Genomic DNA, 43,783 nt, shown 5'->3' with positions numbered 1-43,783 from the left:
ATAAGATTTGACGACACACTAGCAAAAAGGGCATCATTTGATGCCCTTTTTGTGCGCTGAAGGTCAGGGTAATGATTGTTTTTACTCGTTTGACCGAGCCAAAATTGTTCGGGACAAGAGAATAGTAGGTTTTTCGGATTTAAATCTCTATTTTTCTGGTTAGATCACCTCGCTCTCGCGAGGTTGTTGTCGTCTATGAAGTAGACTAGTTACAGGTAGAATGTATGAAAGCGAACAACGCTGAAACCCCAACTGGGTCAATGGACAACCTGAAATGGGTTGTTGTTGTTGCCTTGCTGGCGGCAGCGGTAGTGGGAAATAGCCTGTACAGTGATGTGTCCGTTGTAATAAGAGCAGCAGCCGTTGTCTTGTTGGTAGCCGCTGCTGGCGGTGTTGCAGCATTGACAGCGAAAGGTAAAGCTGCGATCGAATTTGCACGTGAATCGCGTATGGAAGTGCGTAAAGTGGTATGGCCCACCCGGCAGGAAACTTTGCAGACCACTTTCATCGTTCTGGCTGTCACTGTCGTCATGGCGCTCATCCTGTGGGGCATCGACGGTATCATGGTCCGTCTGGTCAACCTAATCACCGGCGTGTGAGGAAAGAGTAAATGAGCGAAGCTCCTAAGAAACGTTGGTATGTTGTTCAGGCCTTCTCTGGATTTGAAGGTCGTGTGGCAAAGTCGCTGCAGGAACATATCAAGATGCATGAGATGGAAGATTTCTTTGGTGAGGTACTGGTACCGACTGAAGAAGTGGTGGAAATGCGCCAGGGCCAACGCCGCAAGAGTGAGCGTAAGTTTTTCCCTGGTTACGTTCTGGTTCAGATGATCATGAATGAAGACTCATGGCACTTGGTACGTAGCATACCGCGTGTAATGGGCTTTATCGGTGGCACATCAGACCGTCCAGCACCTATCTCTGACAAGGAAGCCGATGCAATCCTGAACCGCCTTGAGCAGGCAAGTGCATCTCCAGTGCATAAGACTGTTTATGAAGCCGGTGAAGTGGTCCGCGTGACTGAAGGACCATTTGCAGACTTCAACGGCGTCGTTGAAGAAGTGGATTATGAGAAGAGCCGCTTGAAGGTTTCTGTCTCTATCTTCGGACGTGCCACCCCAGTAGAACTGGAGTTTGGCCAGGTAGAAAAAACCTGATCGTTTTTTGTTCGAAAGGTATTGCTTAGGGCGCGGAATTTGAATACAATTTCGCGCCCTTTTGTTAAACGGGGAGTCTATTTGCAAAAAATAGACGATTGAACCCAAATTTAGGTATTTAGTAATGGCTAAGAAAGTAGAAGCTTACATCAAGCTGCAAGTTGCAGCTGGTATGGCTAACCCAAGTCCACCAGTTGGTCCAGCACTGGGTCAACACGGCGTTAACATCATGGAATTCTGTAAAGCGTTCAACGCACGTACAGAGTCTATCGAGAAGGGGCTTCCGACTCCTGTTGTTATCACTGTATATAACGACCGTTCTTTCACTTTTGAAACTAAGACTCCACCTGCGGCAGTTCTTCTGAAGAAAGCAGCTGGTATCAAGTCTGGTTCAGGCCGTCCTAACACTGAGAAAGTAGGTACTGTTACCGACGCTCAGATTCAGGAAATCGCTGAAACTAAAGCGAAAGACATGACTGGTGCTGACATTGAAGCGATGAAACGCTCAATTGCGGGTACTGCTCGTTCAATGGGCCTGGTAGTAGAGGGTTAAGACAATGGCAAAACTGACTAAGCGCATGCGCGTTATCCGTGACAAAGTTGATGTAACTCGTGAGTATGACATCAACGAAGCTGTTGCTCTTCTGAAAGAACTGGCTACTGCTAAATTCGTTGAAAGTGTTGATGTTGCAGTTAACCTGGGCATTGATGCACGTAAATCAGACCAAAACGTTCGTGGCGCAACTGTACTGCCACACGGTACTGGCCGTGACATCCGCGTAGCGGTATTCACTCAAGGCGCGAACGCTGACGCTGCTAAAGAAGCTGGTGCTGACATCGTTGGTATGGAAGATCTGGCTGAGCAGGTTAAAAAAGGCGAAATGAACTTCGACGTAGTTATCGCATCTCCAGATGCAATGCGCGTTGTAGGTCAGCTGGGTACTATCCTGGGTCCTCGCGGTCTGATGCCAAACCCTAAAGTGGGTACTGTAACTCCTAACGTTGCTGACGCGGTTAAGAACGCGAAAGCAGGTCAGGTTCGTTACCGTAACGACAAGAACGGCATCATCCACACTACCATCGGTAAAGTGGACTTTGACGCTGACAAGCTGAAAGAAAACCTGGAAGCTCTGCTGGTAGCGCTGAAAAAAGCGAAGCCTGCTTCTGCTAAAGGTACTTTCCTGAAAAAAATCAGCCTGTCTACCACTATGGGTGCAGGTGTGTCTGTTGACCAGAATACTCTGGAAACCAGCGCAAACTGATTGCCTGAGGCGGCTGATTAGCGTATAATCTGCCGCTTCAAAAATTCATGGCTGAATCCGGTTTTCCGGGTTTCGTCCAAGACCGTAGGCGTTATTTCTTTCGGGAAATAACTTAATAAAGACCTGCGTAGACGGTGCCAGAACATGATAGATATTTTTCTTTCTTGGATCTGCGCCGTAATAGCTCTCCTGCTGTGAAGCAGCGAGTGGTGTAAATATAATCCAGGAGCAAATCCAAATGGCATTAAATCTTCAAGACAAAAAAGCAATTGTTGCTGAAGTCAACGAAGCTGCCGGTGTTGCCCTGTCTGCAGTTGTAGCTGATTCTCGCGGCGTAGCGGTTGATGCAATGACTTCTCTTCGTAAACAAGCGCGTGAAGCGGGCGTTTACATGAAAGTTGTTCGTAACACCCTTGCTCGTCGTGCAGTTGAAGGCACTGACTACTCGTGTCTGCAAGACACTTTTGTTGGTCCTTCTCTGATCGCATTCTCTAACGAGCACCCAGGTGCTGCAGCGCGTCTGTTCAAAGACTTCGCTAAAGAGAATAAAGATTTCGAGATCAAAGCTGCTGCATTCGAAGGTAACCTGACCGACGCTGAATTACTTGCGACCCTGCCAACTTACGACGAAGCTATCGCACGCCTGATGATGTGCATGAAAGAAGCTTCTGCTGGCAAGCTGGTACGTACTTTTGCGGCACTTCGCGACCAAAAAGAAGAAGCAGCGGCATAATTTGCCTTGCTTTTAACTGGTTGCTATTTAAACTAATTGTTGACTTTAAAGAGAATTGTTATGTCTATCACTAACGAGCAAATCCTAGACGCAGTTGCAGAAATGTCTGTAATGCAAGTTGTTGAGCTGATCGAAGCTATGGAAGAAAAATTCGGCGTTTCTGCTGCAGCAGCAGTAGTAGCGGGCGGCGCAGCAGCTGGTGAAGCTGCTGAAGAGCAAACTGAATTTGACGTAGTTCTGACTGCTGTTGGCGGTAACAAAGTTGCTGTTATCAAAGCAGTTCGCGGCGCAACTGGTCTGGGCCTGAAAGAAGCTAAAGCCGTTGTTGACGGTGCTCCAGCTCCGCTGAAAGAAGCTGTTTCTAAAGAAGAAGCAGACGCTCTGAAAGCGCAACTGGAAGAAGCTGGTGCTTCTGTTGAAGTTAAGTAATTTATACTTAATTTCCTAGCCTGAAAAGGCTAAGGGCTGGTGGCTAAATAGCCACCGGCCTTTTTGCGCTGTAGGGTAGTAGTGAATTTTGCACCCCGTTTAGTCACTACTAACCATGCAATAACACTGGCAATTTCCGTCAGTGTACCTACAGTAAACGGTGGTTGTTTAGTTACTGTCCATCAGTCTGGACAGTTCGGGTCACTTATCAGCGAGCTGAGGAACCCTATGGTTTACTCTTATACCGAGAAAAAGCGTATCCGTAAGGATTTTGGCAAGCGTCCGCAAGTTTTGGACGTGCCATACTTGCTGTCGATCCAGCTTGATTCCTTTCAGAAGTTTATCGAGCAGGATCCAGAAGGGCAATACGGTCTTGAAGCTGCCTTCCGCTCTGTATTTCCAATTCAGAGTTATAACGGCAATTCCGAGCTGCAATACGTTAGCTATCGTCTCGGTGAGCCAGTTTTCGATGTCAAAGAATGCCAGATTCGCGGCTTAACGTATTCAGCACCATTGCGCGTTAAGTTACGTCTGGTGATGTTTGATAAAGACGCACCGGCCGGCACCGTAAAAGACATCAAAGAGCAAGAAGTCTACATGGGTGAAATTCCACTCATGACTGACAATGGTACCTTTGTCATCAATGGTACCGAGAGGGTTATCGTATCCCAGCTGCATCGTAGCCCGGGCGTCTTCTTCGACAGCGATAAGGGTAAAACCCATTCCTCAGGGAAAGTGCTGTATAACGCGCGTATCATTCCATACCGTGGTTCTTGGTTGGATTTCGAATTCGATCCTAAAGACTTGGTATACGTGCGTATCGACCGCCGTCGTAAGCTACCTGCATCAATCATTCTGCGTGCTCTGGAATACACTACTGAGCAAATTCTTGACCTGTTCTTCGATAAAATTAACTTCGAAGTGAAAGGCAAGGCGCTGGTGATGGATCTGGTTCCAGATCGTCTGCGCGGTGAGACTGCCAGCTTCGATATTGAGGCCAATGGTAAAACTTACGTCGAGAAAGGCCGCCGTATTACTGCGCGCCATATCCGTCAGCTGACTAAAGACGAAGTTCAGCAAATCGAAGTTCCTGTTGAGTATATCGTGGGCAAAGTAGCTGCACGTGACTACATCAACGAGGAAACCGGTGAAGTTATTGCAACAGCGAACCAGGAATTGAGCCTGGAGATGCTGGCAATGCTGTCACAAACGGGTCACAAAAAGATTGAGACGCTGTTTACCAACGATCTTGATCACGGACCGTACATGTCAGATACCCTGCGTATCGACAGCACGACTGACCGCCTGTCTGCACTGGTAGAAATCTACCGTATGATGCGTCCGGGTGAGCCACCAACACGTGAAGCCGCTGAACAGCTGTTTGAAAGCTTGTTCTTCTCAGAAGATCGCTATGATCTCTCTGCGGTTGGTCGTATGAAGTTCAACAGTTCACTGGTCCGCGAAGAAGTGACCGGCGAAGGTGTACTGAGTCACGAAGACATCATTGATGTGATGCGTAAGCTGATCGATATCCGAAACGGTATCGGTGAAGTGGACGACATCGATCACTTGGGCAACCGTCGTATCCGTTCTGTGGGCGAGATGGCGGAAAACCAATTCCGTGTTGGTCTGGTACGTGTTGAGCGTGCAGTAAAAGAGCGCCTGAGCCTTGGCGATCTTGATGCAATCATGCCTCAGGACCTGATCAACGCCAAACCTATCTCTGCGGCAGTGAAAGAGTTCTTCGGCTCTTCTCAGCTGTCACAGTTTATGGACCAGAACAACCCGTTGTCAGAAGTGACGCACAAACGTCGTATCTCTGCTCTGGGTCCAGGCGGTCTGACGCGTGAGCGTGCAGGCTTTGAGGTTCGAGACGTACACACCACGCACTACGGTCGTCTGTGTCCAATCGAAACCCCTGAAGGTCCAAACATCGGTCTGATCAACTCACTGTCTGCGTTCGCGCGCACGAACCCGTATGGTTTCCTTGAGACACCATATCGCCGTGTTGTTGACGGTAAAGTGACCGACGATATCGATTATCTGTCTGCCATCGAAGAAGGCCAGTTCGTTATCGCACAGGCAAATGCTGTGCTGCACGAAGATGGTACGCTGGCAGAAGAACTGATCACTGCTCGTCAGAAAGGTGAATCAGGACTGCACTCGCGTGAACACGTTCAGTACATGGACGTTGCAACCAACCAGGTTGTATCCGTTGCAGCGTCTCTGATCCCGTTCCTTGAGCACGACGATGCGAACCGTGCACTGATGGGTGCGAACATGCAACGTCAGGCTGTACCGACTCTGCGTGCTGACAAGCCGCTGGTAGGTACCGGTATTGAGCGTGCGGTAGCGGTCGACTCTGGTGTAACTGCAGTTGCTAAGCGCGGCGGTGTTATCCAGTCTGTTGATGCGTCACGTATCGTTGTTAAGGTTAATGAAGATGAACTGGTCCCGGGTGAAGCGGGTATCGACATCTACAACCTGACCAAATATACCCGTTCTAACCAGAACACCTGTATCAACCAGCGTCCAACCGTACTGCCAGGCGAGCCTGTTGCACGTGGTGACGTTCTGGCTGATGGTCCTTCTACAGACCTTGGTGAGCTGGCACTTGGCCAGAACATGCGTATCGCGTTCATGCCTTGGAACGGTTACAACTTTGAGGATTCCATCCTCGTTTCTGAGCGTGTTGTTCAGGAAGACCGTCTGACGACTATTCACATTCAGGAAATTACCTGTACTGCTCGCGATACCAAACTGGGTAGCGAGGAGATCACTGCAGATATTCCTAACGTTGGCGAATCTGCACTGTCCAAACTGGACGAGTCCGGTGTTGTTTACATCGGTGCGGAAGTCAAGGGTGGCGACATTCTGGTTGGTAAGGTGACGCCTAAAGGTGAAACCCAGCTGACCCCAGAAGAGAAACTGCTGCGTGCGATCTTCGGTGAGAAAGCGTCTGACGTGAAAGACTCATCTACCCGTGTACCAAACGGTGTATCCGGTACGGTTATTGACGTACAGGTATTCACCCGTGACGGCGTAGAGAAAGACAAGCGTGCACTCGAAATCGAAGAGATGCAGCTGAAAGAAGCCAAGAAAGACCTGACAGAAGAGTTCGCGATTCTGGAAGGTGGGCTGGTTGCACGTGTTCGCACTCTGCTTGGTCAAGCAGGTTATAGTGAAGACAAGCTGATGAACATGGATCGTCAGACCATGCTGTCACAGACCCTTGACGATGAAGCACAACAAACTCAGCTGGAACAACTGGCTGAACAGTACGATGAGCTGAAAGCCGACTTCGATAAGAAGTTCGACACCAAGCGTCGTAAGATCACTCAGGGTGATGATCTTCAGCCGGGCGTCCTTAAGATTGTTAAGGTCTACCTTGCTGTTAAGCGTCGCATCCAACCGGGTGATAAGATGGCAGGTCGTCACGGTAACAAGGGTGTTATCTCTAAGATCAACCCTGTTGAAGACATGCCTTACGATGAGAAAGGTCAGCCTGTTGATATCGTACTGAACCCACTGGGTGTACCGTCTCGTATGAACATCGGTCAGATCCTTGAAACTCACCTTGGCCTTGCGGCGAAAGGTATTGGTGACAAGATAAACCAGATGGTCAAGGAACAACAAGAACTGGCTAAGTTCCGTGAGTTCCTGCAGAAGGTTTATGACCTGGGTGACACCCGTCAGCACGTGGACATCAGCACCTTGTCTGATGACGAAGTGCATACTCTGATCAAGAACCTGCGTGGCGGTCTGCCTATCGCAACCCCAGTGTTCGATGGTGCCCCAGAGCCAGCAATCAAAGAGCTGCTGAAACTGGGTGACCTGCCAGAATCAGGTCAGCTTGACCTGTTTGATGGCCGCACAGGTGAGAAGTTTGAGCGTCCTGTAACTGTTGGTTACATGTACATGCTGAAACTGAACCACTTGGTTGATGACAAGATGCACGCCCGTTCTACCGGTTCTTACAGCCTGGTTACTCAGCAGCCGCTGGGTGGTAAGGCTCAGTTCGGTGGCCAGCGTTTCGGTGAGATGGAAGTGTGGGCGCTTGAAGCATACGGCGCAGCATACACCCTTCAGGAAATGCTGACAGTGAAGTCGGATGATGTGAACGGCCGTACGAAGATGTATAAGAACATCGTCGATGGCGATCACCGTATGGAACCAGGTATGCCGGAATCGTTCAACGTACTGTTGAAAGAGATCCGCTCGTTGGGTATCAACATCGAGCTGGAAGACGAATAAGCCAAGGCTTAGCGTTTTTCCGGTATGAATATGAAGGCGCTGCCTGTCAGCGCCTTTATGGGTCAACTCCTCACAGGAGCCGAATGTGAAAGACTTACTTAAGTTTCTGAAAGCACAACACAAGACCGAAGAATTTGATGCAATCAAAATCGGTCTTGCTTCACCAGATATGATCCGCTCATGGTCATTTGGTGAAGTGAAAAAGCCAGAAACCATTAACTACCGTACCTTTAAGCCTGAGCGTGACGGCCTTTTCTGTGCACGTATCTTTGGCCCGGTAAAAGACTACGAATGTCTTTGCGGTAAATACAAGCGCCTGAAGCACCGTGGCGTGATCTGTGAAAAATGTGGCGTAGAAGTTACTCAGACCAAAGTACGTCGTGAGCGTATGGGTCACATTGAGCTGGCTTCACCTGTTGCCCACATCTGGTTCCTGAAATCACTGCCGTCCCGTATCGGTTTGCTGATGGATATGCCTCTGCGTGACATCGAGCGTGTTCTGTACTTCGAATCCTATGTGGTTATCGAACCAGGCATGACCGATCTTGAGCGTGGTCAGATGCTGACTGAAGAGCAGTATCTCGATGCGCTGGAGCAATGGGGTGATGAATTCGATGCCCGTATGGGTGCCGAAGCAGTAAAAGCACTGCTGTCCAACATGGACCTGCAGTCTGAAACTGAACTGATGCGCGAAGAGCTGGAAGAAACCAACTCTGAAACCAAGCGCAAGAAAATCACCAAGCGCCTTAAGCTTGTTGAAGCATTCCTGCAGTCTGGAAACAACCCTGAGTGGATGATCCTGACTGTTCTACCAGTACTTCCACCGGATCTACGTCCGCTGGTACCACTGGACGGTGGCCGCTTCGCGACTTCTGATCTGAATGATCTGTATCGCCGCGTGATCAACCGTAACAACCGTCTGAAGCGCCTGCTGGATCTGGCTGCCCCTGACATCATCGTACGTAACGAAAAGCGTATGCTGCAAGAGTCTGTGGATGCCCTGCTGGACAATGGTCGTCGTGGTCGTGCCATCACTGGTTCGAACAAGCGTCCTCTGAAGTCTCTGGCTGACATGATCAAAGGTAAGCAAGGTCGTTTCCGTCAGAACCTGCTTGGTAAGCGTGTAGACTACTCTGGCCGTTCGGTAATCACCGTAGGTCCATACCTGCGTCTGCACCAGTGTGGTCTTCCTAAGAAGATGGCACTTGAGCTGTTCAAACCATTTATCTACGGCAAGCTTGAGACCCGTGGTCTTGCGACGACTATCAAAGCCGCTAAGAAAATGGTTGAGCGCGAAGAAGCGGTTGTCTGGGATATTCTTGATGAAGTTATCCGTGAACACCCAGTATTGCTGAACCGTGCACCAACACTTCACCGTCTGGGTATTCAGGCGTTTGAACCTGTTTTGATTGAAGGTAAGGCTATTCAGCTTCACCCACTCGTTTGTGCGGCATATAACGCCGACTTCGATGGTGACCAGATGGCGGTACACGTACCGTTGACACTGGAAGCACAGCTTGAAGCACGTGCGCTGATGATGTCTACCAACAACATCCTGTCTCCTGCGTCCGGTGATCCAATCATCGTACCTTCTCAGGACGTTGTACTGGGTCTGTACTACATGACCCGTGAAAAAGTAAATGCCAAAGGCGAAGGCCTGTATCTGGCTGGTCCAGCGGAAGCTGAAAAAGCGTATCGCACTGGCAGTGCTGAACTGCATGCTCGCGTAAAAGTGCGCATCAGAGAAGTACTGGTCGACGAAATGGGCAACCGCACTGAGAAGGTTGGTCTTGTTGATACGACTGTTGGCCGTGCCATGCTTTGGGCAATCGTGCCTGAAGGCCTGCCGTACAGCATCGTTAACCAGGCGCTGGGTAAGAAGCAAATCTCTAACCTGCTGAACACCTGTTACCGTACCATGGGTCTGAAAGATACCGTTATCTTCGCTGACCAAATCATGTACACAGGTTTCGCATACGCAGCACTGTCTGGTGTATCTGTTGGTATCGACGATATGGTTGTACCACAGGCGAAATACGACCTGATCGAAGCAGCAGAAGCAGAAGTTGCTGAGATTCAGGAACAGTTCCAGTCTGGTCTGGTTACTGCTGGCGAACGTTACAACAAAGTTATCGATATCTGGGCTGCAGCCAACGAACAAGTTGCTAAAGCGATGATGGATAACCTGTCTAACGAAACCGTGATTAACCGTGACGGTGAGCCTGAAGAGCAGAAATCGTTTAACAGCGTTTACATGATGGCCGACTCAGGTGCTCGTGGTTCTGCCGCTCAGATTCGTCAGCTGGCGGGTATGCGTGGTCTGATGGCTAAGCCAGATGGCTCAATCATCGAAACGCCAATCACAGCGAACTTCCGTGAAGGTCTGAACGTACTCCAGTACTTCATCTCGACGCACGGTGCACGTAAAGGTCTGGCGGATACCGCACTGAAGACAGCGAACTCCGGTTACCTGACTCGTCGTCTGGTAGACGTTGCTCAAGACGTCGTTGTAACTGAAACGGATTGTGGTACCGAAGAAGGTATCAACATGATGGCGGTTATCGAAGGCGGTGACGTTAAAGAAGCACTGCGTGAGCGTGTTCTTGGTCGTGTTGTTGCTGACGATGTTCTTAAGCCTGGTACAGAAGAGATTCTGGCTCCTCGCAACACGCTGCTCGATGAGAAGTGGTGTGACATTCTGGAGCAATACTCAGTTGACCAAGTTAAGGTTCGTTCTGTCGTAACCTGTGAGACTGACTTCGGTTGTTGTGCATACTGTTACGGCCGAGACCTTGCTCGTGGTCACATGGTTAACCATGGTGAAGCTGTCGGTGTTATCGCGGCACAGTCAATCGGTGAGCCGGGTACACAGCTGACCATGCGTACGTTCCACATCGGTGGTGCGGCATCGCGTGCAGCAGCAGAAAACAGCATTCAGGTGAAGAACAACGGTTCTCTGCACCTGCACAACGCGAAATTCGTTACTAACAATGAAGGCAAGCTGGTTATCACTTCACGTGCATCTGAGCTGACCATTGTTGACGAATTCGGTCGTACGAAAGAAAGCTACAAACTGCCATACGGTACGATTCTGGCGAAAGCTGACGGTGATGCAGTAGCAACTGGTGAGACAGTCGCTAACTGGGACCCGCACACAATGCCAATCATCACTGAGGTAGAAGGTCGCGTACAATTCGTTGATCTGGTTGACGGTGTTACTGTACAGCGCCAGACCGATGAACTGACGGGTCTGTCTTCTATGGTGGTTCTGGATGCTGCTGAGCGTACTGGTGCTGGTAAAGATATGCGTCCAACCGTGAAACTGGTTGATGCAGCTGGAAACGACGTGATGATTCCGGGTACAGAGATGCCTGCGCAGTACTTCCTGCCGGGTAAAGCGATTGTACAGCTGGAAGATAACGCACTGGTTGGTATCGGTGAGACGCTGTCTCGTATTCCTCAGGAATCTGGCGGTACGAAAGATATCACGGGTGGTCTGCCACGCGTTGCTGACCTGTTCGAAGCTCGTAAGCCGAAAGAGCCTGCAATTCTGGCTGAGATCACGGGTGCGGTATCCTTCGGTAAAGAAACCAAAGGTAAGCGTCGTCTGATCATTACCCCAACTGAAGGTAGCCCATACGAAGAGATGATTCCTAAGTGGCGTCAGCTTAACGTCTTCGAGGGTGAGAAGGTTGATAAGGGTGATGTTATCGCTGATGGTCCAGAGGCACCACACGATATCCTGCGTCTCCGTGGCGTTCGTGCGGTAACCGAGTACATCACTAACGAAGTGCAAGACGTCTACCGTCTGCAGGGCGTTAAGATTAACGACAAGCACATCGAAACTATCGTTCGTCAGATGCTGCGTAAAGTGACTATCCAATCTTCAGGTGACTCTGATTTCCTTGAAGGTGAGCAGGTAGAGTACTCTCGCGTGACTATTGCGAACCGTAAGCTGGAAGCTGAAGGCAAAGTGCCGGCAAGCTACGAGCGCGATCTGCTGGGTATCACCAAAGCATCGCTGGCAACCGAGTCGTTCATCTCGGCGGCATCGTTCCAGGAAACGACCCGTGTTCTTACTGAAGCGGCAGTTTCTGGCAAGCGCGATGAGCTGCGTGGTCTGAAAGAGAACGTAATCGTTGGTCGTCTGATCCCTGCGGGTACTGGTTTTGCTTACCACAAAGACCGTCAGGTCAAGCGTGTTGACGTTGAAGAACCAGTGGTTCCTCAAATCGATGCTGAGCAAGCGTCTCAGGATCTGGCAGCACTGCTGAATGCAGGTCTGAACGACGACAATTAATTTGTCTTATCAGATTGCAATGAAAAGGCACCTCCGGGTGCCTTTTTTATTGGCTGAAATTCGGTTTACTTCCGGTTGAATACCTTTTTAATCAATATGAACATGATTTTTTCTGGGGTAATGGGAGATTAAATATCAGCCTCGTCTGCAAAGCTCATGCATCTTTTGACTTTGACAAATTGAGAGCTAGTGAACGATGAGAGCTGTTAGCTGATTGCAATGACCTCCAAATACTCCTTACTGCTCTGCACACTTGGTATACCCAATGAGTTGCAAAAGAACAGGCTTCTTCCGCTTTGTAGCCTTCATTGAAATTCATTCACTGTGCCGTCTTGTGACGCTGCTGGTGGGGTTATAAGCCTAAATCTTCCCCAGACATCAATGTTGACCATTTCTTTAAATCTCGCTGATTGAACGACAGTGAGGATATTGCCCAGAGCGAGTTATCAAAAACGTCGCTTCGTTTGTTGTTACTCCAACATTAGACTCAATGACATCGATACTATGGAGATACATTGAGATAAAAGAGAGCGGGTATTAGATAATTTAATTCCAAGTGCCAAAAATAGTTAAGGTGGCTCGTTTTTTGCTTTCCTGGCTACTTGTGCATTGAGCTACTGCTGGTGAAGCCTATTTTGAGAGCGCAGTGATGTCGGTGTTGTATCAGGAAAATTAATATTCTGATATGAAAATTGCCCGGAAAGAGGGTTAGTTGCGGCGGACATTTGGCTATGATGTCATCACAAAATGAACATCAGGTATAAGTGCTCCTCGGCAGTCCCCACAGACATCAACAGAGAAATGTGGTTTGTAGCAATAAAGAAAGTGAATTCAGAAACAGTAGGCGAGTTAGATCCGTCAGAACACAGTCATTATTACGGACTTTATACTTTAAGTTGTAAAAACAAATAATTGAGAAAGTTAAAGGGCTGGAAGGTAGCGTTAACGGCTACACGCTATGAGAAACGTAACGCGCGCAAGATGGTATCTTCATCTGCACGCGTTCACTGGATAGGGGTCATGCTTTTGTTTTTGGGGAAGCGGCCAAGCTCTCTGCAATGATAGCGATAAGAGCGTCTTCAACCTCAAATCTCAGTTCCATCAGCTCGCCCACTTTGGATATGTGACTATCGAACTTAGCGATGTCGTCCTCAACTTCTTCCATATTGACCTTGCTGTACTTGTCGTTGAAGTCGAGGAGGGGTTCAGTGGTATCCACAATGTGCTGATAGAGTTGGTTAATCTCTTCGTTGCTTGAGAAGCTATTTTCTTTCCAGCGTTCCATCACCATGTCGTAAATCTTGAAATGTCCTGCTGAGATGTAGTCCACCAGATTTTCACAAAATCGATTGAGTTCATCCTGAGTAGGCAAAGCCGTGTTGTTCTTCGCTGACAACCCTGCTAGTTTACAGTACTCAACCAGTAATTCTTGTCGCAGCGTCAGCCAATAGTCGATGATATCGCTGTAGCCTCCCCACTGCTGCTGTAATTGTTCGAACTTATTTAGCATGACACGTCCCCATGATTGAATTGGCTAACCCGAGTACTTCATGCACGGGTTGATGCAAAGTAGACACATTGTAGTATTCAGGTTTGCAAATTCATCGGCGTTGTTACCGGAAAGTAGATTGCCAGTAAACTACCTGTTTATCAAGGTAAGGAAATTGATGTTCAATTTCAGCTGATCAGGTTCATCCTTTGCATAAAATAAGGTCACGGCCAAAATACAAAGACTAAGACCTTCAGCTCTCCTTGTCTTTTATTTGTTTATTATGGTCAGAAGTAATTGAAATTGACCAGTTTAATGCCCAGCTATCAGCAGATTATGTTAGCAATAGCGCAATAATTCGAAATCTTGAGAGGATGAATACGCTATTCCTGAGGATGTCATAATAGGAATTTACGCTGGTGGATAAGATGCTGAGTAGCAAGATAATTTTAAATTATACACATCTGATTTAACTATGAGTCACGATAGCGCTTGATATACATTTAGTTGTATTAAAATAGCTGAGAGACGCGCGCTCCCAGCCATTTTTTATCTGCCGATGTACAGTGTCTGGCACTTCTGAATAGCGTGACGTGTATCTGTGTTTCTCGTTGAAGCGTCATCACCACTGGATAACGACCTCAACGAGAAGACCGCTTTTCATCCCCTTATAAAATCCTGCAGCAGTGTGTTGACCTCTGCCGCAGCTTCCATCTGTACCATATGACCAACATTTGTTAGAACGTGGTGTTCCGCATGAGAGAGGATGGTTGCATGTGATGCTGGAATGACTTCATCCTTCTCCCCCCAGATCACCAGTGTTCTGATTCCTTTTTCCGAAATAGCCGCAGCCAGTTGTTGCTTCTGTTTGCCGTCGACAAACAGTTGGTCTCTCAGTGTGCTGAGGCCCTCACCCACTTTGTCGAGTCGTTTATATTTCAGGACATCATCAACCAGCGTTCGTGTGACCAGTACTGAATCGGCGAACAGTTGCTGTAATACGGGCTTAAGATCTCTTCTGCTCTCTGCATGAATGAAACCATCGATATAATCAGTATTAATTTCAGGCCCCAGACCAGCACCCGCAATCACGCTAAGCGACAACACTTTACTTGGTACATCCAATGCCAGCTGACTGATCACCAGTCCGCCCATAGAGTGACCAACCATATGGGCCGCATCAATACTGAGCGTATCCATCAGTTCAGATAATGCGTTAGTCAGACTTCGGTAAGTGAGCACATTGCCGGGTTTGTCTGATTGACCATGGCCGGGTAAGTCGATTGCCAGTACCGGACCCAGCTCGTTGAGTGAATCGATATTGAACAGCCAGTTATCGATATCTCCACCAAAACCATGTACCAAAACAATGGGCACTCCCTCCGCCGGGCGATAGCTGTATCGGATTTTCCCCTGAGAGGTCTCTGCAAACTGATAAGTGGCCGCCTGTGTCTCCTCGTCGTCATTATCAATTGCTGGAGTTTCATAGTTGGCGATGAAGGTATCGATATCCTTATCACTGACCTCTTCTGGTGCCAGAACCGCCAGCAGAGCCTGTATCGGATAAACCTCGCCCTCCTCACCAATAATACGGCGGATAAGTCCGGCATCAGGCGCTTCTACCTCACTGGCAATTTTGTCGGTCTCAACATCCATGATCGACTGTCCGACGTCTATCACGTCGCCCTCACTGACATGCCATTCTGTCAATGTTCCCTCTTGCATTGACAGTCCCCATTTAGGCATGACAACGGCAATAATATCTTTGCTCATGCACGCTCCTTGGCCAGCTCAGCGGCAGCAGTTACGATAGAGTCAACTGAGGGAATGTAGGCATCCTCAAGTTTGGGAGAAAAAGGCACAGGTGTATGTGGTGCGGTGACCATTTTTATTGGTGCTTTCAGGAATGAAAATGCCTGTTCGGCAACCTGTGCAGCAATGTCCGCAGCAATGGAGCAACGGGGATTGGCCTCATCGACACACAATAGCCTACCCGTATTCTCGACGCTCTCAATGACAGTATCCATATCAATGGGCGACAGCGTTCTGAGGTCGATGACGTCGCAATGGATCCCGTTTTTCGCTAGTTTTTCTGCCGCCTCCAGCGCACGCGGGATCATCTGACCGTAGCCAACAATGGAGATATCACCGCCTTCTCTGACTATGCTGGCCTCCCCGAACGGGACGGTATAGGACTCTTCAGGCACATCGGCCTCGTTGCCGTAGAGGTTTTTATGTTCCATGAAGATCACCGGATCGTTGTCTCGGATCGCTTGGATCAATAAGCCTTTAGTGTCGTAAGCATTTGAGGGGCAGACAACCTTGAGACCGGGGATATGGGTAAACAGGGGCGTCAGCATTTGGCTGTGTTGTGCAGCAGCCCTGAACCCAGCGCCGCACATGGTTCGGATAACAACCGGTGTTTCTGCCTTGCCGCCGAACATATAACGGAATTTGGCTGCCTGATTGTATATTTGATCAAAACAGACCCCCATAAAGTCAATGAACATCAGTTCAGCGATTGGCCGCAGTCCACAGGTGGCAGCGCCGATCGCTGCGCCAACATATGCACTTTCTGAAAGTGGTGTATCAATCAACTGATTCGGGTGTTTAGCATATAAACCCTTTGTGACACCTAATACACCTCCCCACGCATCGTCCTCACCGGGAGCGCCCGTGCCGCCGACAATGTCCTCACCCATCATAAATACTGTAGGATCGCGACTCATTTCCTGATCGATTGCTTCGTTAATTGCATCTTTCACGGATAATTTTCTGGCCATGATATTTCTCCTCTCCCTGCAGCTGTTAATAACGGACGTAGACATCGGTAAGCAGATCTGCATGGTCGGGCTCTGATGCAGCAATCGCACACTGCACGGCATCTTCAATCAATGCAGCGACCTCAGTATCTATGACATCAAACTCGTTGGTACTGATAACGCCAGCACTTTCAACCTGATGGCGGAACAATTTAAGACAGCAGCGGTTTTCGCGGATATTTTCCACCTCACCGTCTGCACGATAAGTTTGCGCATCCCCTTCGAAGTGACCGAAGAAACGTACCATTTTGCACTCAAGCAACGACGGACCGCCGCCATCACGGGCTCGTTTGATCACCTCTCCGGCCGCTTCATACACCGCAAAGAAATCCGTGCCGTCGATAGTGATACCCGGTAGGCCAAAGCCTGTGGCGCGATCGACATAGGAATCGCAGGCCACGGCCCATTCGACGGCTGTGGATTCGGCATACCCATTGTTTTCAACCACAAAGATGGCAGGTAATCCCCATACTGCAGCTAAGTTGAGGCTCTCCAGAAAGGTACCCTGATTAGAGGCACCGTCACCGGTAAAACTGATGCCAACGCCGCCATTTTTAAGTTGCTTGGCTGCCAGTGCCGCGCCGCAAATCAGCGGAGAACCCGCGCCGAGAATACCGTTGGCGCCCATCATGCCTTTTGATAGGTCAGCGATGTGCATCGAGCCGCCTTTGCCGTGGCATGAGCCTGTGGACTTGCCGTATATCTCAGCCATCATGCCGTGAACATCAACGCCTTTGGCAATGCAGTGACCGTGCCCTCTGTGGGTTGAGGCGATGCGGTCGGTATCATTTAAATGCATCATGATGCCAACGGCGGTGGCTTCCTCACCCGCGTAAAGGTGGACAAACCCCGGTATGTCGCCGCGGGAAAAATCGACATGAAGCCGCTCTTCAAACTCGCGGATGGTTTTCATTGTCCGGTAAGCATCCAGCAGCTTTTCTCTGGAGAGTGGAAACGGATTATCACTCATGGTTATCTCCTTATGTGTTACTGGGTAGGGGCGTTATCTCTATGACGTCTTGCTGTAAAAAGGCCGTTGGATACCGCGAACTGCATACAGGCCGACACATTCACTGTGTGAAAGGCATTGGTGATCAGCGTGACATTCACCTTGTCGTTGCGACCAAATTGCCACTCCCGTTCGCCGTCCAGTGCCAGTGAGCCCTGGCTGGAGGTTACTGGCGTAACGATGAACGGCTGTAATGGCTGGTGGCGCTGCACCGGGAGCGTTGAAAAAAGCCCGGGTGCGATCGGTGCGGTAATAAAGCTGTCGTCTTTGTCTTTGCTGTGCAGATCTTGGTGCAAAATAATGTGTCTACCTTCCGGTTCTTCCCTGCTGACGGGATTAAGCAACCCAGCGATCGCAGAAATGCCGATACTGTCGGGCTGGCCGAAGGTAACAAATAACTCCCGCAGACTTTCAGTGCGCCATACTGCCTTAGCGCCTGTGTATTGCTCTTTCACGACAGCTGCGTCGACCAATGCAATGTCTTTGTGATCATTGATCGCGACCTCCAGCAATTTATTGGCGGAAAGCGCACAAGAGGCGGGAATCTGGTTGCTGGCTGCAAGACCTGCTGCCAGTCCGGTAATGGTGGCTTCATGACGGGGAGGAAACGCATTGTTGGTACCTGTGGATACGCCAACAATTGGAATATCCCTGGACGCTTTGACGACCAACCTGTGCGTGCCGTCACCGCCGAGCACAACGACCAGATCCACATTCATTTCTGCCATCTGTTTCATTGCGTTAAAGGTATCCTGAGCTTCTCCTGTCACCTGCATGTTCAGCCAAGACACAGCAGGAAACCGGGTGGACTGATATCGGGCGGCCTGCTCCAGACCTCGCTGAATATAAACCTCGATCCCCGCTCTCTCGGGCATCATCACAACGCGAGGAACGCCACCCTCTGCGAGGCCTGCCAGAATTCGCAGCACAATATTGGCACGGTCAGTAATTTGCAGATTTGTTGCACGGGCAATGACCCGCCGAATATCGCGGGCAGAAACTGGGTTTGCAATAATTCCCACAAGTGGTGTAGCCACATTACCTCCTCGTATTGGCATGCATCCTTGAACGTTTATCGCGATATATAAGTCAATATTTATGCCAGCCTTCATAAGATTTTTAATCTTTATTTTTCAATGATTTAAAAGAAATAAAATGAGTAGGGTGTGGCAGTGTGGCTGTGGCAATGCAACAGGTGTGGCGTTTTTTCTTTTACCAAGTCTTTTATCTCACCATGGCGTCTTGTTAATAAGACTGGTGAGAATTTGAGACGGCTATAGGTTGGCAGTAGGCCAACTCTTGACCACGCTTTTAGATAACTGTCTAAAAGGTTGAGTCATGCAAAGTGTTAACCGTTTCTCGCTGCGAAGCATGTCGGTGGAAAACGTCATTGAACAAGCGCGGAGTGGTCATCAGTTCACAATGGAGTAATGAAGGATGTCTGCGAGTGTTGAGATTGCCAACCACATCAGGGAAGTACAGCAGGTTGTTGATGGTGCAGAGAAGAATGAAAGAGAGTCTGTGATCACTGATTCCTGGCGACGATGTATTGATGAATATCACCTTGATCCGGTTGAGCAGAAACAAGCCTATATTCTGCCTCATGGGGAATTGCGGCAGCATCAGGAGCGACTGGACAAGCTGATCCGTACCGCCCGATTTGGGCTGGAAGAGCTTTATCGTCAGGTAGCCAGTCATCATTATGTGGTGTTGTTGACTGATAGCGACGGTGTGACCGTCGACTTTCTCGGTGACCCGGCTGTTGATCACGAGCTGAGGAAATCAGGATTATATCTTGGGTCTGAATGGTCAGAGGCTCGCGCAGGTACCTGTGGTGTCGGGTCTTGTATCTACACTGGGGAGGCGCTGACTGTCCATCAGAGCGATCATTTTGATGCGACACATACGCCGCTTACCTGCACGGCAGCACCTATCTTTGATGTCGATGGTTCGCTGGCAGCCGTTCTGGATATTTCCGCGCTTCATAGCCCCGAGCCTAAGGCCAGTCAGGCAATGACTCTACAGTTATTACAGCACTGCACGCGACGGGTCGAAATGGCGAATCTGATGAATTCATTCCGTCATCAGTGGATTGTCCGTCTCAGTCGTTCACCTGCTTTTGTCGATGTCGATCCCGAGTGTGCTCTTGCCCTGAATCACAGTGGCCAAATTCTGGGAATGACACACAGTGCGCAACAGGTGCTTGCAGCAATTGCAGGCATCAAGTGGCAGCAGGGGACGGGAATTCTCGGGGCACTGTTTAGCAAATTCTTTGAGATTGATATCAATGATTTGCCTACTTTTAGTCGTGCGCTACCGACAGAAGAAAGGTTGATCAGTGCGATCAACGGCGATCTTTGGTTTGCACATGCTGTTGCACCACAGAAAGTGACGATCCGAAGACGTGTCCCGGCTATTTCTGCCGCACTCGCTGCACTTTACGACAGAGATCCTGTGATGGAAGCCATGGCAACCAAAGCCAGTCGTCTGGCGACATCAGACCTCCCTCTGTTGATCACAGGGGAAACGGGTTCCGGTAAAGAATATCTGGCAAAGGCGGTTCATCTCACTAGCCAGCGGCGAGGCCACTTCGTTGCAATCAACTGCGCAGCCATTCCGGAAACCTTGATTGAGAGTGAGTTGTTTGGCTATGTCGACGGCGCATTTACCGGTGCCAGGAGCAAAGGGAAAAAAGGATTAATCGAACAGTCTGATGGCGGTACCTTGTTCCTCGATGAGATAGGCGACATGCCACTTGCCCTTCAGGCCCGGCTACTCCGGGTTCTGGCGGAGAATGAAGTAATACCCGTGGGTGGAACCCAGCCAGTGTCGGTCTCGTTGCGGATTGTGGCGGCAACACATCAGGATTTATCTGAGCGCGTCTCAGTCGGTAAGTTTCGTCAAGACCTCTACTACCGTATTGGTGGGGGCATACTCAATGTACCGCCACTTCGTCAGCGCAACGATGTTATTTGGTTAGCTGAAAAACTGCTCAACGCCAATAACAGTAACGATGAAGCCGATCTTCATCTTAATGATAGTGTTGTCCGTCATCTCACCAGCTATCACTGGCCCGGAAATATCCGTGAGCTTGCCAATGCGATGGCATTTGCGAGAGCATACGGTCGTGGACCCGTGGTCGAGCAGAACACTTACCCGAACAATTTCACAAAGAGAAAAACAGTTATCCCTTGCAGGAAAAAAAAGCATCAGATCTTATTGAGGCGCTGGAAGCGTGCCAATGGAATATTTCTCAGACAGCTCGCTATTTAGGCGTGGATAGAACGACGATACACAGAAGGATAAAAAGGGCAGGAGTCTCTCGCCGCTATCAGGCCATGCCGCCCGGTGAATGGTGAGCGGCATGAAAGCGGTTAAAACTTATGACTGTCGGAACGATACCTCATGGAGCACAGCTTTCTTTTCTCTTATCAGGTGAGCAGCGTAAGAAGGCGACACCTTACAGATTTGTGATTTGTCAGCTTTGAAGGCAGGCTGCCAGCAGCGGTCTTTGTAAACGCCAGCTTCTAGAAGTTCGATAGACACTTTTAGGTTCATATTCAATTCCTGTACAGTTAATCAAAAATGAGAACTGCATTCAGGTTACGCCTGTTACCCCGACTAAACTTTGACCTATATCACGTTTTTGTTTATTTAATGAGCATGAATCTCATTGGTGTTCTAGCTGGTTCTTTCAAATACAAAGAAAAAACCCGCCGTAGGGAGGCGGGGTAAGATGCGAATATGGATTTGTGCCGTTTCAGACATCATTATTGTAAGACTCTAATTTTTATCATGCGAAAATAACGCGGGCAAATTCTTCACGGCTTAGCATAAGATAATTACGATCTGACGCGCACTGCCGTCTCAACGGCTAGATGATACGGTGCTACAATATCCACAATTTTTTGTCAGGATGTAAAAGATGACTGAACTAAAAAACGATCGCTACTTGCGCGCACTGTTAAAACAACCGGTAGATCACACACCGGTATGGATGATGCGCCAGGCTGGACGTTATTTACCTGAATATAAAGCAACTCGCGCTGAAGCTGGCGACTTCATGTCACTGTGTAAAAACGCAGAATTGGCCTGCGAAGTTACTTTGCAACCCCTGCGTCGTTTTCCGCTGGATGCTGCTATCCTGTTCTCAGATATTCTGACGATCCCTGATGCAATGGGTCTTGGCTTGTACTTTGAGACTGGGGAAGGGCCAAAGTTTGAGCGTCCGATTACGTGTAAGGCAGATGTTGAAAAGATAGGTAATCCAGACCCTGAAGGTGAACTTCAGTATGTGATGAATGCTGTTCGCACTATTCGCAAGGGCCTTAATGGCGATGTGCCGTTGATTGGTTTTTCTGGCAGCCCATGGACACTGGCAACCTACATGGTTGAAGGTAGCAGCTCGAAGGCATTCACTAAAATTAAGAAAATGATGTATGCCGATCCGCAGACGCTTCATCTGTTGCTGGATAAGCTCGCTGACACTGTCATTGATTATCTGAATGCGCAAATCAAAGCAGGTGCGCAGTCAGTGATGGTATTTGATACCTGGGGTGGTGTATTAACACCGCGAGACTACAACGAGTTCTCGCTGCAGTACATGCACAAAATTGTCGATGGTCTGATCCGTGAAAATGACGGCCGCCGAGTACCAGTCACCTTATTTACCAAAAATGGTGGCATGTGGCTGGAGAAAATCGCCGATACGGGCTGTGATGGTGTCGGCCTCGACTGGACCATCAACATCGCCGATGCCCGTCGCCGTATCGGTGATAAGGTGGCGTTGCAGGGCAATATGGATCCATCTATGTTGTATGCGCAACCCGAACGTATCCGTGAAGAGGTTGCCACTATCCTTGATGGATACGGTAAAGGAACAGGCCACGTATTCAACCTCGGTCATGGTATCCACCTGGATGTGCCGCCAGAAAATGCTGGTGTGTTTGTCGATGCCGTGCACGAGCTTTCAAAGCCTTACCATCAGTAAATCCCTGTCGCCACTCATTATCATGAGTGGCGGATACCTTCATCAGGAAAATTCCTCAAATTGCTGTACACCTCTTTTATTTTTATAAAAATCAGTTGGTTATATTTTTAGTCCCGTTAATTTTTAAATAACGTTCATCTTTTTGGTGTTTGTTATAAAAAAAGCTGTACATGATTGTTAATCAATGACTGTATTTCATTATCAGCGACAGCACATGGACTGTTGAGATATTCTCGATGGGATATTCTGCGGCCAATTTGCCTGACATTGAGCAAAAAAGTCGATCAGCCTCTTCGACAATATATTGTGAAATTGCACAGCTTTGCCAAGCTTTGGTAACGAGAATCGGCCGATCCTACTCATGCTCCAACAAGCAGCGTTGTGGAGATTGGACCATTTATAGCTTCTATTTTCACTGCACTGACACGGGTCTGCTATTGTTATCGCCCGATTGAATTCCATCAGCCTAAGACCCACGAATTTCATCTCTCTGTCATTCATTTTTTGCTTTTTGAGTGAAAAGACTAGCCAAGGAAAAAAGCTATAAAAGCTGCACGGCTAATAAAATCGTTATAAATTAACAACTTAACAATCATCGCTTCCTAAGCTCAATTAAGCGTACACCTTTTAGGTAAACATCAATAAAATTGCTGAACATACTTATTGGTAATAGTCATTAAGTGATACATATGCTTATCTGGAAAAAAGCTCATAAAGCTGAATGATCTATAAAATTCAATTAAAATCAATATTTTATAAAATATAAATAATTGGTTTTTTTATTGAGCAGATAAAACATGTTCGAATATAAAAAAGCTGTACATTACAAAAATAACAATCTTTGAGGCTTATGAAATGAGAGAACTAATGGGAACATGCTTGTCAGGAAAAAAGCTAATAAAGCTGAACATGTCTTATATATTCAATAATATCAGTGGTTTAATCTAATAGATTCTTTTATTTAATAAAAGCAATCATCAAAAAGGTGTTTTATGAATAAAAAGCTGTACAGATGGAATGGCCTTTCGTTGATTAACAAAATATTGGCGATATGGAGGGTATCGGAGAAAAAGCTGTAAAAGCTGTAAAAGCTGATCACTGACTTATATTTATTAAATATCAATATTTTACAGTTATAAAAAGAATATGGCATTAATATCATTCAGCAAAAACATGTTTGAAGAGAAAAAAGCTGTACAAAGTAAAAGGATGATTCATTGAATGCCTGAATTGAGCGTATTACTATGAGTATGCTTATCCGAGAAAAACCTAGAAAAGCTGTACATGATGTTATTACCCTTATAAATCATGCGTTTATCTCGAGCTTGGTCTTTAGGATGTATTTCCGTACAGCGAAAAGGTTATCAATGATACAAATGCTGTACGAGGTGTTGCCTGTCAACATAACCATAGAGTTACCGTCAGCCGTCCGAGAGTATATGAGCCGCTCTGGGTTATCTTTCGGGGCAAATATTATCGACCCAAGAGCTGACTAATCTGCTGTCGTAATGTCGGCAATGTCTTTGATTCAAACCAAGGATTCTTCGCTAACCAGAGGTTATTTCTCGGACTGGGATGAGGCAGAGCGATGAAATCCGGTAGCCACCTTTCATATTGCATTACCGTCTCTGTCAGTGTTTTTGGCTTGTCATTCAGGTAATAGCGCTGGGCGTACTGTCCAATCAATAGGGTGAGCTTGATGTCTGGTAATTGTTCTTTGATTCGCTGATGCCATAGCGGTGCGCAGTCAGGCATAGGAGGTAGGTCGCCCGACCGTCCCCTTCCCGGGTAGCAAAACCCCATGGGCATAATAGCTACCTGTTCAGCATCATAAAATTGTGACTTGTCCATCTCTAGCCAAGCCCTGAGTCTGTCACCACTGGGGTCATCCCAAGGGATGCCACTGGCATGTACCCTTGTGCCGGGGGCCTGACCTATTATCAGCAAACGTGCGGTTTCCCTTGCCTGTACGATAGGACGTGGCCCAAGAGGCAAACTGGCTTTGCAGTGTTCGCACGACCTGACTTCGGTCAGTATTTGGGACAGTGACGTCATCAATATCCTCTTGAAAAGTCGATCTCAGTGAGCAATTTATCCTCTTGATGCCAGCTTAGATAATTTTGCCTGAAGCACTCAGCGACCTGTTCGGGAAAACTCACTGCAGCAATATGTGGCGTTACAGTTACGTCTGGGTGTTGCCAACACCAGTGATCGTCAGCCAACGGTTCTTGCTCAAAAACATCAAGAAATGCATGGCTGATTTGACCCTTAGTCAGTGCAATCTTCAACCCCTCCTCACAGAGAACATTGCCGCGGCCAACATTGAATAGAATAACTTGTCGGCAGTGAGACAAGGTGTCAGCGTCAAGCAATGAAATCGTTGAGGGAGTACTTGGTAAGGTGGAAACAACAATATCGGTATCGGCGAGTGCATTGCCCAATGAAGACGTATCAAAAACATGGTCGAAGGCGGGCAACTGGGTACCGGAACGACTGACTCCGCTGACTTTCATTCCAAACTGGCGGGCAACAACGGCAAGTTGACGACCAATGGAGCCAGTACCAAGAATCAATATTCTCTGGCCGTTAAGGCTCCGGTATGCATGAGGCTGCCATTGTTTGTGTTGTTGCTGTTCTTTATAAACTGAGAAATGGCGGGTCATGTTCAGAAGTTGGCCGAGAACATATTCCGAGATCAGCGCACCAAATATCCCACGCACATTACTGAGTCTGTAGTCGCGCTTGTTCTGTTCGATGAGTGCATCACAGCCTGCATATGTTGATTGTAGCCAGACCAGTGATGTTGCCTGCTCAAGCTTATCTGCAATGGCTGGTGGGTCTGCCAGAATGATGTTTGCTTCACTGATATTAGGGGTTATTTGCAAGTCTGGCAGGCTGCTGACTGACAGTAGGGCCTGATATTTTGCTTTCTGGTCTGAATCGATGAAGAGAAGGTTCACTCGGCTTCCTTTTTCTGATGACACTGATCGGGTAAACTTATCCGCAATTTTTCCCTGACTCCGCATCGACGGCGTCATAACGCAGACAGCCTATCATGTTAAGAAACCCAATCCAGTTGAGGCTCGAGAAACTTGAGCCATGGCAGCACATTACCTTTATGACGGCGCTGGTGGAGCGCATGTATCCGAACTATGCCGCATTTTGCCAGCAGACGGAGTTTGCAGAGCCACAGGCTTTTCGCCAAATCATCGACAGTATCTGGGAGATACTGACGGTAAAAACGGCCAAAGTGAACTTTGAGCGTCAGTTGGAAAAGCTGGAAGATTTGATTCCGGCAGAAGAAGACTTTGATCTCTATCTGACCTATCCGGCCATTGATGCCTGTGTTGCACTATCTACTTTGCTTCATGCTTTGTTAGATCGCGACCTATTGATGGAATCTGTGCTCAAGGTCAGCCAACAATCTGTGAGCAGTGTGAGCCAGCTAGAGCAGGCACAGACAGGCGAAGAGGTGACTGACGAAAACCAGAAAGAAGTAGAGTCTGTGTGTGCGGAGTGGGACGTGCAATGGGCTATCTTCCGGGCACTCAAGGACAGCGATGGTCGCGATATTGAGATGATCAAAGGCATTCGCACAGAGCTTCGTGAGGAAGGTATCAGTAATTTAGGCTTGTCTTTATCTGACCAATAATCAGGATAAGTGGTTGGTAATTGACAAGTTAAATACACTTTTTTGCGAGCAAATATACGTGCAAAAGCGCGCCATATAAGGCTTGAAGCATAAAAAATTTGGTCGCGGCGTGACATTTCAGTGTCATTTTCACTCTTAAATTTGGCTATGTTTTGTGAGGATGCGCTCAGTTTGTGGTTAAACACTCTGCATACAGTCACTCAGGACCTCACAAACCTTTGCCAGTCGGGCTTCTTTTGAATTAGAGTTGCGGGGTCTCAAAGAAAACCTAGAAGGGAAGACATAATGAACAAGACCAACTTGATCGACCTGATCGCTGAGAAAGCGGATCTGTCTAAAACTCAGGCTAAAGCTGCTCTGGAAGCTACTCTGCAGGGTATCGAAGATGCACTGAAAGACGGTGATCAGGTTCAGCTGATTGGTTTCGGTACGTTTAAAGTAAACCACCGTGCTGCCCGCACTGGCCGTAACCCACAGACTGGTCAGGAAATTCAAATTGCTGCTGCTAACGTACCAGCGTTTGTTGCAGGTAAAGCTCTGAAAGACGCGGTTAAGTAATCGTGCCTCAAACCGCCAAAGCCGATTGTGCTTTGGCGGCTTTTATTTTTGCGGATGACTATGAACAAAGGCTACTTTTTCTCCCTCCTTCTCTCCGCCCTCCTCTTTGGTTGCAGCAGCACCGGTAACACCCCAGATAAAGACACAATTGTGACAGGCAGTGTCAGTGACCAAGCCTCTCGTATCTATTGGCTGGATACCATAAAAGATGCTCCCTCTCGCCTGACTGAAAAAACGACACTGGGCCGTGAAGGGCATTACGATGCCGATTACCGTTGGCGTGCAGGTGTTCTCCGTGAGGTTATTCTGCAAGGGTCTGTGAGAGACGGTGACAAGATGCTTCCGATGAGTGTTCATATCCGCTATGACACCAACGAGCGAGCGGTATATCAAAAATATCGCCTTAACGGCAGTGTGTTACCGCTCCGAAAAGCAGAACTGGTTAAGTATGCCAGAGAGGCGAACTTTTCCCTTGAATCGGCAAAAGCCGCATCAAAGGCTGGAATACGTTTCTTTCAGGGATACTGGAGTGACGGTGAGCTGACAGAGTGCGACACTGACAAAACTAAAACGCTGAAGTTTATGCCAAGCTTTCCTCGTTTTGTAAAACAGCGTCTTGAAATGGAAGATAATTTTATCGCTGCGGTAGGCTCTGTCGGTAATACGAGTAACCTGGTGAGTGGTATTATTGCTTTGGACACTGACAGTGCAGACTGTATCGAACGTCCAGAGCCGGAAGCAGACTGAAAAAAACGCGCATCCGCGCGTTTCTTATTTTTATGAAGCAAACCCTGAGTTATGGGTTCGCCTGACAATCGACAGGACGCCTGGCGATTTAATGTGAATCTTGCTCGCGGTTGATCGCGCGATAACCGATATCTTTGCGGAAGAAGACACCATCCCACTTGATCACTTCTGCCACTTTGTACGCCTGTTGCTGAGCGTCCAACACTGATTCTCCCAATGCGGTTGCACATAATACACGCCCACCTGCAGTGACGGCTTCTCCATCTTTTTCTGCTGTTCCGGCATGGAAAACCTTGGTGGCTGGCGTATCCTGAGGGATACCCGTAATGACATCTCCCTTGTTATAAGACGCCGGGTAACCACCCGCAGCCAACACCACACCAACAGACGGGCGCGGATCCCATTGCGATTCAACCTTATCCAGCGCCTTATCTTCTGCTGCGAGACACAATGACACCAAATCAGATTTCAGACGCAGCATTATTGGCTGAGTTTCCGGATCGCCAAAACGGCAGTTATATTCAATAACTTTTGGCGTGCCATCAGCCATGACCATCAAGCCTGCATACAGGAAACCAGTGTAAGGGTTACCCTCTGCCGCCATTCCGCGAACGGTCGGATAAATCACTTCTTCCATGATTCGATCGTGGATTTCCTGTGTCACGACAGGTGCCGGGCTGTAGGCACCCATACCACCAGTATTTGGGCCTGTATCGCCGTCACCGACACGTTTATGGTCCTGGCTGGTTGCCATTGGCAGTACATTTTCACCATCAACCATGACAATAAAGCTTGCTTCTTCGCCATCAAGAAACTCTTCAATAACGACTCTGTGTCCCGCTTCGCCAAAGGCATTACCTGCCAGCATATCTTTAACAGCGGCTTCAGCTTCTTCGAGTGTCATGGCGACAATCACACCTTTACCTGCAGCCAGACCATCGGCTTTCACGACAATCGGTGCCCCTTTTTCCTGCAGATAAGCCAGTGCTGGCTCAACCTCAGTAAAATTGGCGTACTCAGCGGTTGGGATCTGATGACGGGCAAGAAAGTCTTTGGTGAATGCTTTAGAGCCTTCAAGCTGTGCGGCAGCCTGAGTCGGGCCAAAGATAGTGAGACCAGCCTCGCGGAAGGCGTCAACCACACCAATAACCAATGGCGCTTCCGGGCCGACAATTGTCAGTGCTATCTGGTTTTCCTGCGCAAATGTTACTAACGCACTGATATCCTCAACACCGATGGCAACGTTCTCTAACTTGGGTTCAAGCGCAGTACCTGCATTACCCGGAGCGACAAAAACAGTTTCCACGTCCGCTGATTGCGCGGCTTTCCATGCAAGAGCGTGTTCGCGGCCACCGCCACCAATAACTAATACTTTCATATCATCCATATCCTCAAAGCGTGAGAGGTGCCTTATGCCAAGGCTGACTCAATTTATTGTCAGGAAACGGAACCCGGCCCTGATAATATCTGAGCCGAGAATACCCTGAATTTCTTACACAAACGATGTTTGTTAGTGACGGAAGTGACGCATACCAGTAAATACCATGGACATTCCATGCTCATCAGCAGCAGCAATAACTTCGTTGTCGCGCATTGAGCCACCCGGCTGAATGACACAGGTAATGCCTGCTTGTGCGGCGGCATCAATACCATCACGGAAAGGGAAGAAAGCATCCGAAGCCATCACGCTGCCAGCAACTTCGAGGTTTTCGTCAGCAGCCTTGATTCCAGCGATTTTCGCTGAGTAGACACGGCTCATTTGTCCGGCACCCACACCAATGGTCATATTGCCTTTTGCATACACAATGGCGTTAGATTTAACGTACTTGGCTACTTTCCAGCAGAAAAGAGCATCGCGCAGCTCTTCATCACTTGGCTGACGTTTGGACACCACGGTCAGGTCATCGAGTGAAACCATGCCTTGGTCGCGCTCCTGAACCAGAAGGCCACCGTTTACACGTTTAAGATCGTAACCCGTCGTTTTTTGCTGCCACTCACCACAGACCAGCAGACGCACATTCTTTTTCGCCGCGACGACTTCTGCTGCCTTATCGCTGACAGACGGGGCAATGATCACTTCAACAAACTGGCGCTCAACAATCGCGCTGGCTGTGTCAGCGTCTAGCTCACGGTTAAAGGCAATGATGCCACCAAAAGCGGATGTTGGGTCAGTCTGGTAAGCACGGTCATAAGCCGTGAGGATATTTTCACCTAAGGCGACACCACATGGATTCGCGTGTTTAACTATCACACATGCAGGTTGTTCGAACTCTTTTACGCATTCAAGAGCGGCATCGGTATCAGCGATATTGTTGTAAGATAACGCTTTTCCTTGTAGCTGGGTTGCCGAAGAAACTGACGCTTCCTCGGGCGCCGCTTCGGTATAAAACGCTGCTGCCTGATGGCTATTCTCACCGTAGCGCATGTCCTGCTTTTTGATGAACTGCTGGTTGAAGGTGCGTGGGAAACGCGAGTCTTCGTCATTAATTTCTGCGTCGCCGTATGCAGGTACCATGGTACCGAAATAGTTGGCGATCATGCCGTCGTATGCTGCCGTGTGTTCGAATGCAGCGATAGCAAGGTCAAAGCGAGTGGCCTGTGTCAGGGAGCCATTGTTCTGATTCATCTCAGCCAATACGTTATCGTAGTCAGACGCATTAACGACGATAGCAACATCTTTATGGTTTTTTGCAGCAGAACGTACCATTGTCGGACCGCCAATGTCGATATTCTCAACGGCATCTTCGAGTGTACAGCCCGGCTTGGCGACGGTTTCAGCAAAAGGATAAAGATTCACAACCACCATATCTATCGGTGCGATATTATGTTCATCCATCACGTCACCGTCCTGATCGCGGCGACCAAGAATGCCACCGTGGATCTTTGGATGCAGGGTTTTAACCCGTCCATCCATCATTTCAGGGAAACCAGTGTGCTCAGACACTTCTGTGACATCTAAACCTTGTGCCATCAGAAGTTTTGCTGTGCCGCCAGTTGATAAAATAGCGACACCCTGATGAGCAAGTGCTGTGGCAAATTCCACGACACCGGTTTTATCAGATACGCTGATCAGTGCGCGGCGAATAGGACGAGCGTTTTCCATTGCTACCATCTCTTCATGTAAGGGGATAGGATATTTGGCAAAATTGCTTTCCTGGCCATTTTGCCAAACACCCTCAGGTATAAACCTCAGTGGAATGGCGCGTATTCTAACTTAAAATGTTGACGAATCGATTGCTTTTATGTTTTGTCAGTTAAACGGACATCACGACTTATGAAATTACTCCAAATCGGCCAACTGGCGAAAAAAGCGGGTGTGTCTACTGACACCCTGAGATTTTATGAAAAAACAGGACTGCTGAAACCAGATGCCAGAAGTGAAAGCGGTTACCGCCTTTACGGTGATGAAGCGTTATCGCGCGTACATTTTATCATTGAAGGTAAGGCGCTCGGCCTGACCCTCGAAGACATTCAGGAATTGTTGGATATCAGGTTAGAGCCCAGCCAGCACAGCTGCGCCGAGGTAAAGGGGATCACGCAGAAAAAACTTGATCAGATTGACAGTAAAATTGCTGAGTTAACTCGTATTCGGCTGGCGCTAAAAAAGATCAACGACGCCTGTTGCGGACATGATAACGACAGTGCGACACATTGTTCGATCCTTGAGGCACTGGCGGATCATCATGACGACTGACGATCCATCAGTGTGGAAACCCGTGAAACCTGTGTTAGGTTAATGGCCTTTAGTACGAGGAGAAAAGGAATTCACGATGAACGTAAATGAATACTTTGACGGTAAGGTTAAGTCTATCGGCTTTGAAACATCAGGCCAGCGCAGCAGTGTTGGTGTGATGACACCAGGTGAATATCGTTTTGATACCGCAGCGCCAGAAAAAATGACCGTGGTCGCCGGGGAAATGGTTGTTAAGCTGCCGGGGAATATCGAATGGCAGACCTTTAGCGCCGGAGATAGTTTTGACGTGCCAGGTACATCAGCCTTTGACATTAAAGTGTCAGATTCAGTGGCTTACCTGTGTGACTATCTGTAAAAAAGTCCGCTTTTATCTTCCACAGTAATGAGAGGCGCGATATGGCGCCTTTTCTTTTTCTCTCTTCCAATGTGTGTTTTATCAATAAACTCTTGTGCAGTATTTTGCGTATCCCTTAATTAGCGCACTACGCTAGATATAGGAGGGCATTATGTCGACGGTTACCTTTTATGCTTCTGGTCAGTCATTCCAACTGCCTGATAACAGTGAATTAATGGAAATAGAAAATACCAGTCAACGAGAGCTTGATTTTGGCTGCCGTGCTGCTGGGTGCGGAACTTGTGCAATTGAGATTATAGCCGGGTTGCATAACCTCAATGCCAAAAATGATGATGAAGAAGATATGCTGGACAGGCTGGATATCAATGGACACAACCGTCGTTTGGCCTGCCAATGTCGGGTGCACGGAGATATCACCATCAAACCTCTCAACTGACAACAACCTTTACGTTGTTTTCTCACTTTCAGCATCCGAGCAATGCAATCTGGTCGGATGAGTGTATCAATGCTGAGAGTATTTTATGATCTGCTGAAAACCACTCACTAATATGCGTAAAAGTGTGTAGCTTTATTAATGAGAGCAGATCGACACGTTAACAGCGGCAGAGAGGGGTGAGCAACTTGAACAAAACGGATTTTATTGTTGTGGGTGGTGGATCTGGCGGATGCGCTGTCGCCGGGCGTCTCGTCGAAAAAGGACAAAGAGTGACCCTTCTTGAGGCTGGACCGAGTGATAAACCCTTGTTCGGTTTCAAGCTTTGGGGTATTCAAACCCCTGTTGCCAGTATGGTGTTAAATAACTGGGTCCCCTATATCTACAATTGGTGGTTTTTCACTAATAGAGACAAAGAGCTTTGCAATCGTAAACTGTTCTGGCCCCGCGGACGAGGTATGGGTGGTAGCTCCAACATCAACGCCATGCTGTATATCCGAGGTAACCTGCGAGATTATGACGAGTGGGCTGACCTCGGTAACACAGGCTGGAGCGCCGAAGACATCCTGCCATATTTCCTGAAAAACGAAAAAAATGAACGTTTCAGTGACAGCCCTTACCACAGCAACAGCGGAAAATTGAACGTTGCCGATCCTTTTCACATTCACGATCTCTCCCGCGTTTTTGTTAAAGCCGGCGAAGAATATGGTCTGTCATACAACGAAGATTTCAATGGCGAGACTCAGGCAGGCGTTGGCTACTATCAGGTCACACAGAAAGACGGTTGCCGTTTTAATGCTAACCGCGCTTATCTGGAAGAACACAGCAACAATGACAAACTGCGAATCGAGACTCGTGCCAATGTGAGACGAATTCTGTTTGATGGAGATCGTGCCGTTGGTATCGAATACATTCAAAAAGGAAAAGTCAGGCACTTATTTGCTGAAAAAGAAGTGATACTCGCATCCGGTGCGATTCAGTCTCCTCATCTTCTCATGTTGTCTGGTATCGGCCCGCGTGCCGAGCTCGAAAAACACGATATCAAAGTAGTGAAAGATTTGCCCGGCGTCGGCGAAAATCTTCAGGACCACCTGACGACGACAATCAAATACCTCGATAAGTCACGAACCTCCATCAATCTTGGCCCATTGGGCTGGCCGTTTTTGACTCGCGAGGTGTTCAAATATCTGAAAACAAACAGAGGGCTATTGTCATCTTCTGTGGCTGAGGGAGCTGGTTTCGAAAAAACCTCACCTGAGTTTGATCGCGAGAATCTGCAATACCACTTTTTACCTTTGGTGCTCCACAACCACGGCCGAAAAATCGATTTTCGTTTTGGTTTCTCGTTGCACCTTACTGACCTCAGACCGAAAAGCAGGGGCCGTATTTACCTCAAATCGGCTGACCCTGATGACAGACCTCAGATTGAGACAGGTTATCTCACTGACCCAGATGATATCGATATGAAGAACATGGTTGATATCGTCAAAAAAGGTCGCGAACTGATGAACCAACCTGCCTTTGAGCCTTATCTTGGTGAAGAGTTGACACCGGGTAAAGAAGTACAAAGTGACGAGCAGCTTGAGGCGTTTATCCGTCAGAATGCCGAAACCATTTATCACCCGGTCGGAACGTGCAAAATGGGCGTGAACGACGAAATGGCGGTGGTCGATCCAGAGCTAAAAGTATACGGTATACAGGGTTTACGCGTGGCTGATGCTTCTATCATGCCCTTGGTGATTGGTGGCAACACCAACGCGCCTACTATGGTAATTGGAGAAAAGTGCGCTGACTATATCGCCCGCCAATACAACTTGCCACTGACCGTTTCGGACGAAGAGCGCGGTTATGATCAAAGACAACAGGCTGGTGGCTGATACATATTCCCAACACTAATAAAGTGAGGGCTCACGTCGGGTTGAGCCCTTTTCTTATGCGTATATTTTTCACTTAACGATGTGATAACGGGCATCCTGCTTTCGTAGCGTTCAAACAGAGCCTCTTGTATGGTCGTCAAAGACTAAAATCAAATCAGGAGGGAACCGAATGAAAAAATATTTCGCTATTGGCTTTCTGATAGCGTCATCGGGATGCGGCGGAGGGGGCGGTGACGGTACCGCTGTAGAAAACACGCCAGTGCCTTCATCTTCAACAACGGCATATGGCGACGACAAGTTAGATATTTATGTCTCGTTTGAGTCCATGGATGGCAATAAAGCAAAAGCAAGCAGTATTCCGAGGGCCGCAGCCGACAATACGCTTCTCACATTGGGCGAAGGGGATGCGATCGAAGTGACGGTTGATGGCGTGAACCAAGAATTATCTCGTCAAGAGAACACCGAAGTCGCCAGTTATTCACTCGATACTGTCTCAGACGCCTCAGAATATGAACTTACTTTTTCACGGGAAAGTAATAATACCTCGTACTCCGTTAACTTTACTCAAGACGCTCTACCCGTGCCCGTGTCGCTTACCCATTCATTTGCTGGTGAAGTTATATCAATTGATGTGTCGCAAGAAGCCGGGCACTTTTACAGTATTCCGTGGATGGCTTTGAACTGTTCCTCAGAGCGTGAATCACTCACCGCAGCAGCAGATAGCTCTCTGGACGAAAATGGCAGCTATCAACAGAGCTTGAAGGGTGCGTTTGACTCTACGCAAAGCGAATTATTGCAACGCTTTGATAAATGCCACGTCGATATTACCGTTTCTGCGTCCAAGATAGAAAATGCCGGTCCGTATCGCGATGGACCACTGAAAGTCAGTGTCAGTAACATCAAAGAAATTCGTATTGATTTATAGCTAACTTCTCTTTTCAAAAGAAAAAGGCTCTGCAGTTTCCTACAGAGCCTTTTCCAAAATCACGTCAAAAACTGGATTAGTTCATGCCATATTGTTTAAGCACGTCTGCACGCTCAGAGGCAGGAAGCATGAAAGGGTTGTTTTGTGTCGTCATAACGTCATCCCAGTTGGTCGTACACCGTTCGTGTACGTTTCCAAGATGCCGGAATCAGACGGGTCTGCTTAGGTGAAATGGTGCACTCAAGCCAAAAAAAATGTGAATATTTTTTCGGGCGTTCAGTTACCTACATTTTTGACCCTGTTGTTCCGGCAAATCCAGTATCGCGAAGTGCGAAAATTACTGGTGCCGGGAGGCGTCAGTCAGGGCCTGATAGTTGATTTCAATTTCCCGAAGCCGATCGCTTAGCAGCCAAAGGACAGACGCAATTGTGTTTGTAGGCAAACACTTAAACTGGTCTTCGAAGGAAAGTGAGTCGAGGACGGCGATGCTTTGAGACAGCATTCGGTCGATATCGTTTTGAAGGTCGAGTGTATCTTTTGATAGAGTGGCCATGTCGGTTCTCCTAGTTTAGGTAGTAGAACTGGCAGAGCTCTGGGGGCTGCAACCCTCAGGGCTCACCGTTTGACATCATCCATAAGGGGTGTTTTTTTGTGGCATAGCGCACAAATCAGGCTGTTCATGCACATCTGAGAACAGATGACAAGGGGTAAAATTTCACCTAACACGCCTTAATTTTCACGCATTCCTTTACCGATCTGGCTAATATTTCGTCAACAACCTCTCTCTGTCAACATCCCTTGATACACATTGGCGTTGGTTCTCGAAGTCGAGAAATGGTTAGCCCTTAACCTGCCACCATTGTTACTTGTCATATCAACTGACCATAGCCGTTAAATCGAATGTGGACAGAAAGGGGCTATTTTTAATCTGCTTTAGTGGGTTGAATTAGACAGCTAAAGCCTTAACCTCAGGCAGAAAATCGTTGGATCTGTTGAAGGAGGTTTGTCTTTTGAAAAGACGGCTCTAGCTGGAGATTTTTCATTAGGCTTCGAATAGAGCAGTTCAGCATGATTCGATAGATTCTGACTCTTGCCCTTGAGTCACTGCCTTCTGGTACTTTTTAACCAATTCCGTTTTTTTTAGCTCTATCTCATGAAGAATCTTGTTCTGTACGTAATCTAGGTCGCTCGCGGTAGCACCTTTTAGAGTGAGCTTTACAATATTTATACCAAACTCTGGATTTTCTAGTTTCCTTTTATTGTACTCGCTGAATTCGTAAGATACTTTACAACTGCCCTCGTATTGATTGTAGTGAACTGAGTAAGTAGCTAAGAACCTCGTGACCTTAATAAACGGATGGATTTTTTTCCACTTGTTAGAAATAATTTTTCTCAGGTCTCCTTTGAAGCGATACTGATCTATATCCTTTTCTAGGATGTTCGCATCTTTGCTAATATCCTCAAACTCTTTTTGTTCTTTATCCGGTTGAAAGCTAACATCGTCAAGCTTCTGATAATAAAAGATATAATCGGTGTGTTGTGATGTAAGGTCTTCAAGAAACTTAACTCGATCCGCGTTTTCGAAACTATCAAATAGGACTTTACCTCCGTGCTCAGATTCAGCTATTACTTGCTTATAGAGCAACTCTTTCTCAATACGGTCTACAAATTGGTTGGCCACTTTTTTGCACTCTGGTGTGGTGTGGTTCAACTGAATGTTCAACAGGAGGTCACCACCTTCAGACTGTTTCTTGACCTCAACAGATCCTCTGAACACCTTTGTACTCTCGTGCCAATCATCCAGAATATCTTCCCGTTGAATCTCAAACCCAAGCACATATGACTCCCCTATGTCACTTGTCTCAACAACAAAGTCAGTAAAGTCGGTAATTCTTTAGTTTTCAAAGGGTTGAGGTCTGATAGCGTCATCATCAATAACACCACTGATAACATCTAAGATCTCTTGATCTTTATCAATACTGAAGTTCCTGAAGTTGACGCGATCGAGCTTCTCCGAAGTCTTTATATTATCCATCAACTCCAATGATTCACTAGGACTTAGGAGCGACTTCATAAGGCATGGAATAGTGTTAGTCTTATCTGAATTTGGACAAAACACCCCTCTTGCTCTTAGCACAGAGTTAATACTTCCTGGGGTACATTGATTCTGACTTAACAGGTTTTTTAGCTCATCTCCTGAAGGTATGAATTGTCTACTCATTGAAAGTCATTCCTAAAGCTATCGTTATAAGTTCCAACCTCGAGAGTTACGTCGACATCAGAGGGTTCATAATCATCGCATTCATCATATTGGTTATCGAACATTGCTGTCATTTTGACCTCGTCAACAATAGGTGAATGCTTTAATGTATTGTATGTACTGAAGTATATTTCGTAGTGGTTGCTAAAGTCAGCGCAAAGCTTTTTCGCTAGCCTGAAGACCAGAGTCAAAGCATCTTTGCTAAAATCAAAGTCGCAAAGTATTATTAATTTCTTACCGTCTTGATATGGAACTGACATCGGAATGATGGGCGAGGTAATGTACTCAACAGGCATTATCGGTGTATGCCTAGTGTTAGAATTAACATTTAATGTTGTAATGTTGCAGAAAAAACTTGGCTTTTCGTGCTTATATTTACCTTTTATAAAGCCCAACGCGTAATATAGAAATGACGCTCTAGCATTATCTATCAAATGGATTGTGTTAAATGTTATATCTGGCGAAATTCGACTATTTAAAATCTTGGGTTTGATATTGTCTTCTTGTGGGTCTTCTACGTTGTTCAGGTAAAACAGCACTCCAATATCTTCTTTCTTGGAAGTACCCTTTATTCCTTTTACCAAGTTCCTCTTAATGTCTGAGCGTGAGTAACATTCCACTGTCCTAGCTACATCATTAAAATGAGCTTTAAATGTCGAAGGGACCTTGTCATAGGCATTGCCAGAGTATTTGGCTGACACAACAACACTGGTTAAAGTCTGCTGTTGAAGAAGAGACTTGTAAGCAAAAAGTGCGTCAATTCCATGGGTTTTACAGCCGTGGTCACCAATAATACAGTTCAATTCATTATTACTGCACATGTTTTTCCAACCAAACAATCCTAAGAAGTCTGCGACTATCTTCTCGCCGACTTCACCTACTCTTTTTGAATACTCACCCATTGATCACTTTACCGTTCGTAAATAATTGAAATATATTATAATTAAGGAGTTACAGTTAAAATATTTCAAACGAGATTACGTTGAAATTGGAATTGTATCTACTTTATGATTAACCAAAATAAAAACCCATATTTTATATGGTTATTTGAATTAAATGAATATGGGGCTGAAATTAGTTAGTCTTACTCAAGACAAAAAACAATCAAATAACATTATTCGTTTAGCTAGATAGATGAGGTATTGATCATCCTGAATCAATGGATCAAGCGCCCACTAAATAGGCACTTAACCTTTAGTCAGTAACTTTTATCTACCATATGTTCTTTGTTATGAATGCTAGTTGTTTCTGACATTTTTCTACCGAAGCATTTACAGTTACTTGTTGTCCTGAAATCGTAAAAGATTGCTGAGGCTTTAAACACTTAATAGGTATACTTTTAGCTGAAGATATGCGTCCTGAACCTAAGAAATCGTCTAATGGCACAATGTGGTTATCTGGGTCATTAGTAGTGAACAAGTGAATATTAGTTGCTACGATTTCTCGAACTTTTTCAAGGTATATTTTCGTCTGATTATTCGGCTCATGCTTGGCACCAGATCTGGTTGACCACCCGCAATGAGTCACTACAACCATTTGTATCTTGGGTGAGCTTAGGGACAAATTATCTTGGCTACGCAAGAATGAACGTCCAGAGTCAGTCAAAATATCGATTAATAGCTGGAGAGAGTTAACTGACTGTTGATCGGTCCGGACTGGTACTATTAGTGAATCTACAGCATGCCACGTGAGATGAGTTGCTCCAGAGAAAAAAGGTGATGTATCTATCAAAACTTTCTTTGTATCTACTTTTTTTGTCTCTCTATCCAACAAATCACGCATAGAATTTAAAATCTGTTCTCTAGCCTTAATATTAGCCACACCGGGAATACCTCGAGCTTGAGAAAGAGCTGATTCCATTATTGATGGAAACTCGTACAAGTTTGGAGACGAAGGAACAAAGTGGACATTTAGGCCATCAAAATAAGGGTTAAAAGTTTTTACCTTTTGCGCAATATTTGATGGAAAAGACATACGAGGCAACAGATAAGGTAAGAGCGCATCATAAATTGTTGTTCCGCTCACGCCACCGCCAGATGAAAAGAAGCTTGAAGAGTTCCCCTGAGGACAAGTATCTACTGCCAGCACATCATTTGCTCCATGAGCTAGATTGAACGTAAGTGTAGACTTACCTATTCCACCCCGTAAATTACAAATCGCATATCTGTTATGCTTTGGTAACTGAAGGTCTAATAAAGAAGCATAGTGTGGAAATTGAAGTGCATGCGGAGAGTTGTTCCACTGTTGAGCATCATGTGCGTAGTAGGCTGCTTGTCTTGCGATTATTTTATTTATACTCACTCTAACCTCACTATTTATTTTTTTGAGTTAGTTATTTTTCGGCTAACAGCCTGTTTTATTCCGCCGTCATCAAGGCTTGTATCTAATACATAGTCTTATGATCAACGCGAATTCAGTGTGTTCGTTGTCTGAACGCAAGGCACATGTGACTGAGACGTATTCTTCACTTATTACGACAAACTGCACTATGGCTAGACAATGAAGTTCAGTCTGAGAGGGAAATTTTAATTTCTTTAGTATCAACAAATTACACTCGTCACTAGTCGCTGTGACAACCAAACAACTAGAGTGTAATTATTTGTAACAGAATTTAAAAATCGAATTTTATGTCCGACTTGTTCGGAAATACCGATATTACAATCACTTTGATACCTAGAAACTACCTTTGAATGTGACCAATCATGTTCAGAATCTGCGCCCAAAATCCCGTCCGGTCCCTTATTTGGTAACTCAGCCCTCAGTTACACCTCAAAAACATCGTCTAGGACTAGAATTCAGGAAGGGAAAAATGAAGGGGGATGAAGCATCCCTCCTTGGATGGGGTAACGGATCGTGACGCCATAGATGCTGGCATAGATTTGGGCGATTTCGAGTTAAGGTACACCTAAAACCGCCATGTGTACCAAGATTTCGGCCTATTTTCGCCACCAAGGTGTACCATGATAAATATCAGTGACTTACGTCATAAACTGTACCCATCCTGACTTCATCATCTCCCTTGGTACACCTCTAACCCATTGAAAAACGTCATGGTACACCTGCTACACATAGGTGTACCAAGGTGTAGCATCATAACCTATTGAATTTAAAGGTTGGTACACGTGGTACACATGGTACACCTCAAAAACAACGTATAGGGCTAGGATTTTGGAAAGGGAAAATGAAGGGGGGCGCGTTTCACGCCTCCCTTAGATGGGATAACGATTCGTGACGGGTCAGATGCTGACACAGGTTTGGGCATACTTGAGACTTACGTTGAATAATATGTCAAGCCCCCTAAAGGAGAGGTGATTATTAATATGAATCAAACATCCCTAGATAACGCTTCATACCTTTATTTTTGCAGGTGCGAGGCTTATCCAAAAGCTCTGGCGATACTATCACCTTTCTTGTCGAGTCAAAGGCAACATAAGTGAGGGAGGTCATCTTCCAAAAATGGTCTGCATAGATATATTCCCAGTCACAGCCATGAAACCATGCAGTCTTCAACTCTGACCCTTCAAAAATACTAGTATCGAATTCTCCTAGAAAAAATCCGTCTAAAGAAAAGTGACCCATTTTTTTCACTATTCTCTCAGGAACTATGAGCTCGCCTCTGCTATTCGACGCTGACGGATTGGCGGTAAGTTCAAGTTGTACTAGCTCAACTCCCTCAGGTAAAGCATCTAAATTTAAGTCATTGGGGCAATTGGAAATTTTTATCTGCTTGACAGTACTAGGCAAGTACTCGAGTTGTATATCCTCTGAAGAGTAGTTTTTTGCATCCAAAGTAAAATACAACAATTTAGTTTCTTGCAAGAGCTTAAAGTTAAGCTTTTCATTAGAGTCATTAAGAATGAATTCAGTCAGAGTATTAGGAAGGTGAGTTATCCTTCCAGAATGGCAATTAAGATATCTGAGATAAGTGTTCTTCAAAGCTTCAGTATCCGAAAACTTAGCATCTTCACTTATTTTCAAGTTCTGAATATTTCTCGGGAGTCCTTTGAGACTCAAAAACTCACCCTGCGGATAGCCACCAATATTTAGTTCTTCAAGCACAACATCTTTACACATCGTTGAAAATGGATCTTTAATGGGGTTTCCGAACGATACGTATAAACATTGAACGTTGGAGTTTTCGAAGCCCTTGAAATCCACAGAGTCTTCAACAAAAAAACCTAATGTTATTAATTCTTTGAATGATAACCTTGATAGCTCTATTTTGTCTGTGACGATACATGAAACATGAACTAGTTTGGTGAGTTCGCATAGAGGTGTAAGGTCTATATTTTTTATCAAACCATCAGCATTGGGGCGAAAAAAAACACTTTCCAAGTTTGGAGCTTTTTCCGCGATGCCCAACAGGTCTATTGAGGAGATAGGCGTTTCTGTTAAATCTAGGGTTTTAGAGCGTTTTGTGACGTGGATTTTTACTTCCTGCCCATCAGGGGAAGAGCCAAAAACATAAGGCATAAAACATTCCTTTGACTGAGTGAGTGTAAACTATCGTATGAAGATACTAACTTACTCAGATTGCCAATAACACGCCGATGCCTATTGATAGGTTCGTTAAATTAAGACAAGTAACCAGAGAGAGTGTTTTGCGAGTCCAGCCCGGAGGGGAGATGTTTGGTGGCCCTGCTATGTGACTTTACGCTTGATGTAATTAGCGCCCTGCTCGTAGGCTTTTTGGTATCCGTTTTTTTCGTAAAACCTGCCAGCACTGGCTGTATCGGTGAACAGCCGTATCTCACAGAAGTGATCAAATGCAAAGGCTTCGATTCGCTTTAATAGGCTGGCCCCAACACCGTACCTCCTGTACGACTGTTTCACGTAAAATCGACGAAGCCTACCAACCTGATTTGCTGATACCTCTTATGCATTGATGCCACCAATAGCTATTAGAACATTAGCTTCGAATACAGCGAATAAGGCTTCACCGTCTTTGCTAAAGGTGTTTACACGACTATCGAAGTCAGATTTCAAGCGGGTAAGAAACCGAAATCCTTCCCTCTCACTTTCATTAACTAGTGACAGGATTTGGCTGGGTAGCTCGTAAACTCTCTCGATTCTCATGCTGCTCACGTAGTCACATAACGTCTCAATCAGCTGCCGCGTTAGCGGTCTGCTGCATTGACTTGTTAGCACTTTCACTTTCTAGTTTGTCTCTCACCACTGATTGTGCGTATGAGAACCCTTTTCCATACCATCCCTCGTAGCTTGAAGAAATCGGGTACTTTCCATACACGTCTGTAAAATCATCCCACCAAGGATTTTCATGTGAAGGTCTTGACAGTACAGAATCGGGAAAGACCCTGCCAGAGAGTAGTTTTTCAAATACTTCAGGCTCTAATATGCGGCCACCACACTTTGAGCTGTGGTAATTTTTCTTAAGCTTTCTAATTAATTTGTACAGCCCATATATTTGGCTGCGTCCACCGCCGCCAACATGGCTACTAACATGCCAAGTTCTTTGTAAAATTTTGTATTTAAAATCAGATAGCTCTAGCAGCATGAAAACCTCCCCGACTTTTGAATTATTCATAATGAAATAGATTCTATTTGGATTTTCTTTCTCTATCTCCGAATAATATGCGAGAGGGTCAAAGTTAGTTTGTTCTGGGTTATTATAGGGCGTTCCTTGACCGTGAATTAGCCAGTCCTTATATATTCCAAACGTATTACAAAAGTGATCAATAAACTCAAATGAAGGCTCTTCTTCAGCATTGAATACCCTCTCAAGCTCACCGATTTTATGTAGCTTCATCAGTTGAGCTAGTTTTGCAATCGTGAACGGAGAATAAGAGTTGCCTTCATTCATTAGCTCAAGGGATTCTCTAAATCTAGAAGCTACTAACTCAACCTCAGTAGGCTCTTTAAGTTCTGGTTCAGCCTCTAGAATTATCTGAGAATCAATTTCGATTTCTTTCTTTTTAGGTTTAGATGACTTAATGGATAGCCCAATTAATGTCAAAATAGTTGTAATCGCCACAATAAATGGTTCAAACCCGGGCTCGAAAGCAATCCAAAGCAGAGAAGCTATCAATACGATGGTGTTTAATATAATTGCGATATTCATCCTTGCTCCATACTGAGTGCTAACGCCGCCATAACCGGCTGCCGGAGCGCAGCGTAGGCTGTCCGGCGCCGATAGGCGCGAGGTTAATGGCCTTGTTAACTGTTTGCTGGCAGCAAGCCATACTTTTTGAAAACAACGTAGATACCAAAAGCTAGCAAAACATAAGTGGCCCCAACAATGACCGAAGACGCTAATGCGATTATGGCCACCACGCGCAAAAAATGTAACCCTGCATATAGACCAGATTCAACAGCCACCCAAGCGGGAAAAATGACCAATACCGCTATAAGAAAAAATAGTGGCGTTAGCGTGATGAACTTCATCATGTGCTCATTTGGCTGAAACCAAATGTATGTTGCATAAGCCAACCCAAGTGGGACATAAACCCAAACCTATATAGCTTGAAAATGATCCATAGGAATTAACGCTGAGATAACCGGAAGTAGAAAAACGATGGTTAAGTACTGTGCTTTATTCATGGTGACAGTTAACACCCACCAATAGAGGCAAAAAATTGCTTAGCGGTTTTTTGTCCTGTGACTGCATTTGTTAGTTACCTCGGCAATTCTCTCACCTAACGCGGAAAAAACTTTCGTTTAGCGTTGGAGGCTCAAACCAAGACCAGAACATATCTAACATTGCGGGTGTCATTTTATATGACTTGCCATTTGAATCTGAATTTCGCGCAAACGCTCTTTCCTTGCATGTATCAAAAGAGACATCTAGGTAATGTGACCTGCTCCCCAAAAACTAGTCCAA

General features: G+C 46.6%; 39 protein-coding genes and 1 pseudogene. 19 read left to right on the top strand and 21 right to left on the bottom strand.

Annotated features, from left to right (window positions below):
- Window positions 1-224 precede the first annotated feature (224 nt).
- From secE to rpoC, 8 genes are all read left to right on the top strand, one after another.
- Window positions 225-599 (top strand): preprotein translocase subunit SecE, encoded by a 375-nt coding sequence (secE, locus tag A8L45_RS18490; protein ID WP_068904840.1) that lies wholly within the window; start codon window positions 225-227, stop codon window positions 597-599.
- 11 nt (window positions 600-610) lie between these two features.
- Entirely contained in the window at window positions 611-1,156 is a 546-nt protein-coding gene (gene nusG, locus A8L45_RS18485) for a transcription termination/antitermination protein NusG (protein ID WP_068904839.1), read from the top strand.
- Window positions 1,157-1,280: 124 nt separating this feature from the next.
- Window positions 1,281-1,709, top strand: a complete 429-nt coding sequence (gene rplK / locus A8L45_RS18480) for a 50S ribosomal protein L11 (protein WP_068904838.1) — start codon at window positions 1,281-1,283, stop codon at window positions 1,707-1,709.
- Between the two features lie 4 nt (window positions 1,710-1,713).
- Window positions 1,714-2,418 (top strand): 50S ribosomal protein L1, encoded by a 705-nt coding sequence (gene rplA / locus A8L45_RS18475; protein ID WP_068904837.1) that lies wholly within the window; start codon window positions 1,714-1,716, stop codon window positions 2,416-2,418.
- Window positions 2,419-2,656: 238 nt separating this feature from the next.
- A complete protein-coding gene (rplJ, locus tag A8L45_RS18470; protein WP_068904836.1) occupies window positions 2,657-3,151 on the top strand; it encodes a 50S ribosomal protein L10 in 495 nt (164 codons plus the stop codon).
- Between the two features lie 60 nt (window positions 3,152-3,211).
- Window positions 3,212-3,580 carry a 50S ribosomal protein L7/L12 gene (rplL, locus tag A8L45_RS18465; protein ID WP_068904835.1) on the top strand — a complete coding sequence of 123 codons (369 nt, stop codon included), beginning with the start codon at window positions 3,212-3,214 and terminating at the stop codon, window positions 3,578-3,580.
- Between the two features lie 228 nt (window positions 3,581-3,808).
- Entirely contained in the window at window positions 3,809-7,834 is a 4,026-nt protein-coding gene (rpoB, locus tag A8L45_RS18460) for a DNA-directed RNA polymerase subunit beta (protein WP_068904834.1), read from the top strand.
- 85 nt (window positions 7,835-7,919) lie between these two features.
- Entirely contained in the window at window positions 7,920-12,134 is a 4,215-nt protein-coding gene (gene rpoC, locus A8L45_RS18455) for a DNA-directed RNA polymerase subunit beta' (protein WP_068904833.1), read from the top strand.
- A gap of 1,018 nt (window positions 12,135-13,152) precedes the next feature.
- Here the strand turns inward: rpoC and A8L45_RS18450 are convergent.
- From A8L45_RS18450 to A8L45_RS18430, 5 genes are all read right to left on the bottom strand, one after another.
- Window positions 13,153-13,644, bottom strand: a complete 492-nt coding sequence (locus A8L45_RS18450; RefSeq protein WP_068904832.1) for an Rsd/AlgQ family anti-sigma factor — start codon at window positions 13,642-13,644, stop codon at window positions 13,153-13,155.
- Window positions 13,645-14,283: 639 nt separating this feature from the next.
- Window positions 14,284-15,396, bottom strand: a complete 1,113-nt coding sequence (locus A8L45_RS18445) for an acetoin dehydrogenase dihydrolipoyllysine-residue acetyltransferase subunit (RefSeq protein WP_068904831.1) — start codon at window positions 15,394-15,396, stop codon at window positions 14,284-14,286.
- A complete protein-coding gene (locus A8L45_RS18440) occupies window positions 15,393-16,406 on the bottom strand; it encodes an alpha-ketoacid dehydrogenase subunit beta (protein WP_068904830.1) in 1,014 nt (337 codons plus the stop codon). The genes A8L45_RS18445 and A8L45_RS18440 overlap by 4 nt, the downstream gene beginning before the upstream one ends.
- A 25-nt stretch (window positions 16,407-16,431) precedes the next feature.
- Window positions 16,432-17,415: a thiamine pyrophosphate-dependent dehydrogenase E1 component subunit alpha gene (locus A8L45_RS18435; RefSeq protein ID WP_068904829.1), complete on the bottom strand. Its 984-nt coding sequence runs from the start codon at window positions 17,413-17,415 to the stop codon at window positions 16,432-16,434.
- Window positions 17,416-17,432: 17 nt separating this feature from the next.
- On the bottom strand, window positions 17,433-18,491 hold the full coding sequence (locus A8L45_RS18430; protein ID WP_245680768.1) for an ATP-NAD kinase family protein: 1,059 nt from the start codon (window positions 18,489-18,491) through the stop codon (window positions 17,433-17,435).
- A gap of 400 nt (window positions 18,492-18,891) precedes the next feature.
- On the opposite strand from A8L45_RS18430, the gene A8L45_RS18425 reads away from it, so the two are divergent.
- The gene (locus tag A8L45_RS18425) at window positions 18,892-20,727 is read left to right on the top strand and encodes a sigma-54-dependent Fis family transcriptional regulator (protein WP_245680767.1); all 1,836 of its coding nucleotides are present in this window, start codon (window positions 18,892-18,894) and stop codon (window positions 20,725-20,727) included.
- Window positions 20,673-20,813 (top strand): helix-turn-helix domain-containing protein, encoded by a 141-nt coding sequence (locus A8L45_RS25380; protein WP_245680769.1) that lies wholly within the window; start codon window positions 20,673-20,675, stop codon window positions 20,811-20,813. The genes A8L45_RS18425 and A8L45_RS25380 overlap by 55 nt, the downstream gene beginning before the upstream one ends.
- Window positions 20,814-20,835: 22 nt before the next feature.
- Here the strand turns inward: A8L45_RS25380 and A8L45_RS24655 are convergent, their stop codons facing one another.
- The gene (locus tag A8L45_RS24655) at window positions 20,836-21,012 is read right to left on the bottom strand and encodes a hypothetical protein (RefSeq protein ID WP_175402021.1); all 177 of its coding nucleotides are present in this window, start codon (window positions 21,010-21,012) and stop codon (window positions 20,836-20,838) included.
- Window positions 21,013-21,379: 367 nt separating this feature from the next.
- Between A8L45_RS24655 and hemE the strand changes: the two genes are divergently transcribed.
- Window positions 21,380-22,444 carry a uroporphyrinogen decarboxylase gene (gene hemE / locus A8L45_RS18420; RefSeq protein ID WP_068904827.1) on the top strand — a complete coding sequence of 355 codons (1,065 nt, stop codon included), beginning with the start codon at window positions 21,380-21,382 and terminating at the stop codon, window positions 22,442-22,444.
- Between the two features lie 1,473 nt (window positions 22,445-23,917).
- Here the strand turns inward: hemE and A8L45_RS18415 are convergent.
- Both A8L45_RS18415 and A8L45_RS18410 read right to left on the bottom strand, forming a co-directional pair.
- Window positions 23,918-24,499, bottom strand: a complete 582-nt coding sequence (locus A8L45_RS18415) for a uracil-DNA glycosylase family protein (protein ID WP_068904826.1) — start codon at window positions 24,497-24,499, stop codon at window positions 23,918-23,920.
- Complete coding sequence (locus A8L45_RS18410) at window positions 24,499-25,404, bottom strand: D-2-hydroxyacid dehydrogenase (RefSeq protein ID WP_068904825.1); 906 nt, start codon at window positions 25,402-25,404, stop codon at window positions 24,499-24,501. The genes A8L45_RS18415 and A8L45_RS18410 overlap by 1 nt, the downstream gene beginning before the upstream one ends.
- 95 nt (window positions 25,405-25,499) lie before the next feature.
- Here A8L45_RS18410 and A8L45_RS18405 point away from each other — a divergent pair, with 95 nt between their 5' ends.
- The 3 genes from A8L45_RS18405 (at window position 25,500) to A8L45_RS18395 (ending at window position 27,401) form a co-directional block, all read left to right on the top strand.
- Window positions 25,500-26,096 carry a YjaG family protein gene (locus tag A8L45_RS18405; RefSeq protein ID WP_068904824.1) on the top strand — a complete coding sequence of 199 codons (597 nt, stop codon included), beginning with the start codon at window positions 25,500-25,502 and terminating at the stop codon, window positions 26,094-26,096.
- Window positions 26,097-26,381: 285 nt separating this feature from the next.
- On the top strand, window positions 26,382-26,654 hold the full coding sequence (hupA, locus tag A8L45_RS18400) for a nucleoid-associated protein HU-alpha (RefSeq protein WP_068904823.1): 273 nt from the start codon (window positions 26,382-26,384) through the stop codon (window positions 26,652-26,654).
- Window positions 26,655-26,714: 60 nt separating this feature from the next.
- Entirely contained in the window at window positions 26,715-27,401 is a 687-nt protein-coding gene (locus tag A8L45_RS18395) for a DUF1481 domain-containing protein (protein ID WP_068904822.1), read from the top strand.
- 88 nt (window positions 27,402-27,489) lie between these two features.
- Here the strand turns inward: A8L45_RS18395 and purD are convergent, their stop codons facing one another.
- The gene (gene purD, locus A8L45_RS18390; RefSeq protein WP_068904842.1) at window positions 27,490-28,779 is read right to left on the bottom strand and encodes a phosphoribosylamine--glycine ligase; all 1,290 of its coding nucleotides are present in this window, start codon (window positions 28,777-28,779) and stop codon (window positions 27,490-27,492) included.
- Between the two features lie 132 nt (window positions 28,780-28,911).
- Window positions 28,912-30,504: a bifunctional phosphoribosylaminoimidazolecarboxamide formyltransferase/IMP cyclohydrolase gene (gene purH / locus A8L45_RS18385; RefSeq protein WP_068904821.1), complete on the bottom strand. Its 1,593-nt coding sequence runs from the start codon at window positions 30,502-30,504 to the stop codon at window positions 28,912-28,914.
- A 171-nt stretch (window positions 30,505-30,675) separates the two neighbouring features.
- Between purH and zntR the strand changes: the two genes are divergently transcribed.
- The 5 genes from zntR to A8L45_RS18360 all read left to right on the top strand — a co-directional run bounded on the left by zntR (window position 30,676) and on the right by A8L45_RS18360 (window position 34,685).
- Entirely contained in the window at window positions 30,676-31,095 is a 420-nt protein-coding gene (gene zntR, locus A8L45_RS18380; protein WP_068904820.1) for a Zn(2+)-responsive transcriptional regulator, read from the top strand.
- Window positions 31,096-31,171: 76 nt separating this feature from the next.
- Window positions 31,172-31,450, top strand: a complete 279-nt coding sequence (gene ppnP, locus A8L45_RS18375) for a pyrimidine/purine nucleoside phosphorylase (protein ID WP_068904819.1) — start codon at window positions 31,172-31,174, stop codon at window positions 31,448-31,450.
- A 151-nt stretch (window positions 31,451-31,601) separates the two neighbouring features.
- Window positions 31,602-31,886 (top strand): 2Fe-2S iron-sulfur cluster-binding protein, encoded by a 285-nt coding sequence (locus tag A8L45_RS18370; protein WP_068904818.1) that lies wholly within the window; start codon window positions 31,602-31,604, stop codon window positions 31,884-31,886.
- A gap of 185 nt (window positions 31,887-32,071) precedes the next feature.
- Window positions 32,072-33,760: a GMC family oxidoreductase gene (locus tag A8L45_RS18365; protein WP_068904841.1), complete on the top strand. Its 1,689-nt coding sequence runs from the start codon at window positions 32,072-32,074 to the stop codon at window positions 33,758-33,760.
- Between the two features lie 169 nt (window positions 33,761-33,929).
- Window positions 33,930-34,685 (top strand): hypothetical protein, encoded by a 756-nt coding sequence (locus A8L45_RS18360; protein ID WP_068904817.1) that lies wholly within the window; start codon window positions 33,930-33,932, stop codon window positions 34,683-34,685.
- Between the two features lie 337 nt (window positions 34,686-35,022).
- Here A8L45_RS18360 and A8L45_RS18355 read toward each other — a convergent pair whose 3' ends face one another.
- From A8L45_RS18355 to A8L45_RS25370, 11 genes and pseudogenes are all read right to left on the bottom strand, one after another.
- Window positions 35,023-35,238, bottom strand: a complete 216-nt coding sequence (locus A8L45_RS18355; RefSeq protein ID WP_068904816.1) for a hypothetical protein — start codon at window positions 35,236-35,238, stop codon at window positions 35,023-35,025.
- Between the two features lie 510 nt (window positions 35,239-35,748).
- Window positions 35,749-36,522: a hypothetical protein gene (locus A8L45_RS18350; protein ID WP_217492184.1), complete on the bottom strand. Its 774-nt coding sequence runs from the start codon at window positions 36,520-36,522 to the stop codon at window positions 35,749-35,751.
- A gap of 57 nt (window positions 36,523-36,579) precedes the next feature.
- The gene (locus A8L45_RS25830) at window positions 36,580-36,906 is read right to left on the bottom strand and encodes a hypothetical protein (protein ID WP_465270794.1); all 327 of its coding nucleotides are present in this window, start codon (window positions 36,904-36,906) and stop codon (window positions 36,580-36,582) included.
- Window positions 36,903-37,847 carry a GapS4a family protein gene (gapS4a, locus tag A8L45_RS18345; RefSeq protein WP_068904815.1) on the bottom strand — a complete coding sequence of 315 codons (945 nt, stop codon included), beginning with the start codon at window positions 37,845-37,847 and terminating at the stop codon, window positions 36,903-36,905. Before gapS4a ends, A8L45_RS25830 begins: the two co-directional genes overlap by 4 nt.
- Window positions 37,848-38,157: 310 nt before the next feature.
- Window positions 38,158-39,246 carry a ParA family protein gene (locus tag A8L45_RS18340; protein WP_068904814.1) on the bottom strand — a complete coding sequence of 363 codons (1,089 nt, stop codon included), beginning with the start codon at window positions 39,244-39,246 and terminating at the stop codon, window positions 38,158-38,160.
- 1,014 nt (window positions 39,247-40,260) lie between these two features.
- The gene (locus A8L45_RS18335; protein ID WP_068904813.1) at window positions 40,261-41,418 is read right to left on the bottom strand and encodes a hypothetical protein; all 1,158 of its coding nucleotides are present in this window, start codon (window positions 41,416-41,418) and stop codon (window positions 40,261-40,263) included.
- Window positions 41,419-41,586: 168 nt separating this feature from the next.
- Window positions 41,587-41,778: a GNAT family N-acetyltransferase gene (locus A8L45_RS25740; RefSeq protein WP_217492182.1), complete on the bottom strand. Its 192-nt coding sequence runs from the start codon at window positions 41,776-41,778 to the stop codon at window positions 41,587-41,589.
- Between the two features lie 42 nt (window positions 41,779-41,820).
- Window positions 41,821-42,021, bottom strand: coding sequence for a hypothetical protein (locus A8L45_RS25055; RefSeq protein ID WP_217492181.1), 201 nt, complete (start codon window positions 42,019-42,021; stop codon window positions 41,821-41,823).
- A 25-nt stretch (window positions 42,022-42,046) separates the two neighbouring features.
- The gene (locus A8L45_RS18325) at window positions 42,047-43,024 is read right to left on the bottom strand and encodes a hypothetical protein (RefSeq protein ID WP_068904812.1); all 978 of its coding nucleotides are present in this window, start codon (window positions 43,022-43,024) and stop codon (window positions 42,047-42,049) included.
- A gap of 95 nt (window positions 43,025-43,119) precedes the next feature.
- The gene (locus tag A8L45_RS18320; protein WP_139122415.1) at window positions 43,120-43,350 is read right to left on the bottom strand and encodes a hypothetical protein; all 231 of its coding nucleotides are present in this window, start codon (window positions 43,348-43,350) and stop codon (window positions 43,120-43,122) included.
- 244 nt (window positions 43,351-43,594) lie between these two features.
- Window positions 43,595-43,765: pseudogene (locus A8L45_RS25370) on the bottom strand (AAA family ATPase); the annotation flags it as partial.
- Window positions 43,766-43,783: the final 18 nt, after the last annotated feature.

This window comes from Veronia pacifica (assembly GCF_001707825.1).
Lineage (GTDB): Bacteria > Pseudomonadota > Gammaproteobacteria > Enterobacterales > Vibrionaceae > Veronia > Veronia pacifica.
This window is presented reverse-complemented; position numbering and strand designations above follow the sequence as displayed.

Coding starts and splice junctions, on each gene's coding strand:
- secE (WP_068904840.1), top strand. CDS start 225: ATGAAAGCGAACAACGCTGAAACCCCAACTGGGTCAATGGACAACCTG.
- nusG (WP_068904839.1), top strand. CDS start 611: ATGAGCGAAGCTCCTAAGAAACGTTGGTATGTTGTTCAGGCCTTCTCT.
- rplK (WP_068904838.1), top strand. CDS start 1,281: ATGGCTAAGAAAGTAGAAGCTTACATCAAGCTGCAAGTTGCAGCTGGT.
- rplA (WP_068904837.1), top strand. CDS start 1,714: ATGGCAAAACTGACTAAGCGCATGCGCGTTATCCGTGACAAAGTTGAT.
- rplJ (WP_068904836.1), top strand. CDS start 2,657: ATGGCATTAAATCTTCAAGACAAAAAAGCAATTGTTGCTGAAGTCAAC.
- rplL (WP_068904835.1), top strand. CDS start 3,212: ATGTCTATCACTAACGAGCAAATCCTAGACGCAGTTGCAGAAATGTCT.
- rpoB (WP_068904834.1), top strand. CDS start 3,809: ATGGTTTACTCTTATACCGAGAAAAAGCGTATCCGTAAGGATTTTGGC.
- A8L45_RS18450 (WP_068904832.1), bottom strand. CDS start 13,644: ATGCTAAATAAGTTCGAACAATTACAGCAGCAGTGGGGAGGCTACAGC.
- A8L45_RS18445 (WP_068904831.1), bottom strand. CDS start 15,396: ATGAGCAAAGATATTATTGCCGTTGTCATGCCTAAATGGGGACTGTCA.
- A8L45_RS18440 (WP_068904830.1), bottom strand. CDS start 16,406: ATGGCCAGAAAATTATCCGTGAAAGATGCAATTAACGAAGCAATCGAT.
- A8L45_RS18435 (WP_068904829.1), bottom strand. CDS start 17,415: ATGAGTGATAATCCGTTTCCACTCTCCAGAGAAAAGCTGCTGGATGCT.
- A8L45_RS18425 (WP_245680767.1), top strand. CDS start 18,892: ATGTCTGCGAGTGTTGAGATTGCCAACCACATCAGGGAAGTACAGCAG.
- A8L45_RS24655 (WP_175402021.1), bottom strand. CDS start 21,012: ATGAACCTAAAAGTGTCTATCGAACTTCTAGAAGCTGGCGTTTACAAA.
- hemE (WP_068904827.1), top strand. CDS start 21,380: ATGACTGAACTAAAAAACGATCGCTACTTGCGCGCACTGTTAAAACAA.
- A8L45_RS18415 (WP_068904826.1), bottom strand. CDS start 24,499: ATGACGTCACTGTCCCAAATACTGACCGAAGTCAGGTCGTGCGAACAC.
- A8L45_RS18405 (WP_068904824.1), top strand. CDS start 25,500: ATGTTAAGAAACCCAATCCAGTTGAGGCTCGAGAAACTTGAGCCATGG.
- hupA (WP_068904823.1), top strand. CDS start 26,382: ATGAACAAGACCAACTTGATCGACCTGATCGCTGAGAAAGCGGATCTG.
- A8L45_RS18395 (WP_068904822.1), top strand. CDS start 26,715: ATGAACAAAGGCTACTTTTTCTCCCTCCTTCTCTCCGCCCTCCTCTTT.
- purD (WP_068904842.1), bottom strand. CDS start 28,779: ATGAAAGTATTAGTTATTGGTGGCGGTGGCCGCGAACACGCTCTTGCA.
- purH (WP_068904821.1), bottom strand. CDS start 30,504: ATGGAAAACGCTCGTCCTATTCGCCGCGCACTGATCAGCGTATCTGAT.
- zntR (WP_068904820.1), top strand. CDS start 30,676: ATGAAATTACTCCAAATCGGCCAACTGGCGAAAAAAGCGGGTGTGTCT.
- ppnP (WP_068904819.1), top strand. CDS start 31,172: ATGAACGTAAATGAATACTTTGACGGTAAGGTTAAGTCTATCGGCTTT.
- A8L45_RS18370 (WP_068904818.1), top strand. CDS start 31,602: ATGTCGACGGTTACCTTTTATGCTTCTGGTCAGTCATTCCAACTGCCT.
- A8L45_RS18360 (WP_068904817.1), top strand. CDS start 33,930: ATGAAAAAATATTTCGCTATTGGCTTTCTGATAGCGTCATCGGGATGC.
- A8L45_RS18355 (WP_068904816.1), bottom strand. CDS start 35,238: ATGGCCACTCTATCAAAAGATACACTCGACCTTCAAAACGATATCGAC.
- A8L45_RS25830 (WP_465270794.1), bottom strand. CDS start 36,906: ATGAGTAGACAATTCATACCTTCAGGAGATGAGCTAAAAAACCTGTTA.
- gapS4a (WP_068904815.1), bottom strand. CDS start 37,847: ATGGGTGAGTATTCAAAAAGAGTAGGTGAAGTCGGCGAGAAGATAGTC.
- A8L45_RS18335 (WP_068904813.1), bottom strand. CDS start 41,418: ATGCCTTATGTTTTTGGCTCTTCCCCTGATGGGCAGGAAGTAAAAATC.
- A8L45_RS25055 (WP_217492181.1), bottom strand. CDS start 42,021: ATGAGAATCGAGAGAGTTTACGAGCTACCCAGCCAAATCCTGTCACTA.
- A8L45_RS18325 (WP_068904812.1), bottom strand. CDS start 43,024: ATGAATATCGCAATTATATTAAACACCATCGTATTGATAGCTTCTCTG.
- A8L45_RS18320 (WP_139122415.1), bottom strand. CDS start 43,350: ATGATGAAGTTCATCACGCTAACGCCACTATTTTTTCTTATAGCGGTA.